Consider the following 56,522-nt stretch of genomic DNA (forward strand, 5'->3'; position numbering starts at 1 on the left):
ATCTGACTCTCAGTACACGATTCGACCCCACTCGCGCCCTGCCCGTGCACCCAGAGTCACAGATGAGCAGGTCAGAGGGGCCCTCTCGGTACAGGCACCGGTGATGTTGCAGACGTGGTGCACCGAGAGTCGGCAGCACGGCCACGATGTACCGAGAGTCGGCCCTGAAGGCCGCGATGTACTCAGAGTCGGCCACGGCGCACCGAAAGTCGGCAGCACGGCCAGTACCCAGAGTTGGCCCCGAAGACCACCGTGTACCGAGAGTCGGGATCAGGGCCCGGAGTGGACCGGCTCAGCCAGGCCGGCTGGGCAGCGGATACGGACGGGGGTAGGCCTCCCCCTCGTTCAAGGCCGCCGCCAAGGGAGCGAGCAGGTCCCACAGCCGGAGCGAGTCCTCCTCCCCCAGCGCAGCCCACGGCCGGGACGCGAGTTGGTCGGTCCGCTGTTCGATCTCCTCGCGTAGTGCCCGCCCGGCGTCGGTCAGACCATCGCCGTCGTGCAGAGCCCGGGCCTGCAGGGCCGCCACGGCGGCACCCCACGCCTCGTCGTCCCAGAAGCGCGACTTCTGCAGGAAGCGCTGTGACACCCGGTCCTGCCACCCCGTATAGAGAACCAGGGCCTCGACGGCCCCGACCCCCTCCCCCACCAGGGCGGCGATGTGCCCGTCGCCGCGGTACTCCCGCAGCATCGTCACCCGTTGGAAGAGGTCCGCGAACGGCGTACCCGGCAACTCGACACCCGCATTGGCGGCCGCCAGCGGTCGGCCTTCGAAGCTGCAGGCGGCCACGGCTCGCCCGGCCAACTCGGTTGCCTCCTCCAGTCCATCCGTCGGTGCGTCCACCCGCTCATACACCGCCTCGATTCCCGCGGCGCGGGCGGTCAGCAGATCATCCGGCGAGGCCACGGACCACGTCGCGGGCAGCGCCTGCTGGAAGAGCAACGGGTTGAAGTTGTAGAAGGTCGCCGCTGCCACCTCCGGTCCCACGGGCCCCATCGGCGCTGCCCGACCGGCGATGTACCCCTGCCCGCGGGGCTCGAGTCCCATCACGGCGTACCGCTCCTGCACCTCCGCCGCGAAGTAGAGGATGGCGTGGACGGGTTCGATGACACCGTGCATGGCACGGGCCAGCTCTGCGGGGGTCACAGTGGCTCCTCAGATGGTGATGACTCGACTCACATCGAGTTGATCAGCTTGGCGACCCGCTCGTCGGAGGACTGGAACGGGTCCTTGCAGAGCACCGTCCGCTGCGCCTGGTCGTTCAGCTTCAGGTGCACCCAGTCCACGGTGAAGTCCCGCCGTTTTGCCTTGGCCTGCCGGATGAAGTCACCCCGGAGCTTCGCACGCGTGGTCTGTGGCGGCATGGACATCGCGGTGGAGATCTCGTGATCGTCCGTGACCCGGTCCACCTTGTTGTTCCGCTGGAGGACGTAGTACAGGCCCCTGCTGGTGTTCACGTCATGGAACTGCAGGTCGAGCATTGCGATCTTGGGATCCGACAGCTCCAACCCACGCTTGGTGCGGTAGTCCTGGATCAGCTGGTACTTGGTGACCCAGTCGACCTCTCTGGACAGCTTGAGCGGGTCGTCGGACAGCGTGTCCAGGATCCGACCCCACTCGGCCAGGACGTGGTCGGTCTCGGGATCCGACCCGGTGGACTGCACGAATTGGCTGACCCGCGCGTGGTACTCCCGCTGGATCTGCAGCGCCGACATCTCGCGCCCGCCCGCGAGCTTCACGCGGCGGCGACAGGTCATGTCGTGGGAGATCTCACGGATGGCCCGGATGGGGTTGTCGAGCGATAGGTCGCGCATCACCGCCCCCGACTCGATCATCCGCAGCACCAGGTCACAGGTCGCGACCTTCAACCAGGTGGTGTACTCCCCCATGTTGGAGTCGCCGACGATCACGTGGAGGCGGCGGAACCGCTCGGCGTCGGCGTGTGGCTCGTCGCGGGAGTTGATGATTGGGCGCGACCGCGTCGTGGCGGAGGACAACCCCTCCCAGATGTGCTCCGCGCGCTGGGAGATCGAGTAGACCGCGCCGCGGGGCGTCTGCAGGACCTTGCCGGCCCCGGCGAAGATCTGGCGGCTGACCAGGAACGGAATCAGCGTGTCGGCGAGCTTCTGGAACTCGCCGAAGCGGGCGACGAGGTAGTTCTCATGGCTGCCGTAGGAGTTCCCCGCGGAGTCGGTGTTGTTCTTGAAGAGGTAGATGGTTCCGGCGATCCCCTCCTCGTGCAGCCGCTCCTCCGCCTGGGCGACGAGCCCCTCGAGGATCCGCTCGCCGGCCTTGTCGTGGGCGACAACGGAGCGGACGGTGTCGCACTCGGCCGTTGCGTACTCGGGGTGGGATCCGACATCGAGGTACAGGCGTGCACCGTTCTCGAGGAAGACGTTCGAGCTTCGACCCCATGAGACGACGCGGCGGAAGAGGTACCGGGCGACCTCGTCGGGTGAGAGCCGCCGCTGTCCGCGGAACGTGCAGGTGACGCCGTACTCGCACTCGATGCCGAAGATCCGACGGTGCATGAGGGGAGAGGTCCTGACGTCGCTGCGGGTGGTGAGGAGATCCTACTGGCTGGGTGTCGGACTTGGCGTCGGCGTGGGCGTCGCCTCGGGGAGGATGAAGAAGGTGTCGAGCACCGTCTGCAAGGCGGCGTCGTCGCGAGGCTCGAGGCCTTGGAACTGCACCAGGAGGATGGTGTCCTGCTCCGGTGGTTCTGCGGCCACGATCACGTAATCAGCATCGGTGGCGCCGCAGTTGATGTAGTCATCACGGAATCCGGTGTAGGCCTGGTCCTCGTACGGGGTCCGACCGGTGTACTCGCACTGGTTGGAGAAGTCGAGAGCGTCCAGGACCGCATTCGGGTCGAGGTTCGCTCGAAGTTGCTCGCTGACACCGAAGATGACGCCGGGCTCGGCCCAGGTGGTCCGGAACCGCTCCAGGTCGGTTGACGCCTCGATCTGCTGCCCGACCGGCTCGTCGTTGATGATCCAGGGACCGCCGTTCACGTCGGACCATGGCCGCGGCACGTCGACGGTGATGGCATCGGTGTCGTCGCGCAGCCGTTCGAACGCGGCGTACTCGGGGGCTGGCTCCGCGGTGGGCTCCTCGGTGACGGGGTCCGGATCACGGGTCTCTGCCGGCATCAGCGGCGCGGCCGGTGTCGTCTGGGTTGCCGGCGGGGTCGTGACCTCGGGCGCCGTGGTGACCTCGGGAGGGGTCGGATCACCCGCTACCACCGGGGTCGGATCATCATCGGGTTCGTCGTCCCCGCCAGCGAGGAAGAAGAGGCCCCCGATGATCACGATCGCGACCGCTCCGACGCCCGCCAGGATCTTGGGGAGCGCGGAGGACTGGGCCGGTGGGGGTGGCTGGGCGGTTCGATTGCCGAAGGCGCCTTGTTGCGGGACGTAGCCCGCCGGTCCCGACGCGTACTGCGGCTGGTGCTGGCGTGGTTGGACGGCCGCTGGCTGGTGGGGCCCAGGGCCCTGGGCGCCAGGCGAGGTTGGCGTGCCGGGGCCCGGTGGGCGGGTGCCGGCGCCGGCCGCGGACCAGCCGGGCGGCGGCGCTTGATCGGCCGGTGGCGGCGAGGGTTGCGGTGGCGCGTGTTGCGGTGGCTGGCCCTTCGGTCCGATGTCGGTGGTGCCACGCTGATCGGCGCCGGCTCGCAGCGCGCTGATGCCCTCGATCGAGCGGGCGATGTCATCGGAGTGGATGGTCCGGGTCGACTCGCGAACCGCTGCGGCTTCGTCCTCTCGGACGGGCAACGGCGTCACCGGGTGTCCCATCCGCGTCTGCGCGTCACGGATGGCGTGCCCCATCTGGGCTGCCGAGCCGAAGCGCTGATCTTGCCGCTTGGCCATGGCTCGTTCAACCAGGGCGGCCACGTCGTCGGGGATGCCCTTGGCCCGCAGGTCGGGAACCGGGTCGTCCTTGATCCGGCTGAGCGCCGGCACGATCGACTGGTCCGTCGAGTGGACGAACGCCGCCTCGCCGATCAACAGCTTGTACATCGTGGACCCGAGTGCGTACAGGTCGGTGGCCGCGTCCGGGGGCTTGGCCTCCAGCAACTCAGGCGCCACGTGTTCGATCGAGGCGGTGAGGCTGGAGGTCTGGGTCTCAGGCCCGCCCTTGAGGCGGGCGATGCCGAAGTCACCCAGCTTGGGCTCGCCGTACCCGCTGACCAGGATGTTCTCGGGCTTCAGGTCCCGATGGAGGATGCCGGCTTGGTGCGCCGTCTCGAGTGCCCCGCAGACCTTGACCATCATGGTCAACACCTCGGCCGGGGGGATCGCCCCCGTCTTCTCCAGCCGGTCGCCCAAGGAGCCGCGCTCCATGAAGTCCATCAGGATGTAGGGCTTGCCCTGCTCGGTGAAGCCCGAGTCGTACACCGTGACGATGTTGGGGTGTCCCGAGAGCATCCCCATCGCCTGGATCTCCCGCTCGAAGCGGATGCGGACCTTGCGGTCCTTCACGGTGTTGGTGACGACCTTGACGGCCACGTCGCGGCGCAGTGACTCCTGCCGGGCCTTGTAGACCGTGCCGAACCCGCCTTCACCGACGACGACCGCGTCGGTGAGGTCGTCTATGCCCAGCTCTACAACGTCGTCACTCATGGCTGCTCACCCAGCCTACCGAGGTCACTCTGCGTCGAGGAGCTCCGCAACGCCGCGCTCATCCAATCGAAAGAACTTCCGCCGTCCCAGCGACCGGTCAAGACCCGCCACCTCCAGCCGGTCGGCGTCCATCGTCCGCTCCTCGACCTGCTCCAGAGCGGCCACCGTGGTGCGGAGCGCCGCAGCCCGGTCCATGTCGGGCTGGTAGGTCTGGCCCAGCGCCTCGTTGATCGCCTCGGCGCGGCCACCGATGGCGACGAAGCTGTCCTCGTCGGTGATCGAGCCGTCGAACAGGATGTGGTACAGCTCGACGTGCTCGGCGGCGACCTCGGCGACGACCAGCTCCACCTCCAGCGGCTTGGGTGAGTCGGTGAACGTCGCCCCCATGGCGTTGGCGTAGGCGTTGGCCAGCGCCCGACCGGTCACGTCTTGCCGGGAGTACTGGTAGCCCTTCACGTCTGCCAGCCGGATGCCGGCGACGCGCAGCTGCTCAAACTCGTTGTACTTACCGACGGCGGCGAAGGCGATGCAGTCGTAGATCTCGCTGACCTTGTGCAGCGTGGCGGAGGGGTTCTCGGCGACGAACAGGACCCCACTGGCGGTGGTCAGCGCCACGACGGACCGGCCGCGACTGATGCCCTTGCGGGCGAAGTCGGCCTTGTCCTTCATCGCCTGCTCGGGCGAGACGTAGGGCATCATCGGCATGTCGTGGGTCCTTGCGGGTTGGTGGTCGCGGGTGAGTCAAGCACTCAGGCGGGCGCGTCGGGGCGGGGGTTGCGGTCGGCGATGGCGGACCCGGCCGACAACCGGTCGCCCCGGGCGTCGGCCACCTGACGGGCGCGCTCGGCCACCTCGTCCTCCTCACGCTCGGCGTATCCGTCGGCGTCGATCTGGGCGACGATCGGGTAGAGGCCGCGAACGGTGTCGGGTCCACCGGTGGCGGAGTCCTCGTCGGCCGCATCCCACAGGGCCGATATGGTCAGGTCGACGGCCTCATCGGCGCCCATGCCGCGTTCCCAACGGGCCTTCAACGATGCGCGGGCGTGCAGTCCTCCCGAGCCGGTCGCCGAGAACCGGCGCTCCTCATACCGGCCGCCGGCCACGTCGAAGTCGAAGATCCGGCCCACCTCGGAGCGGCGGTCGTAGCCCGCGAAAAGCGGGACGATGACCAGACCCTGCATGGCCATCGGGAGGTTGCCGCGGACCATGCTCGCCAGCTTGTTGGCCTTGCCCTCCAGTGACAGCTCGCTGCCCTCGACCTTCTCATAGTGCTCGAGCTCCGTGGCGAACACCTTGGCCAGTTCGATCGCCGGGCCGGCTGAGCCGGAGATCCCGACCGCCGACACGCGGTCGGTCTGGAAGATCTTGCGCATGTCCCGCTTGGAGATCAGGTTGCCGGCGGTCGCCCGACGGTCACCGGCGATCACCACACCACCCTCGTAGACCGCGGCGACGATCGTCGTGCCCTCGACGTGCGGGAGGTGACCAGCCGGCTCACCGGGCCAGTCGAGTGGGGAGATCCGGCGGATCAGGTCGCTGAAGGATGAGCCGGAGTAGTCGAACGGATCGGTGCGGGCCAGCCGGTCGGTCATAGATGCCGAACGCTACCGCCGGGTTGAACTACTCGCCGCCCTTCTGGACGTAGTTCTTGACGAACTCCTCGGCGTTCTCCTCGAGCACACCATCGATCTCATCGAGCAGGTCATCGACGTCGGAGGTGTCGACTTCGGGGCTCTCGCTGTCGACCGTGGCGTCCTGCTCCTCGGTCTGCTTGCCCTTCTGCTTGCGGACCTGACCGCCGTCGCTCATGGGGTCTCCTCTGCGTCGTCGTCTGCTACACGACCAGTCTAGCCGCGGAGCCGGTCCAGGAGGTCTCTTGCCGTGTCGGCGTTGTCGATCAGTTCACCCACCATGGCCTCGGTCCCACGGGTCGGGTCCATCATGGGGACGCGCTGGAGGGTCTCCCCGCCGACGTCGAAGATCATCGAGTCCCAGCCTGCGGCAGTCACGTTGTCGCGGTACTTCTCGAGGCAGCGACCGCGGAAGTAGGCGCGGGTATCGCGGGGTGGGTTGGCGATCGCGTGCTGGACGTCGTCCTCGCTGACCATGGTCTCGACCCGGCCGGTGGCGACGAGGCGGTTGTACAGGCCCTTGTCGCGCCGGACATCGGAGTACTGGATGTCGATCAGCTTGAGCTTCTGGTCGTCCCAGTTCAGGCCGTCCCGCTCGACGTAGCGCTGCATGATCCGGTACTTCGTGACCCAGTCGACCACGCCGTCCAGGCTCATGGGGTCGTCCTCGATGGCGGTGATGAGGCGGTCCCAGACCGACAGGACCTCATTCGCCCAGTCGGGGGCGTCGTGGCTCGCGACCCACTTCTGGGCCCACTCGAGGTAATGCCACTGCAGTTCCATGGGTCGGACCTTGCGGCCGTCGACCAGACTGACCGTCTTGCGGCACGTGAGGTCGTGGGAGACGGCGTGCAGCGTCGTGACCGGACTCGAGATGGCCGGGGCGGCGGGGAGGAACCCGTCCTCGATCATCCCGAGGACCAGCGCGGTCTGACCAACCTTGAGGAAGGTGCAGATCTCGCTCATGTTGGCGTCGCCGATGATCACGTGGAGGCGGCGGAAGCGGTCGGGGTCGGCGTGCGGCTCGTCGCGGGTGTTGATGATTGGCCGCTTGAGGGTCGTCTCCAGCCCGACCTCCACTTCGAAGAAGTCGGCACGCTGGGTGACCTGGTAGTCGACCTCCGCGCCGGGGAACTCGGTGCCGACACGGCCCGCCCCCACGAGGGCCTGGCGGGTGATGAACAGCGGGGTGAGCTGCCGGACGATCTCGCCGAACGGCGTCTCCCGGGCGACGATGTAGTTCTCGTGCATCCCGTAGGCGGCACCCTTGCCATCGGTGTTGTTCTTGGTGATCAGGATCCGGCCGGGGTTGGCGTGGTCGTGGCCGGGGATGAGCGGGGCGGCCTTCTCGGCGGCGATCTCGAGGACCCGCTCACCGGCTTTGTCCCAGATGACGGCATCCCGCGGGTTGGTGACCTCGGGGGAGGAGTACTCCGGGTGGGCGTGGTCGACGTAGAACCGGGCGCCGTTGGTTAGGATCGAGTTGGCCAGCCCGATGTCGTCGTCGAGGGCTGGATCGTGGGCGTCCTGCTGGGTGTAGCCGCGGGCGTCCTGGAGGGGGTCTTCGTCCTCGTAGTCCCACTTGGCCCGGCTGCGGCCGTCGGCGTTGTAGGCGTTGACGACCAGTGATGAGGCCAGCACCGGGTTGAACTCGGGCCGCCCGATGACGGAGATGCCGAACTCGGTCTCGATGCCGATGGTTGGGGGGAGGGCCATAGATCGAGCCTACCGGCGCCCTGTGCCATTCCGGGTGTGTCGGCTCTGCGTGGGCCTCCACGCGGACCCGACACAGCTCCCATCGACTGGCCCGGCCACGGGGTGTGTCATGTCTGAGCGCCTGCGCACGCTGACCTGACACGCCCACGACTCGACACGACTTCGTCAACGGGTTGTCCACAGATCGGCAGAGAAAGCTCTCGCCGAGCCGCCCACATCCGGGACTCTGCTGCTGTGAACAAGGCTGAGCGAGACACGGTTGACCGACTCATGCGAACGCACCGCGGCGTGATCACACCTGAGGTGGCGCGTCGTGGTGGCCTGACGCGACACAAGCTCGTGAACGCGCACGTTTCAGGCGAACTCGTCCGGGTCCGGCACCGCGTCTACACGACCAGGGGCGCGATAGTCAACTGGGACGACGAGCTCTTCGCCGACCTCGAGGCCTGCTGGCGCAACGCCTACGCCTCGCACTCCGCTGCTCTGGCGCTCCATGGGCTGCGACACCAGGAGCTCCCGCTTCGGCGAGAGCTCGTCGTCCACGGGAGTGCCCGTCCAACCGTCGCACAGAACGTGGTGGTCCACCGGACTCGCCGCCTCGAACGCTTCGACCTCACGAAGATCAACGGGATCCCGTGCACGACGGTGGAGCGGGCGCTCATCGATGTCGCAGGACGGCTGTCGGAGCGGGCGCGCCTCGAGCTGATGGACGATGCAGTGATGAAGGGCTTGGCTGACCGAGACCTGCTGCACGGCCGGTGCCTCGACCTCGTCAGTGGGCGTTCTGGCGTCAGAACGCTGCTGGAGGCAACTCGACCCGGGGCTGAGCTGGCATTCAAGTCCAGCTTGGAGAAGGCGGGCCTCGAGCTGCTTCACCGGGCGGGGGTGCGGGACATGCGCATCAACGTGATCCCCGAACGAGCGCCCGCCGCGGGGGTCACGGATGTGGTGTCGGAGACCGATCGACTGATCGTGGACTGGGACGGTCTGCGCTTCCACAGCTCCCGCCGTGCGCGCGAGCGCGACAACGAGAAGTCCAACCAGTGCGCTCTTGCCGGCTATACGTTGCTGCGTTTCACCTGGAACCACGTTCACCATCAGCCGGTCTACGTGATCGACCTGGCGCGGCGGACGGTGGATGCCTGAGGTGCCGGGCCCCATTCGAGAGGTGCCGGGCCCCCATTCGAGGTGTGTCGTCTCGGCGTGACAGCACACTCGGAGATGACACACCTGGGGCGTTTCACCAGCCAGCAGCGGAGGTGTGTCGGACGTTGGCGTGACAGCACGCGGAGTCGACACACCCCACGTTCGACCGGCCACCGGCCGGCCAACCGGATCGAGCCTACTCAGCTAGACCGGAGCTGGGAGCGGGACCGCGACCCCGTCCGGAAAGCCCTCCCCTTTCGCGCCGGTGCCCGAGAGCAGGTAGACCCGTCCCGCCCCGTGCGACCGCCACTCCCCCGTCCCCGGTTCCCAGACCACGGCGGTCTCCTCATCCACGCCCACGACCGCCACGCCGCTCGAGACCAACTGGGCTGCCAATCCCGCGAGCCGCTGCGCGAATCCGAACTTGTCGAAGTGCGGGATGGTGGTGATCGCTCCCGCCAGGCCCAACCCCTCCACCGTCCCACCACGCATGGACAGGGTCTGCGATCCCAGCGCCATCGCCCCCGCCGAGCACCCCGCCAGCGCGGCCCCAGCCGCCCATTGCTGCGCGATCGCCGCCGCCAGCGCCGTCCCCCGGAGCGTCTCGGCGAGGAACGCCGGATTCCCACCGGAGAGGTAGATCAGGCCACAGCCCTCCAGCGCCTCGACCGACTGATCCCCGTCGGCATCCTCGGCGGTCCGGACGTCGACCTCGACGACCTCAGCCCCCAGCGCGTCGTAGTGGCGGTGAGCCAGGTCGAACCAGCGGCGGACACTGCGGTCACCCTCCGGGGCTGCGGCTGTCGGGATCACGGCCACACGGGCCGGCGCACCCTCGAGCAGGATCGTGTCCACCACCGACATGGCCGGGAGGAACTCGCCGCTCCCGACCAGGGCCAGTCGGCCACTCATGCCATCGGACTCGCCCGAACCCGACTGGCCCGAACCCGACGAGACGGAACTCGGGCCGGCGGCGAGAGGATCACAGGTACTGACCGGTCTGGACGCTCTCGATGGATTTGCCCGGCTCGGCGCCATCGCCGATCAGCGTGCGGACGTAGACGATCCGCTCGCCCTTCTTCCCGCTGATCCGCGCCCAGTCGTCGGGGTTGGTGGTGTTGGGGAGGTCCTCGTTCTCCTTGAACTCGTCGCGAATGGCCACCCGCAGGTCCTCCTCCCGGATGCCCTTCTGCCCCTCGTCAAGGAAGCGCTTGATGGCGAGCTTCTTCGCCCGGGCGACGACGTTCTCGATCATGGCGCCGGAGTTGAAGTCCTTGAAGTACAGGACCTCCTTGTCCCCGTTGGCGTAGGTGACCTCGAGGAAGCGGTTGGACTCGTCGTCGGCGTACATCCGCTCGACCGTGGCATCCACCAGGGCGTCGCAGGCCCGCGACTCCTCCCCCTCGTGCTGCTTCACCAGATCGGGGTGGAGGGGCAGTCCCTCGTGGAGGTAGATGCGGAAGATCTCGCGGGCGGCCTCCTTGTCGGGTCGCTCGATCTTGATCTTCACGTCCAGCCGGCCGGGCCGCAGGATGGCGGGATCGATCATGTCCTCGCGGTTGGAGGCCCCGATCACGATGACGTCCTTCAGGGTCTCGACGCCGTCGATCTCGCTGAGCAGCTGCGGCACGATCGTCGTCTCGACGTCGGAGGACACACCCGACCCTCGGGTCCGGAAGATCGAGTCCATCTCGTCGAAGAACACGATGACGGGGTGGCCCTCGGCGACCTTCTCGCGTGCGCGGTGGAAGATCATCCGGATCTGCCGCTCGGTCTCCCCCACGTACTTGTTGAGGAGTTCGGGACCCTTGATGTTGAGGAAGTAGCTCTTGGGCGGGATGGGGTCACCGTTCTCGTCACGATCGTCGACCCGGCCCTCCTTCTCGGCCACCCGCTTGGCCAGCGAGTTGGCGACCGCCTTGGCGATCATCGTCTTCCCGCAGCCGGGCGGCCCGTACAGCAGGATCCCCTTGGGCGGGCGCAGCTCGTGCTCGATGAAGAGGTCGGCGTGCAGGAAGGGCAGTTCCACCGCGTCCTGGATGGCTTCGATCTGCGGCCCGAGGCCACCGATGTCGGTGTAGTCGATGTCGGGAACCTCCTCCAGCACCAGCTCCTCGACCTCGGGCCGCACCATCTTCTCCAGGGCATACCCCGACCGGCCATCGACCAGCACGTGGTCACCCGCGCGGAGCGGCACGTCCACGAGCGTGTCGGCCATGCGCACGACCTGCTCGTCGTCGGTGTGGCCGATGACCACCACACGGCCGTCGATCATGACATCCTTGACGGACATGACTTCGCCGACGACCTCGAAGGTGGCGGCCTCCACGACGTTCATCGCCTCGTTGAGCACGACCTCCTGACCCTGGCGGAGGGCACTTCGATCGACCTCGGGACTCAGGTTGACCCGCAGCTTGCGGTTCTGGCTGAAGATCTCCACCGTGTCGTCGTCGGGCCCGACACCGAGGTAGACGCCGTAGCCACTCGGCGGACTGGCAAGCTTTTCCACTTGCTCTCGGAGACCGATGATCTGCTCTCTGGCCTCCCGCAACGTGTCAGCGAGCTTGGCATTCTGAGCGGCGGTTCCGGTGGCCTGCGCCTTGGCCTCCATGAGGCGTTCCTCCAGCACCCGAACGCGACTGGGAGAATCTTCCAGTCGACGTCGTAGGGTGGCCGCCTCATCCTCCAGCAATTGGATCTTCTGCTGCAACTGGGTCGCGTCGACACCCACGTCCTCGGCCGCAGCACGTTCCCGTGACTCACCGCCACTTGATGACGATCCGGTCGACATGCTGATCGCGCCTCCTCAAAGACTCATCTGGGAGACCGACAGTACGTCGACCGATCAACTCTGACTAGCAGCCCGTGCCGGCCAGGACATCGCCCGCGGCCAGCGCACCGGCGTCGGTGACCACGTCCCGGCCGCCGACCACGATGAGGGGTCCGCCGAAGTCGCAGAAGGCCTGCTGGACGGCAGGAGTGACGATCGAGCCGTCCTCCCCCTCCAGCGGCAGGAAGAGGCTCCGGTTGCCGCCGAGGAGCGATGCGGCAAGCACATCGTTGAAGTTGTTGCGCAAGTTGACGGCCACGACGTTGGGCCGCCCACTGGGCCCGGCCGCGCTGATGTCGCTGACCTGCTCGTCCACGTAGAGGCTGGCGATCTGGATGGCGGTGTCGACCCGCGATCCGCCCGCCGCCCGCTCGACCGCGTACCCGCGCTGTGCGATCTCCTGGACGATGGCGTCACTCACCACGGCGGTGCCACCGAGGACGATCACGCGGTCTGGCTGCAGGCGAGCCAGCTCGGTCACCGTCTCCGGGTGCAGCGGGGCCTGGGTGTTGGTCAGCAGGACCGGGATGCCGTAGTAGGCCGACATCTGGCCGGCAGCCACCGCGTCGGCAAAGCCCCGTCCGTAGGCCACGAACGCGTAGTTCCTGGTGATGCGGGCCGAGGTCTGCGTGAGGCGCTCGATCTCCGCGGAGGCCAGTGCCGCCGTCTGCTCCCGACCCGTCCCGGCCAGTCGGACCACCCGGGCGCCCAGTGCCTCGAGCTCCCCGTCAACGCCAGCGGGGATGGCCGAGACGCCCCCCATCACGTACACGGTGGGCGGCGCCCCGCTGAAGTCGAGAACGCGACGGAGCTCGGCGGCCGTCGCCGGGTCCAGCGAGCCCGTGCTGGAGGTGTACAGCAGTGGTCCGAGGCCGAACCCAAGACCTGACCCCGCCAGCGCGTCGGCGAAGTCGTCCACCCGCGCGAGGACCGCCTGGGGCGCGGCGCCGGCGGGGATGACGGCCTGCGAGATGGCGACCGCCTGCGTCACGGGAGCCGTCGTGTCGCCACCGGCGGCCGCGACCCGGATGATCTCGACGCCGGGCCCGCTACCGCGGCACGTTCCTGTCCCGATCGGGGCATCGACCTCCGGCGTCGGGCGTGAGCCGCTCTGCACGGCCGCCATGGCCGCCGGGAGGTCCAGCAGCCCCCAGCCGAAGCTGCAGTCGCGACCGGGATCGCCGAGATCGGTGGCGGTCTGCTCCAGCACCCCCTCGACCTGGTCGACGCTCAGCGCGTTCCCGGCATCGGCGGCCACCTGGCGCAGCAGCCCCACCGCCGCCGTCACGTAGGGCGCGGCGAAGGAGGTGCCGGTGATGCCGCGCAGTCGGTGGCTGGTGGGGTCGGTCTGGGAGCAGCCCGGGACCAGCTGGGTGGAGTTGTCCAGCCCGACGGTGACGACGGTCTCGGCCACGAGTTGCTCGAATGTGGGGCACGACGTCGCCGTCAGGTTCCCTCCGGGTGCCACCAGGTCCACCTGCGGGTTGCGTTGTGAGTAACCAGCGAGGTCGCGGGTCAGGTCGGTGGCTCCGACGGAGATGACCCCGTCGCAGGACGCCGGGATGGAGGTGCCCGAGGAGCCGTCGTTGCCCGCCGCCGCGACCACGACGATCCCTGCGGCTCGCGCGCGGTCCACGGCGGTCTGGTAGCCGATGCTGCAGCCCGGTCGGGTCGAACCCAGGCTCAGGTTGAGTGCCAGCGGCGGCTCGGGCAGCGAGCTGACGTAGTTGATCGCGGCGATCGTGTCCGCGTCGCTGGGGCCGGGCGGGCAGTTGTTCTCCGGCGACGTGAGGGCGACGTCGATCACCCGTGAGGACCACAGGACCCCGGCCACCCCGTAGCCGTTGTCGCCCTCCGCGGCGGCAACCCCGCCGACCGCGGTGCCGTGTCCGATGCCGCAGGGGTCGTTGCTCGCGGCGCCCTGGATGATCTGGCCGTTGGCGGATCGCAGGGAGGAGATGACGACGTCGTCGAGGTCGGGGTGGGTGGCGTCGATCCCCGAGTCGAGAATGGCGATCAGCGGCCGCGTTGTCTGGCCCGTCGCGATGTCCCAGGCCTGCTCGATCCCGGTCTGCTGGTGTGCCCACTGCAGGTCGTAGCTGGTGTCGTTCGGGACGGCCAGGTAGCGGCGGCGGACGTTCGGCTCGACGGCAACGACGCCTTCGTCACCTCGCAGCGCGGCGGTCACTCGGTCCGCGTCGTCGTCGCTCACCGAGATCAAGGCCGCGTGACCACCCAACTCGGTGACCTCCTGAACGCCTGCCGCAGCCCAGGCAGGTGCGCCCAGGAACCCGTTTTGCGCCTCTGCGCTCAGGGTCACGATCAGCTCGCCCGGAATGACTTCGTCGGTCTCCGCGTCGGCGTCAGAGGTCCACGCACGGTCCGCCAGGCTCCCGCTGCGGACGACGCCTCCATCACGAGCGAGCGGCTCGTCGGAGTCGCCCGTCTCGGCCACCGCCACCGTCGGCACGAGTGACGCCAGCACCGCGATGACACCACATCCGGCGATCAGCAGGCGGTGCCATCGGGGTGAACGGAGCCATCGGGGTGAACGGAGCCATCGAGGAGGGCGGACGAGAGGGGGAAGGGGGCGCATCGAGTTGGACCTCTGGGCGAGAGACTGCGAGTGTGACGATCGGGTTCGACTGCGGAGGTGCGATGCTTTAGTCGGGACGGCGTGCGCCCGGCGTGCAAGGCCCTCCAGGCTCTATCCCTGCGGCACCATCCGGCGGGCGGTGGTGATGAAGGCGGTGTGGGCCACCATGCGGTGGTCGGGGCGGACGGAGAGGCCGTCGACGTTCCAGGTGCGATGCAGGGTCTCGCTGGTGGAGGTGAGGCCGAACCGCTCGTCCGCGGCCATCGCCTCGCGCAGCCGCATGACCTGGGTGATCGTCGGGGTGTAGGCGATCACCAGACCGCCGGGGTTGACGGCCTGGGCGGCGCTCTCCAGGTGGGACCACGGATCAAGCATGTCCAGCACCAGCCGGTCACAGGTCAGTCCGGCCAGTCCGTCCGCCAGATCGCCGACCGTGAGGGTCCAGTTGGCGGGCTCCTCCCCCATCCGGCGGACCACGTTCTTGCGGGCGACGGCGGCGTGGTCCTCGCGGATCTCGAAGGACAGGACCTGACCTCCCGTCCCGACGGCCCGGAGCAGCGCACACGTCAGCGCCCCCGAGCCGGCGCCGGCCTCTACGACGGTGCTCCCGGGCACGACGTCGCCCAGGGTGACGATCATGGCCTGGTCCTTGGGGTAGACGACCTGGGCGCCCCGGGGCGCCTTCAACGTCCAATCGGTCGTCGTCGGACGGACCGCCGTCAACTTGGCTCCCATGGTCGAGGCGACGGTCGACCCCTCCGGCAGACCGATCAGCTGGTCGTGGTGGACGATGCCGCGGTGGAAGTGGTAGTCCTCGCCAGCCGTCAACTCGAGCATGAACCGTCGGCCCTTGCGGTCCATGAGGATCACGGTGTCGCCGACGCTGAGGGGATCGGGGTGGCCGGCGTGACGGGTCATGAGCGGATGGTAGCCAGGGAACCTAGCGTTGAGTTGTGACATCTTTGAGGCAACCGGAACGGTCGACGGACACACCCGCCATCAGGCGTTTGGCCCTGAAGGAGTGGTCGGCCGCGGTGCACGCGCTGCTGCAGGGGCGCCAGCAGATCCTGCTCCGCAAGGGCGGCATCCACGAGAAGGCCTTCGAGACCCCTGACCACGACGGCGGGTTCCTGCTGTTCCCAACCGTGGCCCACGCCCATGCCGAGCGGACGAGAGCAGAGCACCAGGACCTGATCGCCCTCGGCGCCGCGGACGTCACCGACGACGCCGTGGTCATTCGCGCTGGCGTCCACCTGGTCGGCACGGTGGAGGTGCAGGATCCCACCCGGCTCCCGGACCTGGAGGACCTGCACATCTGGACCTCGGAGTCGATCCAGCGCGACCGCGTGGCGTTCCGACCGACGAAGCCGTTGACGGTGATGGTGGTGCAGGTGACCGCCCTGCCGACACCGCTCACGCTGCCGCGGCGGGACAGCTACGGGGGCTGCACCTCCTGGCTCGACCTCCACACCGACGCCGACCTCCCTCCACTAGAGCCGAGCCAGGATCTGCTGGATGTGCTCGAGCGCGTTCAGACAACGCTCAGATGAGCCGATAGGGGTGACGGATCGGTCACGCGGACACCCCATCGACCGAGACGGCCCACACACGGCGATACAGTTGCCGGAGGTCACCTGACCAGCGGATCCATGCCACCTTCCAACCCTTCCCGAGACCGACCGGCGCGTCCTGCGATCGCCGTCTGCTCGGCTGTGCTCGCGGTGCTGACCGTGCTGGGTACGGCGCCGGTCGGGACCATCGATCAGGTCTCGGTCCCCACGCCCGTCGGCGATGTCGACCTGGACTCGGCCACCTTCGCCGAACTGTTCGAGGAGATGCGTGCGCCCGAGACGGCCGGTGAGGGCGTCGGGGCCGTGGCGGTGGCCGCTGCGCCGCCGGAGCTGCCCGCCGGGCCAGCCGTGGCGGGGGCCGCAGACGAGGGAGTGGCTGATGGCTCCGACTCGGCGGCGGAGGCGACGACGCCCACGGACGAGGCGAACCCCGGTGGCGCGGACCCTGGCAGCGCGGACCCGGCCGCCGAGGATGGTGCCGCAGCGGCGCCCGGCCTCCCGGAGGAGACACCCGAGCCGGCGGCCGCGACGGTCCAGCCGGTCCAGCCCCGAGTCGTGGTCCGCGGCGTGGACCCGGCGATGGTCGGACAGATCGCGCAGGCGGAGGGGGTGGCGGCTGCCGCCTCGGCAACGGTGGGGGCCGTGACCGTCGAGGCGCCCGACGGGCCCAGGGAGGTGACGGTCGCGGCGGTTGATCCGGTGGCCTTCCGGCCGCTGACGCCAGAGATCACGGCCGCCGAGGCCGGCGTGTGGGACCGGATCGCTGCCGGGGACGCGGCGTTCACGCACGATGCGGGCAACCGGCTGGCCGTGCCGCTGGGCGCCACGGTGACTGCCGAGGACGGCGAGGGTGCCGAGGCCGACCCCCTGGGTACGACGGCGGGGACCGGCACCGTCTCCTCCAGCAGCGTCCTGACCGGTGCCGCCATCCAGAGCGAGACGGCACCCGTGAGTGATGGACTGGCGCTGCGGATCGGGGCCCTGGCATCCAATGGGATCCCACCTGTGGCCGACGCGCTCGTGTCGACCCAGACCGGCGCGGCGCTCGGTGTGGACGGGCCGGCCGACGTGTACGTGGCGTTGGCCGACGGCGCGGACTCCGTCGCCGTCGAGCAGGAGTTGGCGGCGCTGACCGGGGCTGCCGTCGAAGCGCTCGAGATGCCCGAGACCCAGACCAACACCTTCGGCGCGTTCCTGGTCGGGGCGGACGCACGCAACTTCTTCGAGCCGTTCGACTACATCGACCACGGTGACGGCCTGATCACCATCGACCCCGACTGGGTCAGCCGGAACATCGCGTCAACCCGGATGATGCCGGTGCTGAACGGGACGGTGACGTGTCACCGGCAGATGCTCATCCAGATGTATGGGGCGCTGTCGGAGGTCGAGGCGGCGGGGCTGAGCGATCTGATCGACACCTCGCAGTACGGCGGGTGCTGGGTGGCTCGGCACATCGACTTCAACCCGAGCAAGCCGATCTCGATGCACGGCTGGGGCCTCGCCGTGGACCTCAACGTCTCGACCAACGGGCTGGGGCAGCCGCCGACGATGGACCCGCGGATCGTGGAGATCTTCGACCGGTGGGGCTTCGTCTGGGGCGGCCGCTGGTCCCGCCCCGACGGCATGCACTTCGAGATCGGGGCCGTCGTGGACGTCCCCGTGCCGGACGGCTTCTTCGCCGGGTAGGCGTGGGAGGCTGGCCCGGTGGCCTGGTGGCCCGGCGCTGGCCCCTCCGCTACACTGCCCGTTCCCTGTCGGCGTGGCGGAATTGGTAGACGCGTACGGTTGAGGGCCGTATGAGCTTTGCTCGTGGAGGTTCAAGTCCTCTCGCCGACACTCTCCCCCACATCGCACCACTCAAGTGCGGCTCAAGTGTGCGAGGCCGTAGGAGGCCGACAGGTCCACGCCATGTGCCGCAGGCGTGGGGAACCGATCGACGTGCTCGATGAGTGCCTGCTGCCCAGCTTCCTCTGTCCCGTGTCCGGCAAGCGCCTCGAACAGCATCATCCAGCCGCATGACAGCGCGCGCATCTGCGAGACCGCGTCATCCACGGAGGGGAACGGCATGTCGACGGTGCGAATCTCCACCCCATGGAGGCGCACGTCCATCTGCGGGTCCCGCTCCTGCAGTTCCGCGAGGATGGACGCCAGCCCCGACGTCGTGGCCCACCGGCCCCGATCCGGCCCCTCGCCCATCGGTGGCAGCAGCCCTTCGATGCCCGGGAAGGGAAACCCCAGGAGGCCCTCGGGGTGCCAGGATGCGATCACGGCCCTGCCGCCGGGACGGAGCGTTCGCATTACCTCTCCGGCCATGGCCGCCTGATCCTCCGCGAACATCACCCCGAATGCGGACGTCGCCACATCGAAGTCACGGTAGGCGGCGAGGTCGGTGAACGAGCCCTCGGCGAACCGGATCTCCACACCAGCAAGCCGTGCCCGCTGGCTCGCCTCCTCCAGCATGCGCGGCGTGATGTCGAGGGCCGTCACCTCCGCGCCTCGCCCTGCGGCCTCGATAGCTACGGCTCCCGTCCCACACGCGATGTCCAGGACCTTGCGACCGGTGAGCTCCATTCCGGTGAGACAGGACCGCGATGCCTCACCAAACCAGTCCCCGACGATCCCGTAGTCGCCACGACTCCACATCGACGCGATCGCTTCGTTGTCCACTTCATCCTCCTCTGACGTGACACGGTCACGTCTGCATCATCGGTCGGTGATCCCGTCCGCGGCGTGCCCGCAGGTTCAGCGCCACCTTGGTCATCATGAACTGGCCGACCGCCCAGAGCGCGATCGCGCCACCGGCGGCCAGGTCGGCGTGATAGCTCAAGAACAACCCCGCCACCACCGACGTCCACGCCAACAGCACCGCCGCTGTCATCATCCGCACCACACTCCCGGTGATGAGCGCGGCAGTGGCGGCCGGCGCGATCAGGAGCGCGAAGACCAACAGCGCCCCAACGGTCTGGAACGACGACACCACCGCCAGGGCAACCAGGGCCAGCAGAACCGTTGCTGTCACCCCGGGCCGCAGACCGAGGAGTTCAGCCTGGCGGGGATCCATGGCCATGGCGAGGAGCGGCCGGTAGGCCACGACGGAGATCATGACCACGACGACGGCAGCGACTGCCGCAAGGACCAGGTCGGCATCCTCCACGCCGAGAACCGCCCCGAACAGCAGCGCCGTCACATCGACGGCGAAGGTGCCGGATCGGGAGATGATGATCACGCCGAGGGCCAGCAAGCCGACGAACCACAGCCCGATCCCGGTGTCCTCGCCCACTCGTTCGTCCCGCGCCAACACGCTTATCCCGACGACCATGAGCGCAGCAGCGACGGCGGCACCGAGGGTCGGTGACACACCGAGCAGGACGGCAACCGCCACACCCGGCACGATGCCGTGACCCAGGGCGTCACCCAGGAACGCGATGCGTCGTAGGACGACCCAGGTGCCCACGATTCCGCACACCAGACCCGCCAGCACTCCCCCCACCAGCGCCCGGCGCAGGAACGAGAAGCTCAGCGGCTCGAGGGCAACCTGCACCCAGTTGCTGATGACATCCATTCTCAATCAGGCTAGCCTGCTCGACATGAACACGCGAACTCGATCGCCGCAACTCATCCTGTCCCTCGTCCTTGCTCTGGCTCTCCTCGCGACGGCTTGCGCAGGAACGTCCGAGGACGACACCGCCGAAGCAGATCCAACCGCCGCCATTGAAGCGTCTGAGGAGCCTGCCGCCTCCTCCAGCCCTTCCCCAACCGAGACCCCCTCCCCCGACGACGAGGCGACGGATGCCGACGAGGAGGAGGCACACGACGCAGATGATCACGCCGAGGACGGGCAGCCCGACTCCGATGATCACGACGACCATGACCACGACGAGGACGATCCCAGCCACGACCATGAGGGCGAAGAGCTCCCCGAGGGTGAGACGGTGGAGGAGGTTGACAACCCGCAACCACGGCTCGCCATCGCCGACGCGGAGGCCGGCATCGTCCGCATCCTCGACCTGGCCAGCGAAGAGATCCTGGCCGAGGTCCAGACCACCGGACCGGCTCGCCTGACGGAGACCGATGGCGGCCGCTATCTGGTGGCGTCGATGTACGACGACGACGAGGTGGCATTCATCGATGGTGGCGCGTGGGGCGTCGACCATGGCGACCACGTGCACTACTACACCGCCAACCCCGAACCAGTCGGTCAACCGGTCGAACTGGCGAGCCCCGCCCACGTCGTCGTGACGGACGAGTCGGTCGCCATCTTCGCCGACGGCGATGGCCGCGCAGCTCTCTTCGACGAGGCAGATCTGCAGGAGGGAGACATCGAGGAGGTCGACAGCGTCGAGACCGGCACCCCCCACCACGGCGTCATCGCGGACTTCGGTCAGACCCGGATCGCGACGGTGCCACACGACGACATCGATGGCGGACTACCCAACGCCATCGGCGTCGCCGACGGCGATGAGGTGACCCAGCTCGCCGAGTGCCCCGCGATGCACGGCGAACACATCACCTCAGACGGCATCGTCATCGCCTGCGAGGACCGCATCGTGGACATCGACGTCACCTCCACCGGCGCGGAGGCACGGACGATCAACTATCCCGACACCTTCGCAGCTGAGCGAGTCTGGACCCTGACTGCCGCACATGAGAGCGATCTGATTGCTGCGGTCAACGAGACCGGCCTCCTGTTGCTCGACACCGACGGGGGCGAGCCGACCGCGCTGGAGCTGCCGGCCGATGCCGTGACCATGGCTCCAGGTCCCGACGACACCGCCGTCCTGCTGACCGCCGACGGCAGCGTGCACCTGATCGACCTCGCGGAAGGAGCCATCACGGCGACCGCACCCGCCGGCCCCGCCGTCGACCTCGAGGACGAAGATGCCATCCGTCCGACGATCGCCGTCGGGGACGACCGGGCCTACCTGACCGACCCGGCCGCTGGCACCGTGCTCGAGCTGGCAACCAACGACAACTTCCGGGTTGCTCGCACCATCACGGTAGACGGGGTCCCAGGATCGATGCTGCACCTGGGCGACGACCCCCGCTGAGGTTGGCAGGTGCAATCCGGTCGGCCCGGCTGCTCGTCGCAGTCGGGCTGGCCGCCCTCATCCTCCTCGGGTGTTCCGGTCAGACCGGCACTGCAGTTGGCCCCGAGCCGACAGGAGGACGACCGCCCGCAACGGAGAACGCCGCTGAACGGCCGACCGTGGTGGCCACCACCAACGTGATCGGCTCGGTGCTGCGTGAGGGCCTCGGCGCACACGTCGACGTCATCGACGTCATGCCGCGTGTGTCCGACCCGCACAGTTTCGAGGTCTCCGCCGCCACGACGGTGGAGATGGCCCAGGCCGACCTGGTCGTCGCCAACGGCCTGGGCCTGGAGGCTGGTCTCTCCCCGGTCCTCGAATCCATCGCTGATGAGGTGAACGTGATCGAGATCGCCCCGCAACTCGACCCGCAGACATACGGCGAGGTCAGCACCGAGGCGGAGACGGGCACGGCGGATCCTCATGTCTGGACCGACCCGTCTCGGATGGCCGACGTGCCTGCGCTGGTCGTGGAGGCGCTTTCAGCTGACACCACACTCGACCTGGACCTCGACACGCTTCGCGGCGCCGCCGACGATGCACGCGAGGCGTTGGAGGCCCTGGACAGCGAGGTGGCCGGACAGCTGGGGGAGCTACCCCCCGACCGTCGACAGCTGGTGACCAGCCACCACGGGCTGGCCTACTACGCCGACCGGTACGACCTGACCGTTCTGGGCGTCGTGTTGCCGTCTGGCGCCGCCCTTGCCGCCCCGAGTGCTGCCGACCTGGCTGACCTCACCACGGCCCTAGAGACCGCTGACGTGGACGCGATCTTCGCCGACCCGACCCATCCGGCCCCGCTGGCGGAGGCGCTGGCCAGGGAGCGTGGCGGGCAGGTCCAGATCGTCGACCTGCCAGTCGAGTCTCTCGGCGAGGATGGCAGTTCCGCCGACTCCTATCCCGACATGATCCGAACCATCACCGAGAGGATCGTCGATGCACTATCCGCGTGACGCAGCCAGGCATGCGGCGGCCGCCGTTGTCCTCAAGGACGTCGAACTCGGATACGCCAGCCACCCGCCGGTCCTGACCATCCCATCACTCGAGCTGCCCGGCCATGGCCTGGTGGCGCTGGTCGGGCCGAATGGCGGCGGCAAGTCAACGCTCCTCGCGGCGATCGCGGGGCTTCACCCCCCACGTCGCGGCACGATCACCCGGAGCGCAGCGGTCGCCTGTGCGTTCCAGCAGCAGCCCGCCCAGGATGCCCTGCCCCTGACCGTCGCGGGCCTGGTCGGCATGGGACGTTGGGGCCGAATCGGCTTGGTGCACCGCCCTGGCCAGGCTGACCGACGGGCCGTCGAGACGGCGATGGAGCAACTCGGCATCCTCGACCTTCGTCGGTCCCAACTCCGGGAGTTGTCGGTCGGCCAACGCCGTCGCGCCCACATCGCGATGGCACTGGCGCAGGACACGCCGATCCTCCTCCTCGATGAACCGACCGCCGGGCTTGATGCTGACTCCAGAGAGCGAGTTGCCGTTGTCCTAGTCGAGGAAGCTCGCCACCGACTCGTCGTGGTGGCGACTCACGACCAGGCCGAGGGGGACCTCGCCGACATGGTCGTGACCGTCGCCGACAGCACCTGCACCCTCCACACGACGCCGGTTCTGCCGACGGGCGATCTCACTGCGTCCTGAGGGCCCGCGTCACGCTTCGGCGGATTCGGACGCCGGCGCCCCGGCGCGCACGAACGGGACCTGAAGCGCGGCCAGATCCGGATCGCGCGGAGCCGGTGCCCCGCCCAGCAGGAGCCAGTCGGCCAGGAGATCGACCTGATCCCGTGTGGTGATGGGCCAGAAGGCCTCCGCCCCGCCGGACTGCCCAGACCGAGGATCGTGCTCGGCGACCACGACCAGGCCGCTGGGGCCCTCCGCTGACACCAACACCCCTCCACGACTTCGGCGGACGACCGGACGCAGCACATCCATCGTCGTGTGGGCAGGCCCATCCGGATCGTCATGATCGCCGTAGACCACGGCCAGGAACCCAGGCGTCTTCATCGTCTGCCATTATATGACAACAGTTGTCATTATCGCAATCCGTCTCGTCGGGTGTGCACTTCCCGGAGGGCGGCGGTCAGGCTGACGCAGCCGCCACGCGCCGTGTCCGCCACGCCTCGCGGACCGTGCGCCATGCCAGGACGATGAAGAAGAGCGCCACGGACGTGGCCGACATGCTCGCCGCCCCCGCCAGGTCGAGGTGGTAGCTGAGTTCAAGACCGATGACCACGGCCGTGATCCCGAATCCGAGGCTCACGGCCATGATGACGGGGATACGGCGGGCGACCAGGGTTGCGGCAGCCGGTGGTGCCACCAGCATCCCGAAGATCAGCAAGGTACCGACGGTGCGAAACGATGTGACGACGGTCATGCCCACCAGGCCAAGCAGCACAGCACGGGCCAAGCGCGGCCGCAGGCCCAGGAGAGCCGCTTTGTCCTCGTCGAATGAGAGCGTCAGGAACGCGCGATACCCCACCACGGACACGAGGATCGCAACGACGGCTGCGACGCCCTGCACGAGGAGGTCGTCACTGGTCACACCGAGCACATCACCGAACAGGAATCCGGTCACGTCGACGGCGAACGATCCAGAGCGGGAGATGATGAGGATGCCCAGCGAGAGCATCCCCACGAACAAGAGGCCCGTACTGGTGTCCTCGGGCAGACCTGACCTGTTGGTGACCCACGACACGCCACCGACCGTCACCAACGCCGCGAGCGCCGCCCCGATGGAGGGGTCGAAGCCGACCAAGGCTGCGATGGCGATACCCGGGATCACGCCATGAGCCAGCGCATCCCCCATGAAGGCCAGCGACCGCAACACGACCCACACCCCGACCGTGGAGCAGGTGATCGCCACCAGCACCCCAGCGATGAGTGCTCGCTGGGTGAAGCCGGCCGCGAACGGTTCGAGGAGGAAGTCCACCGAGGAGTTTGCGTCAGCTCAGGGCGTCAGCGATCCGCTCCGTATTGGTTCGCATGAACTCGGCGTAGGTGGCCGCGGGACCGTCTTCCTCGGACAGCGAGCCGGTGTAGAGGTCAACGACGGTGATGTCCTGTCCGGCCTCTTCGGCCACGACCTCGGCCAGCCGAGAGTTCTCGATCGTCTCAGCGAATACCGCGGGTGTGCTCGTGTCCTGCACGGTCTCGATCAACTCCTCGAGGTCCGCCGCGCTGGGCTCGGCCAGCGTGCTTCCGCCCGGGATGACGGTGCCGACGACCTCGAAGTCATAGGCGTCGGCGAAGTAGCCCAACGCATCGTGGTTGGTGACAAGGAGGCGCTGCTCGTCGGGGACGGCTGAGAGGGTCTCAGCCACCTCGCCATCGAGGGCAACCAGGTCCTCGCGCATGGACTCGGCACGCGCCGTCCACTCCTCGTCGTCGATGGTGTCGTCGATCGTGGCCAACTCCTCAGCCAGAGCGTCGACGACGTCGGCAACGCGCATCGGATCGAACCAGAAGTGCGGGTCCGCGCCACTGTGGTCGTGGTCGTGTCCCTCCTCGTGGGAGTGCTCCTCATCCGAGTGCTCCTCGTCAGAGTGCTCCTCGTCAGAGTGCTCCTCGTCCTCCGAGTGGTCCTCATCCTCCTCTGTTCCGGCTACCAGCCGGACGGGCTTGGCGGCGTCCTCGTCGTCGGAGTGCTCCTCCTCGTCATGGGAGTGCTCCTCCTCATCGGAGTGCCCCTCCTCATCATGAGAGTGCTCCTCCTCATCGTGGGAGTGCTCCTCCTCATCGGAGTGCCCCTCCTCATCATGAGAGTGCTCCTCCTCATCGGAGTGACCTTCCTCCTCATCGGAGTGCTCCTCATCGTGGGAGTGCTCCTCCTCGTCCGAGTGCCCCTCCTCATCGGAGTGCCCCTCGTCTGAGTGGTCGTGCGAGGCCTCCCCGCCGAACTCGATCGTCTCCACGGCGGAGGTTGCCTCGAAGACGGTCACCCCGTCCTCCTCGGCGGCCTCGAGTGCGTCGATCAGCCCCTCCTCCAGGCCCTCACCGTTGGCTACGACGAGGTCCGCCGTGCGCATCGACTCCGCTTGACCGGCAGACAGCTGGTACTCGTGCGGGTCCGCCAGGGGTGGGAGGATCACCTCGACATCGACGGCGCCGTCCGCGAGCGACGTGACCAGATCCCCCAGGATGGTCGTCGTCGCCACAACGCTCACGGCCTCCGCCGACGACTCCTCCGTGGAGCCCTCTGCGGTGGAGGACTCTTCCGTGGATACCTCGTCGTCACTTCCCCCGTCCTCCGCGGAACCGCTCTCGGTCGACGAATCGCTGGCGCAGGCGGACACCACCAGCATGACAGCGAAGAGCAGGGCAAGAAGTCGTCTCACGGGTCGGTCTCCTGATTGGGAGGAACATCGGTCGAACTGCGGTCGCAACATCGTAGGTCGCAACGACAATGACTGTCATGCTAGGACGCTGACGCGCTCCCCTCAAATGATTATGACTGTCAGAACACGAAGCGGCTAGACTGCCACCGATATGGGCGCAATCAACCTGGATCACGTCGACCTCGGCTACGGCGACAAGGTGGTCATGCGCGACGTGACGCTGGATCTGCCCGCGGCGGCACTGACGACCGTGATCGGTCCCAACGGGTCCGGCAAGTCGACGCTGCTGCGAGCGATCTCCGGATTGATGTCCCCCTTGCGTGGCACGATCTCGATCGACCGCGACCCGGCCGGCCGACGAGCGGCGTGTGCCCACGTGCTGCAGCAGACCGCCAATGCCCCGCTCCTCCCCCTGACGGTCCGGGAAGCCGTGACGATGGGGAGGTACCCCCGGACCGGGATGCTGCGGCGACTGTCAGCGGAGGATCGCGAGGCCGTCGACCGCTCACTCGAGCGGCTCGGCGTCACCGACCTCGCCACGCGACAACTGCGCGAGCTGTCCGGCGGCCAGCGGCAGCGGGTGCTCGTTGCGCAGGGACTGGCCCAGGAGGCGCCTGTTCTGCTTCTCGACGAACCCGTGACCGGCCTCGACCTCGTGTCGCAGCGCCACATCGTCCGTGCGATCGCGGAAGAGGTTGAGGCCGGCCGTACGGTCCTCCTGACGACACACGACCTGAACGAAGCGGGACAGGCCGACGTCGTCATCCTCGTGGCCGGCCGCGTGGTGGCCGCTGGCATGCCGTCCGAGGTCCTCTCCCCCGAGAATCTCCGTGAGGCCTACGGACCGCAGCTCATCGACACCGGGAAGGGAACGGCACTGCTACCCGACGTGTCACACGACCACGTCCACGGCTAGGCAGCGCAGGCGATGCACCGGCCGTAGATGTCCGCGCGATGGCCGGTGACCTCGAAGTCATGGACGTTGGACACACTCGCCACCCAATCCTCGACGAGGGTGGCCTCCAGCTCCTCCACCCGACTGCAGTCGATGCAGATCAGGTGGTGGTGATGCTTCGGCGAGCAGCGCCGATAGACCTGCTCCCCCTCCCGAGGGAAGCTGTCCAGCAGCCCCGCCTCGTCGAGCGACTCGAGCGCCCGGTAGACCGTGGACAAGCCGATGCTGTCGCCCGCGTTGCGGAACTCCGTGTACAGCTCCTGGGCGGAGACCGCCTCAGGACGGTCGGCGAGCGCATCAAGCACCGCCGTCCGCTGCCGGGTCACTCGCAAGCCGACATCGCGCAGCAATTGCACGGGCATGACCTCCTCCATCTGACTATCGTTATCACCATTCAGACTGTACCACTTGCGACGCTCGAGACGTACCGCGCACGACGTCTGGTTGAATGACAACGAATGCCATTCCCGAGACGGGCACGGATCAGCAGCAGGTGTCCGCCAGCGACTCGGCGTGCCACGCATTCCGGGCCTCCCAGGCAGCCAGTGCCGCGACGCCCAGAGCGGCCACCGGGTCGGCCCACCACCACCCGGCCAGCGCATGCGCGCTCAGCCCGATCAGGAGCGCACCCGAGAGGTAGGCACAGATCATCGTCTGGCTGCTCTCGGCCTCGACCGCCCGCGACCCGAGCACCGGTGCCAGGCGGCGCTTGGACAACGCCAGCCAGGGCATCACGACGACGGAGAGCCCGGTGAGGACGATCCCGACGACCGAGACCTGCGGCGCGTCACCGGTCAGGAGTTGCCGAGAGGCCTCCAGTGCAACGAGAATGCTCAGCGCCAGCAGTGACACCGCGATCGCCCGACTGGCCCGCCTGTCGTCGACCTGGCTGCAGCCTGGTTTCGACTCCGCGGCCAGCCGCCAGAGCAGCACGATCGACGCCGCAGACTCCACGCCGGAGTCAACGGCGAACCCGACGAGCGCAGCGGATGATGCTGCCAAGCCTGCGATCATCGCGACCACCAACTCGATGCTGTTCCACACCAAGGTCAGCACCACCAGGGCGCGGGACCGCTGCACCGCGCGGCCGCGCTCGAGACCGTCCGGTTCACGGAGAACCGGCGGCGTGGTCGTCGGGGTGACTGCCATGCCCAAACCGTACACCCTATACTGAAATATTCAGCGCATGATGAATGAACTGTCGGATGTTGACGTCCCTCGCGACGGGCTGGCTCGGCTCGGTACCGCACTGGCCGATCACACCCGCCGAGAGATCATCCACCGACTCCTCGACGGCCCGGCCTACCCGGCCCAACTTGCGCAGGACCTCGGCACGAGCCCTGCGAACATCAGCAACCACCTTGCGTGCCTTCGGGGCTGCGGTGTCGTCCAGGCCACTGCTCAAGGACGCCGGGTTCGCTACGACCTCGTCGACCCGACGATCGGAGGCCACCTGGCCGCCATCCTCGAGGGACTTGCCGAGCCCGACCCGGCCCACGATCACCTGGCGTAGGCGATCTCAGCCCACCTCGACGGCGTGGTCGATCGCGCTGCGGAGCAGGGCAACCACGTGGTCGTCGGTCAAGCGGTAGTAGATGTGCTTGCCCTCCCGTCTGGTCCGGACCAGGTCGTGATCACGGAGGAGGCGCAGCCGCTGCGACACCGTCGTCGACCGGGCTCCGGTCGTCTCGACCAGGTCGCTGACGCAGATCTCCCCGGGCGCGATCAGCTGGAGCAGCCGCAGGCGTTCGGGGTCACCGAGCGCACTCAGGATCCTGGCACCACGATGCAACTCCTCATCGCTCGACACCGGCCACTCCCCCGCCCGTGGAGGATGATCGTGCGTGTCGTGGTCGGTCACGAGCTCATCATGTCATGGATCGACTGCTCAGCCGTCGAGCAGGCCCGATGCCGCGTCCAGGTCGGCCTGGACGGGCCACGACTGGGCCTCGCACTGGGTTTCGTCGCGCGGGGGCAGGGCCATCACCGGCAACGGGCCACCGGGCCCCGGACATGGCGGGTGCCTGCGCAGCCCCACCATGTGCCCGATCTCATGGTTGACCGCGCGTCGGCGGTAGTCGTCAACAGAGCCCTCCCACCATGGCGGTGGCTCATCCCACCAGGGCTGGTAGATCATTGCGACAGGACCAGCTTGGCAACCGAAACGTCCTGCGGTCGGCCAGGGGGCACACGACGCAGCCATGGTCGCTGCTGTCGCAACGCCCAGGCGGTACGTGGTTGACTCGCCCACCTCCACACGAATGCCGATCTGCGACCAGCCTCGTGGGTCGGCGTCCACCTCCCGCACCACCTCCGCGAGTGCCGCCCGGTCAAAGCCCTCGGGCACATCCAGCTCGACGACCAGGGTCTGGTCGACGTCGCCACGCGGGACTTCGCTGCGGCGTTCCTGCGAGGTGTTCGGCAGGGCGGCGAAGAGGATCACCAACAGGATCGCCGCAATGAGCCCGCTGATCCGAAGCACCACGCGAGACTAAGCCCCCTGCACGGGAGCCCAGGGGGCCGAAATGGGAGTGTAAGGCGGTGTGTGAAGGCTGGACCGGTGTCGGTCAGGCGGCGATGCGGCCGTGGTAGTCGCAGTGACCCTCGTGGGGGTGGTGGAGGTGGCCGTCGACCAGGTAGCCCACGTGGTCGCCGTGCGGGACCGCCGCGTGGCCGCAATCGGTGCCATGGGTGTGTCCGGAGTCGTGTGCGTCGCAGTTGTGCTCTGGCGTGCACGCGGCTGGATTGGTGTCATCCACGCCCAGTGTGTGCTCCTCCAGTCCGGATGCGCCGACGTGATGGAGGTGCCCGTCGTGCAGGTAGTCGTGATGGTCATCGTGGGCGACAGCCTTGTGCTGGCAGTCGGGTGAGTGCGTGTGGTCATGAGAGCTGTGCATGCCCACTACACTACTACAATCCATCATATATGCATATGTAACTATGAGGAGACGGTCTGAGCCGTCGCGACGGTCACGTCAGTCGGCGTCGAAGTCCCCTCCGCCATCGTCGTCGTAGCCACCACCGTCGTCATCGGGTACAGGGGCAGGGGCCGGAGCGGGCGGGGCTGGAGCGGGAGCCGGCGGGGCTGGAGCGGGAGCCGGCGGGGCTGGAGCAGGAGTCGGGGCAGGCAGCGCACCAGCATCGTCATCCAGTCCGGAATCGTCATCCAGTCCGCCGTCGTCATCTAGCCCCGCGTCATCATCGAACCCCGCGTCATCGTCGAACCCGGCGTCGTCATCCAGGCCGGAATCATCATCCAGGCCCGCGTCGTCATCGAACCCGGCGTCATCACCAAACCCGGCGTCGTCATCATCCAGCCTGCTGTCATCGTCGAACCCGTCGTCGTCATCCAGGCCGGAATCGTCATCCAGTCCGCCGTCGTCATCTAGCCCCGCGTCATCATCGAACCCCGCGTCATCATCTGGTGAGCGCTGTATGGGGTCCTCCACCTCGTCCATGGCAACCCAGCCCAGCGCATCGTCGAGCACGGCGTCGCAGACCGCGGCCTCTCCGCCGACCGTGACGACCCTCGTCGGCGCCAGACGATTCAGTTCGGCCCCAACGGCTTCGCTGATGGGTTGGCAGGGTTCCACGGTGAAGACTGGGCCGCTCTCGAGGGCAGCACTGCTCAGTTGGGTCGGATCGTCGGTAGCGGTGAGGTAGACGGTCTGTGCACCGTCCGGCCACCCCTCCTGGCTGATCAGGACGGCCGTCTCGACGCGATCGGCGCCCGCCAGTCGAATGGCCTCTGGTGTTGTCGTGTCTGCGTCAGTTGCGATACTCGCGCCGACGATCAGGACGATCGCGAGGGCCGCAGAGGCGGCCAGTGCAGCGACCAGTCCGGTTGGGATGCTCTTCCAGTTCATCTCGCGCTCCTTTGCGAGGTATCCAGCGGTTGATGAGACCAGCGTCCGTGGCCCGCATGAAGTGGGCCTGAGCGGGACGTGAGACATCTCTCACCTCCACACCCGAGATCAGCGGCCGCAGGAGCGGTCAGCGAGCGAGTTGCTCGTCGGGGTGTGGCATCACGGCGTCCTGCGGATCGCCCAGGTCGAGCAGGTCCACGCTGGTGTCGATCAGGGGGACCGCAGGGCGACCGTTCAGGGACACGACGGCGTTGGCATAGACCACGGGCTCCGCGATGCCTCGGTCCCGAGCGTCGGAGCCGAGGTGCTGAGCGAAGCGGACGATCATCCCAGGGTCGGCGGCCACTCGCACCCGTTGCCATGGCTGGAGGTACTCGTTCAGGTCAGGCACCCACACGTCATCGTGCGACGGATCCGTGACCGTGTACGCGATGTCCGCGTCCTTGTCCCGCAACTTCATGTGCCACGCAAAGGTGTGACCGGCCTCGGTCCAACTCGGATCGCCCGGGAGGACGAGGTGGCGAAGGGGGACCACCACCTGGATAGCCGCGTACAGACCGACCAGACCGAGCAACAGCGCTGAGACGGGCTGATCGGGGCGTCCTGGGATCTCCGGTTGCGGCCCCTGGGCCCGGTCGACCACCCCGCCTGACCAGGCCCGTGCGAGCCTGCTCCGGACTCCTCGAGCGGTCGTAGCCGGCCAGTCGGGCGGCAGGAGGACCGTTGTGGCGGCCATGGCAAGCGGGGGAAACACCCCGATCTGGAACAGCTTGGAGTTGAGCAGGTGGAACGCGCCGGCGGCGACCAGAGCCGCCACCCTGGTGGGTCGCCAGAAGAGGGCCGGCACGATCAGCAGGTCCAGGCCCAGGCCCGCCCAGGCGAACACGCGCCCGGCCCACACCTCGTCGAGCAACGGACCGACGAGCGCGAGATCCGTGTTCGAGGCCAACCACTGGTCCAGCGGGCGACCCGCCAGCCAGTCTCCGTTCAGCTTCGCGACCGCGCCGCCCACGTACATCACCGCGACTTGGAAACGGACCAACCACAGAGCCCAGGTGGGGACCGTCCGGATCCCAGACGACTTGCCCACCGACCACACGCGATCGGCCGGGACGACCGCAAGGATCCCTGCCAGCAGGATCATCAGGTAGAAGTGGTTGAGGTACCGGGTGCGTTCGAGCAGGAAGACGTAGCCGAACAGCAGCACGAGCACGGCGGCTGCCGGGCGATAGGCGCGTCCTGCGGCGATCAGTGCCCCACACACTGCGATGCCGAGCCAGACCCCGTACAACCCGTGGCCTGGCAGGGGCGCGAGCCACGTGAACCCGTCGTAGGGAACGTGGTAGGCAGGTGTGAGCCAGATCGACTCGATCCAGCCGTTGACCCAATACCGGTACGCCTCCCAGACGATCACCAGGCCGAAGGCAATTCTCACGACGGCCAGCGAGCGCGCGTCGACGGGGCGGCCGGCTCGGTGCTGAAGGTCGGTGAGGCCCATGCCACGACCGTGAGACAGCCGGGAGAGAGCGACATGAGACCAGGATGAGAGGTTCCTCATTCCGCCAGCACGTGCGTCGCCGGGCTAGGCCGTCCGGCCTGCGGCCGGGATCAGTGGGGCTCGCCGACCGGTCGTCGTGACGCGCGCTTCAGGACGACCGCATCGCGGGTATGAGGGGCACATGAGTGACATCAGCAACGTCGTCCGTGACCACCTTCCGACGCTGGCCGGCGTGGCCAGCGCGGTGGTGGTCAAGCGGGTCATCTCGGAGCGCTACATGGCCACGCACGGCACCGAGCCGCCCGTCGACCCAGGAGCGCCGGGATCGAACTGGTCCCAGGCCATCCTGTGGACCGCCATCCTGGCTGCCGGTGGAGCGATCGGCCGGCTCCTGGGGCGCTACCTGATGGCCGAGCAGATCGGAAAGCGGGTCCAGCGACCGACGCTCGAGAAGGCGTAGGCACCACCCCCGAATCGCTCAGACGCCGGCGTCTCAGACCACGGTCACCGGATCACCAGGGCGGACCGTTCCGGGTGAGACGACCGTGGCGTTCACACCCCGGTAGTTGGCCTCCTTGCCCTCGCCCGTGTTCACGAACCGCAGGGCATCGACCCCGTAGCGATCGGCGAACTTCGCGCAGCCGGTGTGCGGCTTGGACGTGATCTCGACGACTGCCTCACCGATCTGCAACCGCGTCCCCGGCGGGACGTTGTCGGGATGCAGGTTGAAGTCGACGTAGAGCTGGTCACCAGCCAGTGCCCAACGCGTCCGGTCGCCTGCGCTGATGGCGTCGACCACGCGGGTGTTCATGAGGGTCAGCTGGCGCTCGGGATCTGATGAGCCGTCAGGGGTCTTGGCGCTCCCCCGGGTCTTCCAGTTGTCGCCGATCAAGCCGATCTCCCCGTCGAGGCGGCCAGACTCCAACTCCTTGCGCCGGTCGCCGTCAGGCCGGGCGACGACCATGTCGAGCCTGCCGACCTCCGAGGGTGCGCTGTCGATCTCGGCGCGGCTGCGGTCCAGTTCCTGGGCGGTGGGAAAGTCCATTGGGGCTCAGATTAGGAGCTGCAGCAGGCGCCAATCTGAACGCCACCCGTCCGCACGCTGAACGAGGCACGCGGTATGCAGCCCCCTACTCCGCCTCCAGCAGCGCGTTCTCGACCACCTCTGTCAGCGCCGGATGCGGCCACACCATCTCGGTCGCCACCTGATCTGCCGTCTGGCCGAACGTCATGGCCTGCACCAAGGGCTGCAGCAGGATCGACGCCATCGGGCCGATGATGTGCGCGCCGAGGATCAGACGGGTCTCGGCGTCCACCACGACCTTGGCGAAGGACGTCTCGTCCTCCAAGGCCCACCCATACGCGGTACCGCCGTACTCCCGGCGCCCCACGACGACGTGGTGGCCGGCCTCGCGAGCCTCGGCCTCGAGCAGGCCGACACTGGCGACCTCGGGGTCCGTGAAGGTCGCCCGCGGCTGATTGGGCACCACCGGGGCGATCAGGTCGTCGGGGTGCAGCAGGTTGTGGCTGATCGACTTGGCGTGGGCGTTGGCGATGTGCTTGAGGTCCTGGTGATGACTCTCCAGATCGCCGAGCGCCCAGACATCACCCGCGCTGGTCCGCATGTACTCATCGACGATCGGCCGGTTGGTCGCATCGACCGCCACACCGCCGATGTCCAGGCTCATGCCGTCGCCGTTGCTGGTCCGACCGGCGGCCAGCAACAGGACGTCGGTCCGGATGGTCGAGCCATCGGAGAGGGTCAACTCGACCTCGTCGTCCACGTTCCGCGCGGCGGAGGCAGTGACGTTGCTCCGAACGTCCAGCCCACGCGCCCTGAAGGACTCGGTGAGCGCCCGACCGATCTCCGGCTCCTCCGAGGTCAGCAGCCGGTCGCTGCGCAGCAGCATCGTCACCCTGCTACCGAGCGCATCGAAGACGTGGCCCATCTCCGACGCCACCGCCCCGCCTCCTATGACGACCAGCCGCGGTGGCAGGTCGTCAAGCCGCATGATCGTGTCGGACGTGTGATGCGCCACGTCCTCGATGCCGTCGATCGGTGGGATGAAGGGCCGAGAGCCGGCTGCGAGGACGATGCGATCGGCGGTGAAGATGTCCTCCCCCGACTGCAGCGTCGAGGGCGCGACGAACCGGGCGGGCTGATCGAAGACGGTGACGTTCTCCTGCCCGCGTCGGTACGCCTCGCCGCTGGCAGCGATCGGGTCGATTCGCCCGAACACCCGGTCACGGAGCGCGGGGAAGTTCGACCCGTTGAAGGTGGCGTCGATGTTGAACGTCGACGCCGTCTTGACGGCACGCGCCACGTCCGCGGCGTGGACGAACATCTTCGACGGGATGCACCCGCGGTTCAGACAGGTTCCACCGAACACGTCGGGCTCGACGATGGCGATGGACCACGAGGCCATCCCGTCGGTCGGAATCGAGTTGCCGGAGCCGGTGCCGAGCACGGCCAGGTCGAAGTGACGGGTCATCGTTAACAGGTCCAGGTGTCGGGAGCGAGTCCGCTCATGGGAAACGGTGGGGCGCCAGTCTGCACGGCACGACCACCAAGAACCCGGTGGGCACGCAGGCCATTCCGCACATCATCTGCACCCCCGTGTCGTACCGTGCAGCCATGGGCCCGATCGTGACCGCCGCCACCTATGCCGCACTCCCGAAGGATGTCATCATCCTGCACGTCGAGAGCGGCCCCCGACCGCAGGCCGAGGACGCCTTTGCGGCCGGACATCTGCCCGGTGCCCGACTGGTGGATCGGGACACGCTCACCTCCGCACCGATGGGTCCGGGCGACGGCCGACACCCGCTCCCAACCCCCGATGCCTTCGCCGCCGCTCTGGCCGAGGCCGGCGTGGGGCCGGATGCCACGGTCCTGGCCTACGACCGGTGCGCGGGCGTGGACGCCGCGCGACTCGTCTACCTCCTGCGGGTGCTGGGACAACGCGCTGCTCTCCTCGACGGCGGTCTCCAGGGCTACACAGACACGCTCGAGACCGGCCCCTCCCCTGCCGTCGAGCCGGTTGAGCGCGCTCCGATCCCGTGGCCTGACGACCTGGTGGAGGCTGCGGTCGTCGCCGCACACATCGCGGAGGCCGGCGTGGTCCTCGACGCCCGGTCCGGGGAGCGCTACCGCGGCGAGGATGAGCCACTGGACCCGGTCGCCGGGCACATCCCCGGTGCGGTGAACGCGCCCTTCGCGCAGAACCTGGATGCCGAGGGACACTTCCGTGCACCGCCGAAGCTCCACGCGCGTTTCAGCGACCTCGGGGTCGACCAGGACACCATCGTCTACTGCGGGTCCGGTGTGACCGCCGCCCACGAACTCCTGGCCATCGAACACGCCGGTCTCGGACTGCCGCGGCTGTACGTGGGCTCGTGGAGCCAGTGGTGCCGCTCTGATCGACCGATCGCCACCGGCGAGCAGCCGTAGCCCCGTCGATCAGTGACGAAATTGATCGACTGATCAAATCCATGCTAGAGTTTTGATCGTTCGATCAAATCGATCGATCAAGGAAGCTGGAGGAGTGAACACACATGTTGCTGTGGAGCTATCTGATCTACGTCGTCGTGGCCGTCGTCCTGACCGTGTGGCTGGCGTCGACCCTGTTTCGGAACGGGACGGTGTTCCTGTCCGATGTCTTCGAGAACCGGCAGGACATGGCACAGGCGGTGAACCGGCTCCTCGTCGTCGGGTTCTACATGCTGAACCTGGGCTGGGCGCTGTTGATCATCCGCACCAGCGAACCAACGACCAGCGCGGAGGCCGTCGAGCTCCTCGCCGTCAAGCTCGGCCAACTGCTGTTCACGCTCGGCATCATCCACTTCGCGAACCTGCTGGTGTTCTCCTGGTTCCGTCGTCGGAGCCAGGTCGACAGCAACGTTCCACCCGTGACCCCGACGTACGCCGTCCCGCCGCCGACCGACGCCCCGTTCCCGCCTCAGGGCGCTTCGGCCGCTCCCGGCTACCGATGACCGGCGCAGCGCCGGTGGGGTCGGGCGAGATCCAGGCGCGGCCCCTCCCGCAGCCGAGCCTGATCCCCACACACATGACCATCGTCTTCGACGCCGGGTGCTCGTTCTGTCGGCGCTGCGCCGGGTGGTTGGCCGATCAGGAGGCCGCCATCCCCACGCTGCTGACGGCGAGCGCGGATCCCGAGATCGCTGCCCGCTACGGGCACCTCCCCGAGTTCGGCGATGAGCTCATGGTGGTGGCCGACACCGGGCAGATCTGGGCCGGCCCGGACGCCTTCATCGTCGTGATGTGGTGCCTGGCACGGTACCGCTCGACAGCGATGCGCCTGACCGGCCCTGTGGGGCAGGCCGCGGCCCGCCGGTTCTTCCACGCCGTCTCCGCGAACCGTGAGTGGCTGTCGGGAATCATGCCCGATTCAGACTGTGCGACGGAGTGTTGATCATGAGCACGCTGACCCACGCAACCACGATGCCCTTGCCGCCGTCCCGGCGGGACGTCCAGAACCGTGGGAGGGCGGTGGGCCTGATCGGCACGTTGAGCCGGACCTGTCATGCTGGGCACCCGTGAGCGCAGAGACCCGAGCCCGCATCCTCGACGCCACCCTGGAGACCCTCAGGTCCCAGGGTGCGGCGGGCACCTCCGCGCGGGCGATCGCCAAGGCCGGTGGGTTCAACACCTCGCTGCTCTTCTACCACTTCGGGTCGGTCGAGGGCGCTCTGCTGGAGGCGGCGAAGCAGGACACCGCCAGGCGCGTCGAGCGGTACGCCGAGCGGTTGGGCGAGGTGCAGACCCTGCAGGACCTGGTGGCCTTCAGCCGGGAGATGCACAAGGAGAACGTTGACGCGGGCCACGTCACGGTCTTGGTCCAGATGTTGGCCGCCACCTCGGCCCACCCCGACATGCGCGATCAACTGGCCGGCGTCTTCGACCCCTGGATCGACCTGGTGCGGGACACCCTCGACCGGATCGTCGGCGATGATGGGATCGCGGGGATCAGCACCACGGACGTCGCGGTCGGGGTGACCAGCCTCTTCCTCGGCCTCGAGCTGCTCACCCATCTGGGTGACTCCTTCGGCCGTGCGCCATCCCTGCTCAACGCACTGGAGGAGGCGGCGGAGCTGCTGGTCGCCGTCGATCTGCTGGACTCCGGGAGCGCCGGCTTCGCCAACGTCGCCGCCCTGGTCGGCAACCGTCGGGCCCCGCAGAGCCAGTTGGACGGCCTTCCCGGTGCGCCTGCCGTCAATCCGCCGGCGGCGGGGGCCCCGCCCCCAAGCGACTGAGCGCTGCGGCCTGCCGGCGCAGACCGATCCAGCCGCGGACGTGTGGCAGGTCCCGTATGGCCCACTCGGCCGGCTGGACGGTCTTCTGCCGAGACCAGCGCCGGTAGACGGCCACGTCCTGATCGACCCACCAGCCCGGGTGCTGGTCGCTGAACCAGGCCAGCAGCGCCGCATCCGCTGACCGGACCAGGGCGGGCCAGCCACCAGCGGCCAGCAACTCGGTTCGACGATAGGCCGCCATCGCCGCCGGAAAGGGGAAGTCGTCGTGGGCCAGGAAGTGGTCGGTCACCCTTCCCACCGGGACGGGGCCGGGACCCAGGACGTCGGCCTTGGTCCAGGTTGAGCCGTCCTCCATCTCCCAGCGGACCCGCCCACACGACCAGGCGATGAGCGGCCGGGCGATGAGCGGCCGGAGCAGCGCTCCCAGCCCTCCGGGGTCGTACCGGTCGTCGTGATCGAGTCCTGCCACAGCCGACCCCCGCGCCCGAGCCAGCGCGTGGTTGCGAGTCGCGGGTGCCCCCGCCTGCACACCCAGCGCGTCGTATCTCACCCGGTCATCCGCCGGCAGCCGTTCCCGCAGGCACGGGGCCAGGCCGTCCTCCTGGACCAACCACTCGAACTCCCACTCCCCCGGCAGCTCCTGACCGGCGATCGACGTCCACGCAGCCAGGAGGTGCTCGGCGTTGTGCGCCTGCGTCGGTGTGATGACCGACACCAACGGCATGGTGACGGCGTCCCGATCAGACCAGCTTGCGGTCGGTTGCCCAGCGCGTCAGCTCGTAGCGGCTGGACAGCTGGAGCTTGCGGAGCACCGCCGAGACATGGCTCTCCACGGTCTTGATCGAGATGTGCAGCCGGCGTGCCACCTGCTTGTAGGCGTACCCACGCGCGATGTAGCGCAGGACCTCGCGCTCACGAGGAGTGAGCTGGTCGAGGTCCGACTCGTCCGGCGCGCCCTCTGCTGCGGGTGCCGAGCCGCTGAAGGCGTCCAGGACGAAGCCGGCCAGACGCGGACTGAACACGGCGTCGCCACCTCGCACCCGCTCGATCCCCTCCACGAGTTCGTCGGCCGAAACGGTCTTGGTGAGGTATCCGCGGGCGCCGGCGCGGACGATGGCGATGACGTCCTCGGCTGCGTCGGACACCGAGAGGGCCAGGAACTGCACGTCAGGGTGGTCCTTGCGGACGGTGGTGATGACAGCCAAGCCACCACCGTCGGGCATGTGCACATCCAGGAGCACGACGTCGGGCGTGGTCTCGATGATCCCGGCGACGGCCGCGTCGACGGTCTGGGCCTCACCAACCACGTCCACGCGTCCGCCGATCTCGGCCTGCACGCCGGTCAGGAACATGCGGTGGTCATCGACCATGAACACGCGGGGGATCTGCTCGCTCATCGGTTGTCCTGTTCTTCCGGGGGTGTGCGGCCGCCGCCGCTCGGTTCCTGCAGTGGCAGCGTGAGCTCCACCTCGGTGCCTTCGCCGGGGTCGGAGATGATGGTGGCCTTCCCGCCGTGCCGGGCCATGCGATCCTCGATCGAGTACACCAGACCGCGGCGATCGCTGGCAACGGTGTCGACATCGAAGCCGACACCCTCGTCGCGGACGAAGATCGCCACCGTCTCGGGTTCCACCTCGACGAAGACGTCCACCCGGGCCGCGCCGGAGTGCTTGGCCGCGTTGGTCATCGCCTCGCCGGCGGCTTCGGTCATGGCGATGAGGTGGTCGTCCAGGGTCAACTCGCCGGCCCGCACGACATCGACGGAGACGCCATAGCGGTCCTCGACCCGGCCCGCCATGTCCATGATGGCCTCGCCCAGGGTGGTGGGTGCGTCGTCGGGGCGGCGCCCGAACAGCCACGAGCGCAGCTCCCGCTCCTGCCCTCGGGCGAGGCGGGTGATCTCCTCACGCGTGTCGGCTCGTTGGATCAACGCGAGTGTCTGCAGCACCGAGTCGTGCAGGTGGGCGGCCATCTCAGCCCGCTCCTCCGACCGGATCCGCTCGCGACGCTCGGCCGAGAGCTGGCTGCCCTGCCGCTGGAGCCAGGGCGCGATCACCAGCGCCACACCGACCAGCGTCACGACGGAGGCGAGGATCGCGTCCGTCAGCGCGCCGAGTCCGGTGACGAGATCGGAGGAGATGAAGAAGGCGATGATGCCGGCCGCGACCAGGCAGCCACCCACGGCCAGCCGGATGGTCCCGAAGGAGCGGCTGTCGGGCAGTTCGCGATCGCCGATGGCCTTGGTGAGGGTGCTCTGCCACACGGCACGTTCGTCGTCGGACGCGCGGACCCACACCAGCCCGGACCCGATGGCAGCCAGGCCCACGGGAACCGACAGGGCGTCGGTGAGATACACGCCGGCACTTCCGAACAGCAGCATCAGTCCCTGCGTGACCAGCGCCACGGCCACCGCGTGCCTGACGGTGGGCTCGTTGCGCGGGACCGGGTTGGCGGGGTCCTCCGCCGGCAACCACACCCGCAGGAAGAGGTAGATCAGCACACCAGCCCCCGCAGCGGTGCTCAGGACGACGAACGCCAACCGGACGATGAGCGGGTCCACGCCGAGCCAGGCCCCGATGCCGGCAGCAACACCGCCGGTGACCCCGTCGTCCTCCAGACGGACCAGCCCGGCGCTGCGCGGAAGCAGGCGGGACCCGGCGGCACCGGAGGATTCCGCCGAGGGGGGTGGTCCTGCTGCGGCAGGCGCGGGTGGTGAGCTGATGTCACTACTGTTCCACGTCGGGCACGCCAGACCATGGGGAAGCTCCCTGTCAGGGGTCTGTCAGGGTCATCCCTGATCGACAGGACAGGTCAGTCCCGCCAAGGTGAAGACCATGAGCACCACCGGAATCCCAGCTCCGCCACCACCTGCACCCACACCGGGCGCCGGCGGGCCGCCCAAGCGACTGGTCCGCTTGACCGACCAGGGCAAGGTCGCCGGTGTGGCCGCCGGGATCGGCTGGTATCTCGGAATCGACCCGACGCTCATCCGCATCGGGCTGATCGTGCTCACGCTGACCACTGGGATCGGCATTCCGCTGTACGCGGTGGCCTGGTGGCTCATGCCAGCCTCCACGGCAACGCAGACGACGCTGAGCGCCCCCACTCGTGCTCGCGACGGCCGCTCGCTGCTGATCGCGGCCGTCGCGATCATCGCCGTCACCGGCCTGTTGGGCCAGATCGACGTGTTCGGCGGACGCACCGTTCTGGCCGCGACCCTGATCGGCCTCGGGATCCTGCTGTTCAACGACGACAAGCCACGACACCAGCCTCGCCAGCCGCACGCCAACCAGCCCGGCGTGCCCGTCGCAAACCCCTGGACCACACCACCACCGGCGCCTCCCCCATCCCCAGCACTCCCCGTTGCAGGCCCTCACTCCTCCACTCGACCCGCGACGCCGCCGCAACCCGTCGCCCCGCCGCCCGCGGCCGGACCCGGCGGACCAGCCACGCCACCGCAACCGCAGTCGGCCTATGAGCCCTACGCCGGTGCGTGGACCAAGGACGCGAAGACGCACCGGGACGGATCGAAGCGGCCGAAGTCGTATCTCGGCCGGCTCACGTTCGGCGTCTGGATCGTCGCGGTCAGCTTGGCGGTGCTGCTGTGGAGCCTCGGTGTCATCACACTCGGAGCACGCGGCCTGCTCGGCATCACCATCGCCGTCGCGGGTGTCGGACTCCTCGTCGGAACCTTCTTCGGTCGGGCCCGTGGGCTGATCGTCGTGGGGCTGCTGGCCAGTGGCGCCCTGCTCATCTCGAATGCAATTGCGGCGAGCGACATCACGCTCGGCTCGGGCGTGGGTGAGACCCGCGCAGCCGCCGCCGACGTCAGCGAACTGCAACCCAGCTACAACTGGACAATCGGTGAGAACCGGCTCGACCTCAGCGATCTCGAGCTCGACGGTGCGGAGGCTGACGTCATGGCCAGCATCGTGGTCGGAGAGCTGCGGGTCACCGTGCCCGACGACGTGACCGTGTTCGTCAACGGCTCGCTCGGTGCTGGCCAGGTGTCGGTCCTCGGCGAGCAGTACGAGGGCACGGACCTCGAGATCGACGCCGACGACGAGGTCCCGAGCGCCGACGGGATCCTGCGACTGGACGTCAGCGGCCTGATCGGCGAGATCACGGTCGATCGGCAGAGCCAGGGAACCCTGGTCGAGCCCCAGACGTCTGGCTCCGCTGACGTCCCCGAACCGCCGGGCGCGGAAGGTGCGGAGCCGCGCGACGCCCCTGAGCCACCAGCGGCCCCGGCCGCACCCGGCGCCACCCAGTAGCCGACACGACCCACGCCTGAGGACCAGCACATGTACCGCCACCGCCCCGACGTCATCAGCTTCGTCTTCGGTCTGCTCTTCACCGTCGTCGGCGTCCTCACCATCGCCGATCCGGTCTTCAACCTGCAGCCACAGCTCCTGCTCCCGCTCGTCGGGGTGGCACTCGGGCTGGGTGTCATCGGCTCGCTCATCACGGGGACTCGACGGCCGACGCCGGCACCCCGAGCCGCCCCCGCGCCGACGCTCGAACCGCCGCCCTCGATGCAGCCGAACGACCCGTTCTTCGACTCGCCGATCGACCCGGAGCTCCTGGAGGAGGCCTACCGGGAGGTGTTCGGCGACGACGAGCCCGACATCGCAGCGGCACGCGACCGCGAGCGCGGGTCAACACCGGCCACGCCGGAGGACGGCACCACCTGATCGAGTGACCCGGATCAAACTTCGGTGAGCCGGCTCTCGCCGTCCGACACTGGATGGCCATGCTCGTCGTCCTCGCCCTGCTCGCCGGAACGGTCGTCGGCGCTCTGGTCCTGCTGCTGGCAGGCCCGCCGCTCGCCGCCGTCGCCGTGATCGTCATGGTGGCCGCCGGCATCGCCGCACAGCGAACTTCAGGCCCTCCGCGCAGGCTCATCGGCCTCACCCTGCTGGTGGCGCTGCTCGCCGGCGGCGGGTTCCTGGCCCTCACCGCCCTCGACCTCATCGACGCCGTCACGACGACGACCGGTGAGGTGGAGCAGGCCGATGCCGTCCAGTTGGCGGCCGCCGAGGACAAGCTGGAGGGATTGGACCCGGCAGCGTCCTTCCGCCTGGAGCTGACCGAGCCCCAGCTGCAGGCCGTCATCCAGGACGGCATCGCCGCCAGCGGTGACCTTCCCATCCGCCGTCTGGATCTCGACCTTCGCAGCCCGGCGACCAGCGGCATCCCGACCGGCGACGTGGCGTTCACCACGACCTTCAAGAGCGGGGACGTGCAGGCGTCCGGGTCAGCCGTCGTGACCACGACCGCCGACGGGGTGGCGCTCGAACTGGGTGACTTGGACTTCGGCCCCGTGCGTGTGCCCGCGCTCGCCAGCGACGCAGTCCAAGAGGTGGTCGGCGCGGTCACCGACCTCAACGCCGCGTTGGCCGACCAGCAGACCGTGGTCCAGTCCATCGAGATCACCGACGACCTGCTCGTCGTCGTCGGGGTGCGAGCGGGCCAGGCGTTGACCGGCGGCGAGTTGCTTGCCGCAATCCGCGCCCAAGCTGAGTTGGCCACCGGCGCCGTCGTCGCACCGCCGGAGGTCCTCGGCCCGGGCTCGGTCGACGGTCGTCAGGCCCCCGGCGACCCCGTTGTCCTGGCGTTGGGCGACTCGCTCGCCGCCGGGGTGGGGGTCGACCGGCAGGCCGACGGGTACGTATCGCGATTCCACCGGGCCGTCAGTGAGCGGGATGGGGTGCCGTACGGCCTGGAGAACCTGGGGGAGACCGGGGCCACCTCGACCTCGCTGGTCACCGGCCAGCAACTGGCGCAGGCCGAGGCCATCCTGGCCACGCGACCCGCCAGCTACATCACCCTCAACATCGGCGCGAACGACCTGCTCGGCCACCTGGAGTCGGATGACTGCGGCGTCGACCTGGCCAGCCCCGGCTGTCAGGACCGGGTCAATCGGTCCCTGGCGACCTACCGGACCAACCTGACCGTGATACTCGACCGGCTCGTTGCAGCACGTGGCGCGGCCCAGGTGGTGTTCCTGCAGATCTACGACCCGTTCAGCCTCGGCCTCGGCGGCAGCGACCTGGCGGCCGAGTCCTCCGCCATCATCAGCCGCCTGAACGGCATCGCGGCCGAGTTGGCAGACGCCCGTGGGATCGTCGTGGCCGATGGCTTCACGCCGCTGCAGAACACCACGGCAGCGACGACCCACATGTTGGACGCGGTCCCTGACATCCACCCGAACGCCGCCGGCTACGACGTGCTGGCGAGCGCCCTGGTCCAGGCCACCCAGTAGCCCCAGTTCAGGCCAACCCGTCGTTCAGGGGCCGTCGTCGAGCTCGACGAGGCCTGCCCAGGCGCAGATCTCCGCCAGTCCATCGATGCCGAACACGCCGATCGGGTCGGTGGCACCGGTCGGCAGGTCGCGCAGGTCCCGCTGGGCCAGTCGGTCCGCTGTGGCGGCGGCCAGACGGGCGGCGAGCACGATGGCGTTGCCGGCGACCGCCTCCCGCCGGGTGATGACGCGGCCCCGTTCGTCCCGGCAGCGTGCCACGAACCGGCTGGTCCCCTCCGCCAGCCCCTCCTCCGGACCGTCACCGAGCAGTGCCAAGGCCCGGTCCAGCACCCAGTCGCCCCGCACCAGGCGCAGTGGCCGGGTCAGTTGCCCACCCACGGTGACCGCCGGCCCGAGGGGACCGAACCAGCCGCTGTGCACGTCGATCGCCGTCAGCTCGGGGAAGTGCTGCCGCAGCGTCCAGACCTCCGCGCCGCCGATCGAGACCGTCGATCGGCGTCCCGCCGTGGTGCGGAACGACGACCGGCGCTCCCCCACCGGCTCCCGGCGGACCATGCCGTCCCGGAAGGTGCGCGTCGAGCGGGTCATCGCTCGAACCAACGAGCGCCGTCCCGAGGCGCTTCCGGCCTGCAGACCGCCGTCAGCCAGGTAGGCGATCTCCACCGTCCGGGCGTCCCCACGAGCCGCGGTAGCCGCCCGGTGCGCCAGGAGGTGACCGGGCACGAACTCATAGCCCGCAGCCGGCAGCAGCATCACACCGTGTCGGCCGGCCTCCGGACCGTGATCGTCATAGATGCGCTCCAGGAAGCGAGGCTCACCGGTCACGTCCACGTAGGTGCAGGCCGACGCGATGGCGGCGGTGACGACCTGGTCCCCGACGAGGTCGTAGGGACCAACTGTGGAGACGACGACGTCCCCCGGCTCGAGGACGCCGCCCAGCTCCTCCAACCGGGCCACCTGGACGGGACAGTCGAGCTCGCGGCCGAGGGCGCCGAGCGACTCCGGTGAGCGGCCCACGAGCAGCAATCGGCCCTCGCCTGCGAGCTCACGGCTGACCATGCGCCCGGTCCTGCCGGTCGCGCCGATCACCACGATCCGTCGCCGCACGCCGTCAGCCTGCCAGGTCGGCTGATGCGAACACGAACTCACGCAGGGTCGGAAATTGAACCGACGTTCTTCCTTTCCCTACACGGCGTAATGGGGCAGGCTACTGTTTGTAGAAAGAGCCTGCGCTCTGTAGCGCAGCACCACACCGAGTACGGAGCACGTATGGCATCCAAGCAGTCACCGAATGCGCACGCGGACCAGAGCTCGGAGACGGGCGCCACGACCCCATCCGGCCCGACGTTCGCCGCCGCTGGGACGTTGGCTGCGACCCTCGGGGGTGGACTGCTCAACTCCCATCAGGCGGACGTGGGGGCCTCCCGGGAGCGGGCCCGCATCCGCCGGCTGAAGCTCTTGGCGGCCGGCCTCTCCGGTCCATTGCTGTTCCTGTGGTGGCGGATCATCGACGGCCGCGGCCTGAACTTCTTCCAAGTGCCGACCCTGACCGAGGACGCCGTCATCTGGGTCCTGCCGATCGTGATCATCCTGGCGATCGGCATCATGGTCGCCATGCCGCTGATGAGCGGCCGATCGCCGCACGCCAGGGTTGCACCCGATCAGATCGAGACCGGCTTCTCTGACGTGGTCGGCCTGGACAATGTGGTCGATGAGGTCACCCGGACGCTCAACACGTTCATGGCCCACAAGGTCTATCGGAGCCAGTTGGGCGGCACCCCTCGCCGCGGGGTGATGTTCGAGGGGCCTCCTGGCACGGGCAAGACCTACCTGGCCAAGGCCATGGCTCACGAGGCCGGCGTCCCCTTCCTGTTCGTCTCCGCAACCTCGTTCCAGTCGATGTGGTACGGCGCGACGGCCCGGAAGGTCCGCAGCTACTTCGCGGCGCTGCGCAAGGCGGCACGCGAGGAGGGTGGGGCCATCGGGTTCATCGAGGAGATCGATGCGATCGCCCAGGCTCGTGGCGGCATGCGGGCCACCAGCCAGCCACTTGCCGCGAACGCGATGAGCGGCGGCTGCCTGCACAGCTCTGCCGAGGCCTTCGGTTCGAACCTCGGCAGCGTCGGTGGACCATCGTCCGGTGGCGGCATGATCACCAACGCCTTCGGCTCCAGCGAGGGCGCATCGGGGGTTGTCAACGAGCTCCTGGTCCAGCTGCAGAGCTTCGACACCCCGCCACGTGGGGTCCGGGTGCGCAATTGGTTCACGGAGAAGCTCAACGCCTTCCTGCCCCACGACCGGCAGATCGCGGCCAAGCCGTCGCCGTACCACAACATCCTGGTCATCGCCGCGACCAATCGTGCCGACGATCTGGACGCCGCGTTGCTGCGGCCCGGCCGCTTCGACAAGCGACTGGCCTTCGAACCGCCGGCCCGACCGCAGCGTCGCGCCCTGCTCGACTACTACCTGGCGAAGAAGGCGCACTCGCCCGACCTCGACACCGAGGAGGCGCGTGAGATGATCACGAGCCAGACCCTCGGCTACACGCCGGTCATGATCGAGAACCTGCTCGACGAGGCACTGGTCGTGTCGCTCAAGGGCGGTCACGACGGCATGACCTTCGACGACCTCCAGCAGGCCCGGCTCGACATCGAGGTGGGGTTGCCGACCCCTGCCCCCTACACCCAGCGGGAACGGCTCCGCGTCGCAACCCACGAGGCCGGGCACGCGGTGATGGCCCACCTCTCCGGCCACCGCCGCCTGGAGATCCTGACGATCGTCAAGCGCAAGTCAGCCCTGGGCCTGCTGGCACACGGGGACACCGAGGAGATCTTCACGCGCACCCGCAAGGAGATGTACGACATGGTCGACATCGCCATGGGTGGGAAGGCCGCAGAGGACATCTGGTTCGGCTCCAGCTCCACCGGTCCGGGCAGCGACCTGGCGGCAGCGACGAAGCTGGCCTGCGAGATCGTCGGGATGCACGGTCTGGGCGACTCGCTGGTAAGCCTGGCTGCGGTGCAGCAGTCATCGCTGTCGGGCACCAACATCGTGGGGCGCGCCCTGAACGACACCGTGGCCCGACCCGAGGTCGACCGCGTGCTGCGCGATGCCTACGACCGCACCCACGCGACCCTGGAGGCCAACCGGCACATCCTGGAGGCCCTGCGGGACGCCCTGCTGGAGCGCGAGGAGCTGATCGGCCGACAGATCACCGACGTGATCACCGCAGCCGGTCCACCCGTGCTCGACGACCTGCGCATCGAGCACAGCCTCGAGACGGAGACACGGCCCGCAGAGGCCTGAGGCGCGTCCGTCGAACGGAACCCCCGGTCAGCTGAGGTAGCGCTTGAACTCGCCCTTGGCGATCGAGCGCTTGTGGACTTCGTCCGGACCATCAGCCAGTCGAAGTGAACGAGCGCCCGCGTAGGCGCGCGCGAGGAAGGTGTCCTGGCACACGCCCATCCCACCATGTGCCTGGATGGCCCGGTCGATCACCCGGCAGGCCATCGACGGGGCGATGACCTTGATGGCCGCGATCTCGGTCCGGGCGGCCTTGTTGCCGACCTCGTCCATCATCCATGCGGCCTTGAGCGTCAGCAGGCGCGCCTGCTCGATCTCGCACCGGCTCTCGGCGATCCAGTTCTGGACGACACCGTGCTCGGAGATCTTGCGGCCGAACGTCTCCCGCTGGGCCACTCGCGTGACCATGGCCAGCAGGGCCCGCTCCGCCAGGCCGATCAGCCGCATGCAGTGATGGATCCGCCCCGGCCCAAGCCGCCCCTGCGCGATGCGGAAGCCATCACCTTCCTCTTGCAGCAGGTTCTCGGCTGGGACTCGGACGTCCTCGAAGGACATCTCCATGTGGCCCTCCGGGTCCACGAACCCGAAGACCTCGAGGTTTCGGTGGATGGTGATGCCCGGCGTGTCGAGCGGGACGATGATCATGGACTGCTGCCGATGGGGGTCGGCGTCAGCGTCGGTGATGCCCATGAAGATGGAGACCTCGCAGTTGTGCCGCCCGGCGTTCGAGGTCCACCACTTGCGGCCGTTGATGACGTAGCTGTCACCGTCACGAGTGATCTCGGACTGGATGTTGCGCGCGTCGGAGGAGGCGACGGCCGGCTCGGTCATCGAGAAGCAGGAGCGGATCTGCCCCTCGAGCAGCGGCATCAGCCAGCGCTCCTGCTGCGCCCGGGTGCCGTACTTGGCCAGCACCTCCATGTTGCCCGTGTCGGGCGCGTTGCAGTTGAAGACCTCGGGCGCCCAGGACACCCGGCCCATCAGCTCGGCCAACGGCGCGTACTCGAGGTTGGTCAGGCCGGCACCGAACTCGCTCTCGGGGAGGAAGAGGTTCCACAGGTCAGCTGCCCTGGCCTTGGCCTTGAGGTCCTCCATGATCTGCGGGTGGTGGTGCGGGTCGCCTGACTCCGCGATCTGTTCGTAGAACAGGCTCTCGTTCGGGAAGACGAACTCGTCCATGAAGTCCGAGATCTGGCCCTGCAGATCCCGCACGCGGTCGGTGGTGCCAAAGTCCATGGCGGTCACCCTACCCCCGCGACATCGCCCGACGACAACCGGCGACGTGCGGACCGTCTAGATCGTCTTGCGCTGCAGTCGGGTGACGTTGCCGTTGAGGGTGGCCTCGAGTTCCGCGACGGCTCGCGGCAGTTCACTGGCCGGCTGGGGCCGCTCGAACAGGTACCCCTGGCCGACATCGCAGGCCATGTCCTGCAGGAGTGCCAGGGCAGCTTCGTCCTCAACACCCTCCGCGACGACGCGGAGGCCCAACTCCCGGGCCATGGAGATCATGGCGCTGGTGAGCGAGCGATCGACGGCATCCACACCCATGTTGGTCACGAAGGCCCGGTCAATCTTCAGCTCCTGCACCTCGAGTCGCTTCATGTGGGCCAGCGAGGAGTACCCGGTGCCGAAGTCGTCGACGGAGAGTTGGATGCCAGCCGCGTTGAAGACCGACAGCGCACCGGACTGTCCGTCCAACTCATCCAGGATCTGCGACTCCGTGATCTCCATGATCACCGCACCCGGGGGCAGGTCGTACTCCTCGACGATGTTGACGATCTCCCACGGCAGGTCAGACCCCTGCAGCGCGGCGTTGGAGAGGTTGATGGCCACGCTGATGTCCATGCCGTCCTCGCGCCACTTGGCGCACTGCTCCACGGCCGTGCGGGTGGCCCACAGCGTCAGGGGTCGGATCAGACCCGTGCGCTCGGCGATGTCGATGAACTCCAGCGGACTGATGAAGCCACGCTGCGCGTGCGGCCAGCGGGCCAGCGCCTCGACACCGACGACGCGGCCGGTCGCCAGCTCCACCTTCGGTTGGTAGGCCAGCCGCAGGTGCTCGTTCTCGATGGCGACGCGCAGCTCGCTGGCAAGCTCAAGGCGGCGGGTGGTCTCGCGGTCACGTTCGAACTCGAACCAGCCTGTGGCCAACTCCTCACGGTAGGCCTCGGTCAGCGCACGATCGGACGCGCGCAGCAGGTCCCGCATGTTCGTGCCGTGTTGTGGCGCCAGGGCGACACCCACGCGGACGCCGGCGTTGATCTCGACATCGCCCGTCTCGACCGGACCGGAGGCGGTGCGGACGATGCGTCGGGCCCAGGCGTCGGCCTCGGCGGGGTCGCAGGCACCCGAGACGGTGACCGCGAACTGGGCGGAGCTGATGCGGGCGACCCGGACGCCGTCCTCGCGGAGGTCGTCCAGTCGCTTGGCGACGGCGATGGCGACGGCTTCAGACACCTCGTGGCCGAAGCTGGTCCCGAAGGCACGAAGGTCGTTGATGCCGACGGCGAAGACGGCACCCTCACGGAGCGTCGGCAGGTCCTCCAGCAGGCCGTTGCGGTTGCGCAGCCCGGTTGAGGCATCGTGCAGCGCCAGGCGCTCGCGGCGCGCGGACTCACGCTGCACCACATCGAAGAGGTGCGTGCTGCCCAGCGTCGTGCCGGCGTGGCCGGCCAGGGCGACCGCCAACTCGATGTCATCGGTGTGGAACAGCGGCTGGTCGCTGACGCGGTCGACCAGTGCGATCGCGCCGCGAATCTGACTGCCGTTGAACGGACCGACCAGCACCTGGCTGAACGGTGCGCCCAGGACACCCCGAACCGACACGTCGATGACGTCGTCGTGCTCGAAGAGGGCCCCGTGCTGGGCGGCATGTAGGAACGCGGCTCCTGACAGTGCGTCGAGCGGCTCCCGCACGACCTGGTCGTCCTCCAGTCGCCACTTGATCGCCGTGGTGTCCTGCAGGGTGACCAGCCAGGCGTCCGTGGCGCCGGAGATCTGCTTCCCCTGGATGAGCGAGTTGCGGACGACCTCCTCTACCGATTTCGCCGTCGACAGAGCGCTGATGAATCCGTACAGGCCCTTGACGTCCCGCAGGTTGTCCTGCAGCAGGTGCCGCTGCCGGTTCGTCGTCGCGAGCAAGTACACGAAGGGACCGAGCAGGACCACGGTCGCGAAATTCAGCTCGATCATGGCGACGGCCAGGACGGACAGCGGGACCTCGATGACGGCGTTGATGGAGACTCCGGTGAAGACCTGGCTAAGCGCACCGTCCTGCAGCGGACCGACCGAGAGCCGGATCGCCGCAACGACGACCAACGCGCTGGACAGCCCACCGACGATGCCGGCGCCACCGATCGCCAGCCATCCCCCGGGCTCCAGGAGGCGGTCGCCGAACGATCCGAACAGCGACAGCACGGCCGCGGTCACCCACACCTCGAGCACCGCAGCGGAGCCGTTCACGATCACCTTGATGACGGGCTGCCGGCGGCGTACGCCGAAGTACGCCAGGGTGCTGATGATCCGCCCCACGGTGGTCACTACGGGTCCCAGGAAGACCAGGCCGATCATGATCGGGACCATGGAGAGCGTGGAAGCCACGTTCTGGTCGCGATACTGAATCGTGAGCTTGAAGGCCTCCGCGGCATACAGCAGCGCCCCCATCCCGACTACGCCCGCCGCCGCCTGCTCGACCGAGAGATCGAGTGCTGGCCCGGTTGTGGCCAGGGCCAACGCGGCCGACAGCCCCAGCGCCAGACCGGCAAGACCCACCAGGCGCAGGTCGCGCCGGCGGTCCTCGGTGGTGGGTTCTGTGGGGGTCAATGTCTGGCCATTTGGACAGGAGAAAGTCGGACTCGGTGCTTCACATTGCGTAAGTACCGTGCTACAACAGGACTAGGCACAGCGAGCTATATGCAAAGTGCTCGCTGTAACAAGTCCACCTTCTCCGCGTTGCAGCGCGGGCAAGGCTCGTATCTACATCAATTGGGAGTTATCAACATCATGAACAAGCTTGGCACATCCTGGGGCATCACCGACGGCACCTCGTGGGGCATTGCGGACGGCACGTCCTGGGGCTTCACCGATGGGACCTCCTGGGGCATCACCGCAGGAACCTCCTGGGGCTAGGCCAGCTTCATATCGTTCGTGGTACCTACCTCTCCTCGTGTTGACTGCGTGACTGCAGCCTGAGGAATCGGCAGACACACCACCGGACTTTAGAGGCAGTCCCCAAAAACTTCGAGAACTCAAGAAAGGATGGTCAGATGGCATACATCGTTGACGAGTCGATCGCCGGCGGAAGGCCCGATCGAGTCATCGCGCGGCATCGACCACAACGTCTGAGTCTCATCAGCGCGGCACGCCGGATCCCGGCACGTGTCACGCAGGCAGTCACCGCAGTCATTGGACGACGTGTGCGCAGCACGGACGTCGATCCACTTCCCACCTAGCGGTCGCCACGACCGGACAGTCTTCGGCCACGCTGCCCCAGGGCAGCGTGGCCGACTGCTGTGCAGTGGTGAGCGGACAGGCGATCAGGCGACCCGTACAACGCGGGTGTGGTAGCCCTCAGCCCCATCGGGAGCAACCGGGACGCGGTCCTCGCTCTGGGTCTCCCCGGTCGCATCGGTTGCCCGGACGCGGATCTGGTGTTCACCCGGAGCAGCGTCCCAGCGGTAGACCCACTGCCGCCAGGTGTCGATGTTCACGGCATCGGCCAGCTCGGCCTCCCGCCACTGACCGCCGTCGATGGACACCTCGACGCGATCGACTCCCCGCTGCTGGGCCCAGGCGACCCCGGCGATGGCGACCTCTCCGGCCGACACCTGAGCACCGCCGCGAGGCACGTCGATCCGAGACTGCGTCTTGATCGGACCCTCCTTGGCCCAACCCCGCGGGATCCAGTACCCATCGAACTGCTCCCACGTGGTGAGCTCGATCTCGGACAGCCACTTGGTTGCGGACACGTACCCGTAGATGCCGGGGACGATGAGTCGGGCCGGGAATCCGTGATCGACCGGCAGCGGCTCGCCGTTCATGGCGACGGCGACCATGGCGTTCCGCCCGTCGAAGGCCAGTTCGGTTGGGAACCCCGCCGTCCAGCCGTCGACTGACCGACCCACGATCTGCGTGGCCTGCTCCGCGTCGACGCCGGCCAGGTCGAGCACCTCCGACAGGCGCACGCCCTGCCAGCGCGCGGTGCCGATGAGATCCCCACCGACCTCGTTCGAGACACAGGCGATGGTCACATCGCCCTCGAACTGATCCATGGCCAGCAGATCGTCGTAGGTCAACTCGACCCCCCGATCGACCAATCCGTGGATGCGCAGCGACCACGTCTCGACGTCCACGGTGGGTGACATCAGCGCCGTGTCGATGCGGTAGAACTGCTCGTTCGGCGTGAACAACGGGGAGATGCCGTCGACGTCGAGGGACGTGCTGGCCTCCGCAACCGGTGCCGGGACAGCCTCGGGCAGGATCACGGTGCTGCGGACAGCCGAGGTCTGGCTTCGGCCGGTCAGGCTGCGCCCGAGGGCGCCCAGGACGCCCCCGACCGCTGCCAGGCCGACCGCGACGCGCAGGAAGTCACGCCGTCCACGGTCCGCGCGGGCCTTAGCCTCGGGTGAGGTGGCACGACTGCCGGCCACCCGCACCCGCTGATCCAACTGCAGCAGGTAACGCAGTAGCGCCACACCGCTCACGACCGCGACGGCTGCCGGCAGGATGGCCCAAGCGGCAGAGTCGAGCGGACTGGCGAACGTGGCTCCGAGCCCCAGCAGAGCAAACGCGGTGAACCCGACCGTGGCGGGGACCAGTGAGTGACGGGACGCCAGGCCAAGACCGGTGCCGAAGAGCAGCGCCAGGATTACGGTCCCGATCACCAACGCGCTCTTCTCGTTCGTGCCGAACAACGCGATGGCGATGTCCTTGACGGGTGTCCCGGCCCCCAGATCGATGACCCCGTTCCCGACGGCCTGGACCAGCGACGGAACGGGCGCTACCACACCCGCAAGAACCTCGGTCGCGCCCAGCGCCACCGCGGTCGCGACCAGCCCGGAGATCGCAAGCGGCCACCGTCGTCGATCGGTGGGCGCAGGGGCATCGACTGCGGTTGCGGTCATCACGTCACACAATGCCGTACGAGGGGACTTCGGTGCCCCCTGACCGGGGCTGTCAGCGGACTGTAAGAATTGCAGCAGACCATCACCCGTCCACTAGCCTGAGCCGCACCGTGTCGTCCCCGTCCAGCACCCGCCCGCCCCAACCTCGTGGGCCGGATGGCCGGTTCCGTCGGCGACCCGTGGTCGACCTGGACGACCCGTCGCTCTTCACCAATCGGGAGCTGTCCTGGCTCGAGTTCAACCGCCGGGTCCTGGCCCAGGGCATGGATGCCGACGTACCGCTGCTCGAGCGCCTCCGGTTCATCGCGATCTTCTCCTCCAATCTGGACGAGTTCTTCATGGTCCGGGTCGCCGGCCTCCAGGATCAGGTTGCCGCCGGACTGCGCAAGCGCACGCCGGACGGACTGACGGCGCTCGAGCAACTGGAGGCCATCTCCCGTCGCGTCCGGCCGATGGTGGACCAGTCCACGGTGGCCCTGCACGAGCAGGTCCTCCCCCTGCTCGCCCGACGCGGCGTCGGCGTGGTGCATGCCGCCGATCTGGACGAGCGGGCCCTCAACCGGCTGCGTGAGCAGTTCGAGGAGAAGATCTTCCCGGTGCTCACCCCGCTGGCGGTGGACCCGGGCCACCCGTTCCCCTACATCTCCAACCTGGCGACATCCCTCGCCGTCACCGTGCGGGACCGCAAGACGGGCTTGACGAAGCTGGCCCGCGTGAAGATCCCGGCCGTCCTGCCTCGGTTCTGGCAGGTGCCAGGCTCGACCCGCGCGTGGGTGCCGCTGGAGGACATCATCCAGTGGCAACTCGAAGCGCTGTTCCCCGGCATGGACGTGACCGAGTCCCACCTGTTCCGGGTGACCCGGAACGCCGACGTCGAGGTGGACGAGGATGACGCGGAGGATCTGCTGCTGGCCATCCAACAGCAGCTGAATCGGAGACGGTTCGGCGCTGTGGTCCGGCTCGAGGTGGCCGCCGACATGCCCAAGCAGACGGTCAAGCGACTCCAGGAGGAGCTCGACGTCTCCGGGACCCACACCTACGAGGTGCGGGGGCTCATGGGCCGGGCCGACCTGGCGCAGCTGGCCGACATCGACCAGCCAACCCTCCGCTACGACCACTGGACGCCCAGTCCACACCCGCGTCTGCAGCCCCGCGAGGACGGGACGGCCATGGCCGTCGAGCGGATGTACGACGAGATCGCACGGGCGGACATCCTGCTGCGGCATCCCTACCAGTCGTTCGAGTCGACGACGGAGCACCTCATCACCTCCGCGGCTGCCGACCCGTCCGTGCTGGCCATCAAGCAGACCCTCTACCGGACCTCCGGGGACTCGCCGATCGTCGCGGCGCTCACCAGGGCAGCGGAGGATGGCAAGCAGGTGGTTGCGCTGGTCGAGCTGAAGGCCCGCTTCGACGAGGAGGCCAACATCGGCTGGGCCCGCGTGCTGGAACGGGCCGGCGTCCACGTCGTGTACGGCCTGGTGGGCCTCAAGACCCATGCCAAGCTCTCCCTGATCGTCCGTCAGGAGACCGACGGCCTGCGCCGCTACGTCCACATCGGCACCGGGAACTACCATCCCAAGACCGCCCGGCTCTACACCGATCTGGCGCTGCTCACCTGTGACGACGCCATCGCCGAGGACGTCACCCACCTCTTCAACTACCTGACCGGATACGCACGTCACGACGACTACGAGCGGCTGCTGGTCGCGCCGGTTGCGCTCCGTCGGCACCTGACCGAGATGATCGCCGAACAGACCAAGCTCGGCAGCGCAGGACGCATCCGGCTGAAGCTCAACTCCCTCCACGACCGCGAGCTGATCTTCCAGCTGTACGAGGCCAGCCGAGCCGGGGTGCAGATCGACTTGATCGTCCGTGGCATCTGCGGGGTGCGCCCCGGCGTGCCGGGCATCTCCGACAACATCCGGGTGATCTCCGTCGTCGGCCGTCTGCTGGAACACGAACGGATCCTGCAGTTCGGCGAGGAGTACTACATCGGTTCGGCCGACTGGCTGGTTCGCAACCTCGATCGTCGGGTCGAGGCGATGGTGCCCATCCTCGACCCGCAGCTCAAACAGGAACTCAACGATATCCTGGACCTCACCTGGCAGGACGACCGGCAGGCGTGGCATCTGCGGTCCGACGGATCATGGTCGCGGCCGACTGCCGAGGAGGGACTGTCCAGCCAGCAGGCGTTCATGGACGCCGGTCGGGACGCCCTCGACGGCGGGCTCAGCGCTGGATGACGAGTTCAGTCAGGTTGACCAGGCCGTGGGGGTCGTAGCGCAAGCCGCGGATCTCCGCGGAGGCCACCATCGAGTGCTGGGTGCTGAAGACCGGCATCACCACCTGGTCGACGTTGACCGCCCGGTCCACCACCCGGTCGAGTAGCGACTCTCGCGACTCGTCGTCCAGGGTTCTGGCCGCCTGCTCGAGCAGGGAGTCAACCGTTGCGTTGGTGTAGCGCATGTAGTTCATCCCGCCCCGCTCGGGGACCTGCGTGCTGTGCAGCAGCGGGAACAGCACCGACAGCGACGAGGGAACATCGGCGACCAGTGGGAAGCGGAAGATGCCGACGGTGCCGGCCAGCAGTTGGTCCTGGTACTCGGGGAGCGGCGGGGCCGGACCACGTCCATTGGAGACCAGTGCGACACCCGCCCGGCTGAGCCCGCCACGCAGCTCGTCCCTGACGGCTTCGTGCCCGCCTCCCGCATTGAAGGCGAAGCCGAGCTGCTGGACGCCGGCCTCCTGCAGCAATCGGCGCGCTGCGGGGATGTCGAGCGTGCAGCGATCACACTGGTCGATCTGCGTGCCGGGGAGCGCTGGCGGCAGCAGCGATGTCGCGGGTGCCAGGTTGCCGTTCTGCAACGAGTCGGCCAGCGCCTCGCGGTCCAACGCCAGTGAGATGGCCTGTCGGACATCGACTTGGTCATACGGCGGGGTCTGGGTGTTGACACCGAGGACATAGGACTCGGGCCGGCCACCGACGATCAGACCCGGTCCGCTCCAGGCGCCGCCGCGTGATGGGAAGTCCTCCGCCGCCACCGCCAGCGCCTCGGGCGGCACGGCCGTCAGGTCACGCCGTCCCTGTGTGAAGGCGAGGTAGTTGATGTCGAGGTCACCGATCCGGAAGACCACCTCCGTCGGACTCCCCGCCACGCGCAGCCCGTTGGCCCAGGTGTCGACGGCACTGGCACGGATGAAGTCGGCGTCGGTGTAGGGCTCGGTCACGGCGAACGGGCCGTTGCCGGCAGGCTGCTGGACCCACGAGACAGGATCGGCGGCGCGCTGGGTCAGATTGGTCGGTCCGAGCGCCGGATGGCCGACGACGGCAGCGAGGTCGGAGCGGGGCCGGCGAAGTAACACGGTGAGGGTGAACTCGTCATCGATCCGGACCCCGGACAGCACCGGGACCTCCCCGCGCGCGACGGCCCCGTGGCCGATCACGTCTGCCAGCAGGTAGCCGAAGGGCCCGCCGGCGCTCAGCGTCGACCAGGCTGTACGGAATGCCTCAGCCGTGACCGGCGCCCCATCGCTGAAGGTGCTGCCCGGCCGCAGCGTGAATGTCCACTCGGTCGCGTCGTCCGACACCTCCCACGAACTCGCGGCCGACGGCACCGCCCGGCCCCGGGCATCCCACGCCGTCAGCGAGTCGAAGAGCGCATCGACGACGGCGAGATCATCGCCGCTCTGGGCCAGGGTCGGCGTGATCGCTCG

The 56,522-nt window shown here is 68.4% G+C and carries 52 protein-coding genes and 1 tRNA gene (1 of these 53 running past the window's edge); 20 read left to right on the forward strand and 33 right to left on the reverse strand.

Annotated elements, in window-relative coordinates:
• Positions 1 to 292 precede the first annotated feature (292 nt).
• From C1746_RS15645 to dop, 7 genes are read right to left on the reverse strand one after another with little or no spacing between them, the layout of a single operon-like run.
• Positions 293 to 1,144, reverse strand: a complete 852-nt coding sequence (locus C1746_RS15645; protein ID WP_116715445.1) for an SCO6745 family protein — start codon at positions 1,142 to 1,144, stop codon at positions 293 to 295.
• Positions 1,145 to 1,173: 29 nt separating this feature from the next.
• Positions 1,174 to 2,529, reverse strand: coding sequence for a Pup--protein ligase (pafA, locus tag C1746_RS15650; RefSeq protein WP_116715446.1), 1,356 nt, complete (start codon positions 2,527 to 2,529; stop codon positions 1,174 to 1,176).
• A 42-nt stretch (positions 2,530 to 2,571) separates the two neighbouring features.
• Complete coding sequence (locus C1746_RS15655; RefSeq protein WP_116715447.1) at positions 2,572 to 4,620, reverse strand: serine/threonine-protein kinase; 2,049 nt, start codon at positions 4,618 to 4,620, stop codon at positions 2,572 to 2,574.
• A 24-nt stretch (positions 4,621 to 4,644) separates the two neighbouring features.
• Positions 4,645 to 5,325: a proteasome subunit alpha gene (prcA, locus tag C1746_RS15660; RefSeq protein WP_116715448.1), complete on the reverse strand. Its 681-nt coding sequence runs from the start codon at positions 5,323 to 5,325 to the stop codon at positions 4,645 to 4,647.
• Between the two features lie 44 nt (positions 5,326 to 5,369).
• Positions 5,370 to 6,212 (reverse strand): proteasome subunit beta, encoded by an 843-nt coding sequence (gene prcB, locus C1746_RS15665; protein WP_116715449.1) that lies wholly within the window; start codon positions 6,210 to 6,212, stop codon positions 5,370 to 5,372.
• A 28-nt stretch (positions 6,213 to 6,240) separates the two neighbouring features.
• Positions 6,241 to 6,429 (reverse strand): ubiquitin-like protein Pup, encoded by a 189-nt coding sequence (locus C1746_RS15670; RefSeq protein ID WP_116715450.1) that lies wholly within the window; start codon positions 6,427 to 6,429, stop codon positions 6,241 to 6,243.
• 38 nt (positions 6,430 to 6,467) lie between these two features.
• The gene (gene dop / locus C1746_RS15675) at positions 6,468 to 7,967 is read right to left on the reverse strand and encodes a depupylase/deamidase Dop (protein WP_116715451.1); all 1,500 of its coding nucleotides are present in this window, start codon (positions 7,965 to 7,967) and stop codon (positions 6,468 to 6,470) included.
• Positions 7,968 to 8,237: 270 nt separating this feature from the next.
• Here dop and C1746_RS15680 point away from each other — a divergent pair, with 270 nt between their 5' ends.
• On the forward strand, positions 8,238 to 9,113 hold the full coding sequence (locus C1746_RS15680) for a DUF559 domain-containing protein (protein ID WP_162867816.1): 876 nt from the start codon (positions 8,238 to 8,240) through the stop codon (positions 9,111 to 9,113).
• Positions 9,114 to 9,317: 204 nt separating this feature from the next.
• Here the strand turns inward: C1746_RS15680 and C1746_RS15685 are convergent, their stop codons facing one another.
• The 4 genes from C1746_RS15685 to C1746_RS15700 form a co-directional block, all read right to left on the reverse strand.
• A complete protein-coding gene (locus C1746_RS15685; RefSeq protein ID WP_162867817.1) occupies positions 9,318 to 10,025 on the reverse strand; it encodes a Type 1 glutamine amidotransferase-like domain-containing protein in 708 nt (235 codons plus the stop codon).
• 70 nt (positions 10,026 to 10,095) lie between these two features.
• Entirely contained in the window at positions 10,096 to 11,904 is a 1,809-nt protein-coding gene (arc, locus tag C1746_RS15690) for a proteasome ATPase (protein WP_116715454.1), read from the reverse strand.
• 64 nt (positions 11,905 to 11,968) lie between these two features.
• Entirely contained in the window at positions 11,969 to 14,428 is a 2,460-nt protein-coding gene (locus C1746_RS15695; protein ID WP_162867818.1) for a S8 family serine peptidase, read from the reverse strand.
• Positions 14,429 to 14,650: 222 nt separating this feature from the next.
• On the reverse strand, positions 14,651 to 15,457 hold the full coding sequence (locus C1746_RS15700) for a tRNA (adenine-N1)-methyltransferase (protein ID WP_116715456.1): 807 nt from the start codon (positions 15,455 to 15,457) through the stop codon (positions 14,651 to 14,653).
• A gap of 35 nt (positions 15,458 to 15,492) precedes the next feature.
• On the opposite strand from C1746_RS15700, the gene C1746_RS15705 reads away from it, so the two are divergent.
• The 3 genes from C1746_RS15705 to C1746_RS15715 all read left to right on the forward strand — a co-directional run bounded on the left by C1746_RS15705 (position 15,493) and on the right by C1746_RS15715 (position 17,946).
• Positions 15,493 to 16,089, forward strand: coding sequence for a DUF1802 family protein (locus C1746_RS15705; protein ID WP_205711887.1), 597 nt, complete (start codon positions 15,493 to 15,495; stop codon positions 16,087 to 16,089).
• Between the two features lie 99 nt (positions 16,090 to 16,188).
• On the forward strand, positions 16,189 to 17,796 hold the full coding sequence (locus tag C1746_RS15710; RefSeq protein ID WP_162867819.1) for a M15 family metallopeptidase: 1,608 nt from the start codon (positions 16,189 to 16,191) through the stop codon (positions 17,794 to 17,796).
• Between the two features lie 67 nt (positions 17,797 to 17,863).
• Positions 17,864 to 17,946 (forward strand) — tRNA-Leu (locus tag C1746_RS15715).
• Positions 17,947 to 17,967: 21 nt separating this feature from the next.
• Here the strand turns inward: C1746_RS15715 and C1746_RS15720 are convergent.
• Both C1746_RS15720 and aztB (C1746_RS15725) read right to left on the reverse strand, forming a co-directional pair.
• Entirely contained in the window at positions 17,968 to 18,777 is an 810-nt protein-coding gene (locus C1746_RS15720; RefSeq protein WP_116715458.1) for a class I SAM-dependent methyltransferase, read from the reverse strand.
• A gap of 25 nt (positions 18,778 to 18,802) precedes the next feature.
• Positions 18,803 to 19,672 (reverse strand): zinc ABC transporter permease AztB, encoded by an 870-nt coding sequence (gene aztB, locus C1746_RS15725; protein WP_116715459.1) that lies wholly within the window; start codon positions 19,670 to 19,672, stop codon positions 18,803 to 18,805.
• A 25-nt stretch (positions 19,673 to 19,697) separates the two neighbouring features.
• On the opposite strand from aztB (C1746_RS15725), the gene C1746_RS15730 reads away from it, so the two are divergent.
• Genes C1746_RS15730 through C1746_RS15740 form a run of 3 tightly spaced genes read left to right on the forward strand, consistent with a single transcriptional unit; the run spans position 19,698 to position 22,832 of the window.
• Positions 19,698 to 21,158 carry a hypothetical protein gene (locus C1746_RS15730; RefSeq protein ID WP_116715460.1) on the forward strand — a complete coding sequence of 487 codons (1,461 nt, stop codon included), beginning with the start codon at positions 19,698 to 19,700 and terminating at the stop codon, positions 21,156 to 21,158.
• 2 nt (positions 21,159 to 21,160) lie between these two features.
• On the forward strand, positions 21,161 to 22,150 hold the full coding sequence (locus tag C1746_RS15735) for a metal ABC transporter substrate-binding protein (RefSeq protein ID WP_162867820.1): 990 nt from the start codon (positions 21,161 to 21,163) through the stop codon (positions 22,148 to 22,150).
• Complete coding sequence (locus C1746_RS15740; RefSeq protein ID WP_116715462.1) at positions 22,134 to 22,832, forward strand: metal ABC transporter ATP-binding protein; 699 nt, start codon at positions 22,134 to 22,136, stop codon at positions 22,830 to 22,832. The genes C1746_RS15735 and C1746_RS15740 overlap by 17 nt, the downstream gene beginning before the upstream one ends.
• Positions 22,833 to 22,841: 9 nt before the next feature.
• Here the strand turns inward: C1746_RS15740 and C1746_RS15745 are convergent, their stop codons facing one another.
• The 3 genes from C1746_RS15745 to C1746_RS15755 form a co-directional block, all read right to left on the reverse strand.
• Positions 22,842 to 23,195: a hypothetical protein gene (locus C1746_RS15745; RefSeq protein WP_116715463.1), complete on the reverse strand. Its 354-nt coding sequence runs from the start codon at positions 23,193 to 23,195 to the stop codon at positions 22,842 to 22,844.
• 76 nt (positions 23,196 to 23,271) lie between these two features.
• Positions 23,272 to 24,120: a zinc ABC transporter permease AztB gene (aztB, locus tag C1746_RS15750; protein ID WP_116715464.1), complete on the reverse strand. Its 849-nt coding sequence runs from the start codon at positions 24,118 to 24,120 to the stop codon at positions 23,272 to 23,274.
• A gap of 13 nt (positions 24,121 to 24,133) precedes the next feature.
• On the reverse strand, positions 24,134 to 25,525 hold the full coding sequence (locus tag C1746_RS15755) for a metal ABC transporter substrate-binding protein (RefSeq protein ID WP_162867821.1): 1,392 nt from the start codon (positions 25,523 to 25,525) through the stop codon (positions 24,134 to 24,136).
• Positions 25,526 to 25,676: 151 nt separating this feature from the next.
• On the opposite strand from C1746_RS15755, the gene C1746_RS15760 reads away from it, so the two are divergent.
• Positions 25,677 to 26,441, forward strand: a complete 765-nt coding sequence (locus C1746_RS15760; protein ID WP_116715466.1) for a metal ABC transporter ATP-binding protein — start codon at positions 25,677 to 25,679, stop codon at positions 26,439 to 26,441.
• Here the strand turns inward: C1746_RS15760 and C1746_RS22160 are convergent.
• Both C1746_RS22160 and C1746_RS15770 read right to left on the reverse strand, forming a co-directional pair.
• Positions 26,438 to 26,842 (reverse strand): Fur family transcriptional regulator, encoded by a 405-nt coding sequence (locus tag C1746_RS22160; RefSeq protein ID WP_162867822.1) that lies wholly within the window; start codon positions 26,840 to 26,842, stop codon positions 26,438 to 26,440. The two genes, C1746_RS15760 and C1746_RS22160, sit on opposite strands and share 4 nt — an antisense overlap.
• Before the next feature lie 121 nt (positions 26,843 to 26,963).
• Positions 26,964 to 27,629 carry a cation efflux transmembrane domain-containing protein gene (locus C1746_RS15770; protein ID WP_116715468.1) on the reverse strand — a complete coding sequence of 222 codons (666 nt, stop codon included), beginning with the start codon at positions 27,627 to 27,629 and terminating at the stop codon, positions 26,964 to 26,966.
• A gap of 37 nt (positions 27,630 to 27,666) precedes the next feature.
• Here C1746_RS15770 and C1746_RS15775 point away from each other — a divergent pair, with 37 nt between their 5' ends.
• Positions 27,667 to 27,993 (forward strand): ArsR/SmtB family transcription factor, encoded by a 327-nt coding sequence (locus C1746_RS15775; RefSeq protein ID WP_116715469.1) that lies wholly within the window; start codon positions 27,667 to 27,669, stop codon positions 27,991 to 27,993.
• A gap of 6 nt (positions 27,994 to 27,999) precedes the next feature.
• Here the strand turns inward: C1746_RS15775 and C1746_RS15780 are convergent, their stop codons facing one another.
• From C1746_RS15780 to C1746_RS15800, 5 genes are all read right to left on the reverse strand, one after another.
• A complete protein-coding gene (locus C1746_RS15780; RefSeq protein ID WP_116715470.1) occupies positions 28,000 to 28,341 on the reverse strand; it encodes an ArsR/SmtB family transcription factor in 342 nt (113 codons plus the stop codon).
• A 27-nt stretch (positions 28,342 to 28,368) separates the two neighbouring features.
• Positions 28,369 to 28,962, reverse strand: coding sequence for a DUF3152 domain-containing protein (locus tag C1746_RS15785; protein WP_162867823.1), 594 nt, complete (start codon positions 28,960 to 28,962; stop codon positions 28,369 to 28,371).
• Positions 28,963 to 29,047: 85 nt separating this feature from the next.
• Positions 29,048 to 29,377, reverse strand: a complete 330-nt coding sequence (locus tag C1746_RS15790; protein WP_205711888.1) for a hypothetical protein — start codon at positions 29,375 to 29,377, stop codon at positions 29,048 to 29,050.
• Positions 29,378 to 29,455: 78 nt separating this feature from the next.
• Entirely contained in the window at positions 29,456 to 30,346 is an 891-nt protein-coding gene (locus tag C1746_RS15795) for a cell wall-binding repeat-containing protein (protein ID WP_162867824.1), read from the reverse strand.
• A 127-nt stretch (positions 30,347 to 30,473) separates the two neighbouring features.
• Positions 30,474 to 31,844 (reverse strand): HTTM domain-containing protein, encoded by a 1,371-nt coding sequence (locus tag C1746_RS15800; RefSeq protein WP_162867825.1) that lies wholly within the window; start codon positions 31,842 to 31,844, stop codon positions 30,474 to 30,476.
• A gap of 181 nt (positions 31,845 to 32,025) precedes the next feature.
• Here C1746_RS15800 and C1746_RS15805 point away from each other — a divergent pair, with 181 nt between their 5' ends.
• Positions 32,026 to 32,304 carry a DUF4235 domain-containing protein gene (locus C1746_RS15805; protein ID WP_116715475.1) on the forward strand — a complete coding sequence of 93 codons (279 nt, stop codon included), beginning with the start codon at positions 32,026 to 32,028 and terminating at the stop codon, positions 32,302 to 32,304.
• 33 nt (positions 32,305 to 32,337) lie between these two features.
• On the opposite strand, the gene C1746_RS15810 is transcribed toward C1746_RS15805, so the two are convergent.
• Together C1746_RS15810 and C1746_RS15815 are read right to left on the reverse strand one after the other, a co-directional pair.
• Positions 32,338 to 32,889, reverse strand: coding sequence for an MOSC domain-containing protein (locus C1746_RS15810; RefSeq protein ID WP_116715476.1), 552 nt, complete (start codon positions 32,887 to 32,889; stop codon positions 32,338 to 32,340).
• An 85-nt stretch (positions 32,890 to 32,974) separates the two neighbouring features.
• Positions 32,975 to 34,336: a mycothione reductase gene (locus C1746_RS15815; protein ID WP_116715477.1), complete on the reverse strand. Its 1,362-nt coding sequence runs from the start codon at positions 34,334 to 34,336 to the stop codon at positions 32,975 to 32,977.
• Positions 34,337 to 34,479: 143 nt separating this feature from the next.
• Here C1746_RS15815 and C1746_RS15820 point away from each other — a divergent pair, with 143 nt between their 5' ends.
• From C1746_RS15820 to C1746_RS15835, 4 genes are all read left to right on the forward strand, one after another.
• Positions 34,480 to 35,292: a sulfurtransferase gene (locus C1746_RS15820; protein ID WP_116715764.1), complete on the forward strand. Its 813-nt coding sequence runs from the start codon at positions 34,480 to 34,482 to the stop codon at positions 35,290 to 35,292.
• Positions 35,293 to 35,396: 104 nt separating this feature from the next.
• Positions 35,397 to 35,834, forward strand: a complete 438-nt coding sequence (locus C1746_RS15825; protein WP_116715478.1) for a hypothetical protein — start codon at positions 35,397 to 35,399, stop codon at positions 35,832 to 35,834.
• Positions 35,831 to 36,274, forward strand: a complete 444-nt coding sequence (locus C1746_RS15830; RefSeq protein ID WP_116715479.1) for a DCC1-like thiol-disulfide oxidoreductase family protein — start codon at positions 35,831 to 35,833, stop codon at positions 36,272 to 36,274. The genes C1746_RS15825 and C1746_RS15830 overlap by 4 nt, the downstream gene beginning before the upstream one ends.
• A 124-nt stretch (positions 36,275 to 36,398) precedes the next feature.
• Positions 36,399 to 37,115 carry a TetR/AcrR family transcriptional regulator gene (locus C1746_RS15835; RefSeq protein ID WP_162867826.1) on the forward strand — a complete coding sequence of 239 codons (717 nt, stop codon included), beginning with the start codon at positions 36,399 to 36,401 and terminating at the stop codon, positions 37,113 to 37,115.
• Here C1746_RS15835 and C1746_RS15840 read toward each other — a convergent pair.
• Genes C1746_RS15840 through C1746_RS15850 form a run of 3 tightly spaced genes read right to left on the reverse strand, consistent with a single transcriptional unit; the run spans position 37,075 to position 39,867 of the window.
• Positions 37,075 to 37,830, reverse strand: a complete 756-nt coding sequence (locus C1746_RS15840; RefSeq protein ID WP_162867827.1) for a glycosyltransferase — start codon at positions 37,828 to 37,830, stop codon at positions 37,075 to 37,077. The genes C1746_RS15835 and C1746_RS15840 overlap by 41 nt on opposite strands.
• A gap of 25 nt (positions 37,831 to 37,855) precedes the next feature.
• A complete protein-coding gene (locus tag C1746_RS15845) occupies positions 37,856 to 38,512 on the reverse strand; it encodes a response regulator (RefSeq protein WP_116715482.1) in 657 nt (218 codons plus the stop codon).
• Positions 38,509 to 39,867: an ATP-binding protein gene (locus C1746_RS15850; RefSeq protein ID WP_338066485.1), complete on the reverse strand. Its 1,359-nt coding sequence runs from the start codon at positions 39,865 to 39,867 to the stop codon at positions 38,509 to 38,511. Before C1746_RS15850 ends, C1746_RS15845 begins: the two co-directional genes overlap by 4 nt.
• An 82-nt stretch (positions 39,868 to 39,949) precedes the next feature.
• On the opposite strand from C1746_RS15850, the gene C1746_RS15855 reads away from it, so the two are divergent.
• From C1746_RS15855 to C1746_RS15865, 3 genes are read left to right on the forward strand one after another with little or no spacing between them, the layout of a single operon-like run.
• Positions 39,950 to 41,389, forward strand: coding sequence for a PspC domain-containing protein (locus tag C1746_RS15855; RefSeq protein WP_162867828.1), 1,440 nt, complete (start codon positions 39,950 to 39,952; stop codon positions 41,387 to 41,389).
• 30 nt (positions 41,390 to 41,419) lie between these two features.
• The gene (locus C1746_RS15860) at positions 41,420 to 41,809 is read left to right on the forward strand and encodes a hypothetical protein (RefSeq protein WP_116715485.1); all 390 of its coding nucleotides are present in this window, start codon (positions 41,420 to 41,422) and stop codon (positions 41,807 to 41,809) included.
• Between the two features lie 59 nt (positions 41,810 to 41,868).
• A complete protein-coding gene (locus C1746_RS15865) occupies positions 41,869 to 43,380 on the forward strand; it encodes an SGNH/GDSL hydrolase family protein (protein WP_162867829.1) in 1,512 nt (503 codons plus the stop codon).
• Positions 43,381 to 43,404: 24 nt separating this feature from the next.
• Here the strand turns inward: C1746_RS15865 and C1746_RS15870 are convergent, their stop codons facing one another.
• The gene (locus tag C1746_RS15870; RefSeq protein WP_162867830.1) at positions 43,405 to 44,529 is read right to left on the reverse strand and encodes a saccharopine dehydrogenase NADP-binding domain-containing protein; all 1,125 of its coding nucleotides are present in this window, start codon (positions 44,527 to 44,529) and stop codon (positions 43,405 to 43,407) included.
• A gap of 120 nt (positions 44,530 to 44,649) precedes the next feature.
• Between C1746_RS15870 and C1746_RS15875 the strand changes: the two genes are divergently transcribed.
• Positions 44,650 to 46,686, forward strand: a complete 2,037-nt coding sequence (locus tag C1746_RS15875) for an AAA family ATPase (RefSeq protein WP_162867831.1) — start codon at positions 44,650 to 44,652, stop codon at positions 46,684 to 46,686.
• Positions 46,687 to 46,713: 27 nt separating this feature from the next.
• On the opposite strand, the gene C1746_RS15880 is transcribed toward C1746_RS15875, so the two are convergent.
• A complete protein-coding gene (locus C1746_RS15880) occupies positions 46,714 to 47,919 on the reverse strand; it encodes an acyl-CoA dehydrogenase family protein (RefSeq protein WP_116715765.1) in 1,206 nt (401 codons plus the stop codon).
• 57 nt (positions 47,920 to 47,976) lie between these two features.
• Positions 47,977 to 50,505 (reverse strand): putative bifunctional diguanylate cyclase/phosphodiesterase, encoded by a 2,529-nt coding sequence (locus C1746_RS15885; RefSeq protein WP_116715489.1) that lies wholly within the window; start codon positions 50,503 to 50,505, stop codon positions 47,977 to 47,979.
• A 180-nt stretch (positions 50,506 to 50,685) separates the two neighbouring features.
• On the opposite strand from C1746_RS15885, the gene C1746_RS23005 reads away from it, so the two are divergent.
• Positions 50,686 to 50,811, forward strand: a complete 126-nt coding sequence (locus tag C1746_RS23005; protein WP_276309988.1) for a hypothetical protein — start codon at positions 50,686 to 50,688, stop codon at positions 50,809 to 50,811.
• 407 nt (positions 50,812 to 51,218) lie between these two features.
• Here C1746_RS23005 and C1746_RS15895 read toward each other — a convergent pair whose 3' ends face one another.
• Positions 51,219 to 52,805, reverse strand: a complete 1,587-nt coding sequence (locus C1746_RS15895; RefSeq protein ID WP_116715766.1) for a molybdopterin-dependent oxidoreductase — start codon at positions 52,803 to 52,805, stop codon at positions 51,219 to 51,221.
• Positions 52,806 to 52,984: 179 nt separating this feature from the next.
• Between C1746_RS15895 and ppk1 the strand changes: the two genes are divergently transcribed.
• Positions 52,985 to 55,051 carry a polyphosphate kinase 1 gene (gene ppk1, locus C1746_RS15900; protein WP_205711889.1) on the forward strand — a complete coding sequence of 689 codons (2,067 nt, stop codon included), beginning with the start codon at positions 52,985 to 52,987 and terminating at the stop codon, positions 55,049 to 55,051.
• Here ppk1 and C1746_RS15905 read toward each other — a convergent pair.
• On the reverse strand, positions 55,038 to 56,522 hold the 3' portion of the coding sequence (locus C1746_RS15905; protein ID WP_162867832.1) for an ABC transporter substrate-binding protein. It continues 159 nt past the right edge of the window; the window shows 1,485 of its 1,644 coding nt (coding positions 160-1,644); the start codon falls outside the window, past its right edge — the gene reads right to left on this strand; it ends in the stop codon at positions 55,038 to 55,040. The genes ppk1 and C1746_RS15905 overlap by 14 nt on opposite strands.

The organism is Euzebya tangerina, assembly GCF_003074135.1.
Taxonomy (GTDB): Bacteria; Actinomycetota; Nitriliruptoria; order Euzebyales; family Euzebyaceae; genus Euzebya; species Euzebya tangerina.

What these genes read in the sequence shown, in the direction of transcription:
- pafA (WP_116715446.1), bottom strand. Translation starts at nt 2,529, where the DNA reads ATGCACCGTCGGATCTTCGGCATCGAGTGCGAGTACGGCGTCACCTGC.
- C1746_RS15655 (WP_116715447.1), bottom strand. Translation starts at nt 4,620, where the DNA reads ATGAGTGACGACGTTGTAGAGCTGGGCATAGACGACCTCACCGACGCG.
- prcA (WP_116715448.1), bottom strand. Translation starts at nt 5,325, where the DNA reads ATGCCGATGATGCCCTACGTCTCGCCCGAGCAGGCGATGAAGGACAAG.
- prcB (WP_116715449.1), bottom strand. Translation starts at nt 6,212, where the DNA reads ATGACCGACCGGCTGGCCCGCACCGATCCGTTCGACTACTCCGGCTCA.
- C1746_RS15670 (WP_116715450.1), bottom strand. Translation starts at nt 6,429, where the DNA reads ATGAGCGACGGCGGTCAGGTCCGCAAGCAGAAGGGCAAGCAGACCGAG.
- dop (WP_116715451.1), bottom strand. Translation starts at nt 7,967, where the DNA reads ATGGCCCTCCCCCCAACCATCGGCATCGAGACCGAGTTCGGCATCTCC.
- C1746_RS15680 (WP_162867816.1), top strand. Translation starts at nt 8,238, where the DNA reads ATGCGAACGCACCGCGGCGTGATCACACCTGAGGTGGCGCGTCGTGGT.
- C1746_RS15685 (WP_162867817.1), bottom strand. Translation starts at nt 10,025, where the DNA reads ATGAGTGGCCGACTGGCCCTGGTCGGGAGCGGCGAGTTCCTCCCGGCC.
- arc (WP_116715454.1), bottom strand. Translation starts at nt 11,904, where the DNA reads ATGTCGACCGGATCGTCATCAAGTGGCGGTGAGTCACGGGAACGTGCT.
- C1746_RS15700 (WP_116715456.1), bottom strand. Translation starts at nt 15,457, where the DNA reads ATGACCCGTCACGCCGGCCACCCCGATCCCCTCAGCGTCGGCGACACC.
- C1746_RS15710 (WP_162867819.1), top strand. Translation starts at nt 16,189, where the DNA reads ATGCCACCTTCCAACCCTTCCCGAGACCGACCGGCGCGTCCTGCGATC.
- aztB (WP_116715459.1), bottom strand. Translation starts at nt 19,672, where the DNA reads ATGGATGTCATCAGCAACTGGGTGCAGGTTGCCCTCGAGCCGCTGAGC.
- C1746_RS15730 (WP_116715460.1), top strand. Translation starts at nt 19,698, where the DNA reads ATGAACACGCGAACTCGATCGCCGCAACTCATCCTGTCCCTCGTCCTT.
- C1746_RS15740 (WP_116715462.1), top strand. Translation starts at nt 22,134, where the DNA reads ATGCACTATCCGCGTGACGCAGCCAGGCATGCGGCGGCCGCCGTTGTC.
- C1746_RS15745 (WP_116715463.1), bottom strand. Translation starts at nt 23,195, where the DNA reads ATGAAGACGCCTGGGTTCCTGGCCGTGGTCTACGGCGATCATGACGAT.
- C1746_RS15760 (WP_116715466.1), top strand. Translation starts at nt 25,677, where the DNA reads ATGGGCGCAATCAACCTGGATCACGTCGACCTCGGCTACGGCGACAAG.
- C1746_RS22160 (WP_162867822.1), bottom strand. Translation starts at nt 26,842, where the DNA reads ATGCCCGTGCAATTGCTGCGCGATGTCGGCTTGCGAGTGACCCGGCAG.
- C1746_RS15770 (WP_116715468.1), bottom strand. Translation starts at nt 27,629, where the DNA reads ATGGCAGTCACCCCGACGACCACGCCGCCGGTTCTCCGTGAACCGGAC.
- C1746_RS15775 (WP_116715469.1), top strand. Translation starts at nt 27,667, where the DNA reads ATGATGAATGAACTGTCGGATGTTGACGTCCCTCGCGACGGGCTGGCT.
- C1746_RS15790 (WP_205711888.1), bottom strand. Translation starts at nt 29,377, where the DNA reads ATGCACAGCTCTCATGACCACACGCACTCACCCGACTGCCAGCACAAG.
- C1746_RS15795 (WP_162867824.1), bottom strand. Translation starts at nt 30,346, where the DNA reads ATGAACTGGAAGAGCATCCCAACCGGACTGGTCGCTGCACTGGCCGCC.
- C1746_RS15800 (WP_162867825.1), bottom strand. Translation starts at nt 31,844, where the DNA reads ATGGGCCTCACCGACCTTCAGCACCGAGCCGGCCGCCCCGTCGACGCG.
- C1746_RS15805 (WP_116715475.1), top strand. Translation starts at nt 32,026, where the DNA reads ATGAGTGACATCAGCAACGTCGTCCGTGACCACCTTCCGACGCTGGCC.
- C1746_RS15810 (WP_116715476.1), bottom strand. Translation starts at nt 32,889, where the DNA reads ATGGACTTTCCCACCGCCCAGGAACTGGACCGCAGCCGCGCCGAGATC.
- C1746_RS15815 (WP_116715477.1), bottom strand. Translation starts at nt 34,336, where the DNA reads ATGACCCGTCACTTCGACCTGGCCGTGCTCGGCACCGGCTCCGGCAAC.
- C1746_RS15820 (WP_116715764.1), top strand. Translation starts at nt 34,480, where the DNA reads ATGGGCCCGATCGTGACCGCCGCCACCTATGCCGCACTCCCGAAGGAT.
- C1746_RS15825 (WP_116715478.1), top strand. Translation starts at nt 35,397, where the DNA reads ATGTTGCTGTGGAGCTATCTGATCTACGTCGTCGTGGCCGTCGTCCTG.
- C1746_RS15830 (WP_116715479.1), top strand. Translation starts at nt 35,831, where the DNA reads ATGACCGGCGCAGCGCCGGTGGGGTCGGGCGAGATCCAGGCGCGGCCC.
- C1746_RS15845 (WP_116715482.1), bottom strand. Translation starts at nt 38,512, where the DNA reads ATGAGCGAGCAGATCCCCCGCGTGTTCATGGTCGATGACCACCGCATG.
- C1746_RS15855 (WP_162867828.1), top strand. Translation starts at nt 39,950, where the DNA reads ATGAGCACCACCGGAATCCCAGCTCCGCCACCACCTGCACCCACACCG.
- C1746_RS15860 (WP_116715485.1), top strand. Translation starts at nt 41,420, where the DNA reads ATGTACCGCCACCGCCCCGACGTCATCAGCTTCGTCTTCGGTCTGCTC.
- C1746_RS15865 (WP_162867829.1), top strand. Translation starts at nt 41,869, where the DNA reads ATGCTCGTCGTCCTCGCCCTGCTCGCCGGAACGGTCGTCGGCGCTCTG.
- C1746_RS15875 (WP_162867831.1), top strand. Translation starts at nt 44,650, where the DNA reads ATGGCATCCAAGCAGTCACCGAATGCGCACGCGGACCAGAGCTCGGAG.
- C1746_RS15880 (WP_116715765.1), bottom strand. Translation starts at nt 47,919, where the DNA reads ATGGACTTTGGCACCACCGACCGCGTGCGGGATCTGCAGGGCCAGATC.
- C1746_RS23005 (WP_276309988.1), top strand. Translation starts at nt 50,686, where the DNA reads ATGAACAAGCTTGGCACATCCTGGGGCATCACCGACGGCACCTCGTGG.
- C1746_RS15895 (WP_116715766.1), bottom strand. Translation starts at nt 52,805, where the DNA reads ATGACCGCAACCGCAGTCGATGCCCCTGCGCCCACCGATCGACGACGG.